Origin of the sequence: Kaistella polysaccharea, assembly GCF_020410745.1 — a bacterium.
GTDB classification, from domain to species: domain Bacteria; phylum Bacteroidota; class Bacteroidia; order Flavobacteriales; family Weeksellaceae; genus Kaistella; species Kaistella polysaccharea.
Map to the genome: position 1 here is coordinate 519,045 of NZ_CP084528.1, position 57,671 is coordinate 576,715.

General features: G+C 36.1%; 46 protein-coding genes (2 of these 46 cut by a window edge). 21 read left to right on the top strand and 25 right to left on the bottom strand.

Annotated features, from left to right (window positions below; genetic code table 11):
- From LC814_RS02275 to porQ, 3 genes are all read right to left on the bottom strand, one after another.
- A protein-coding gene (locus LC814_RS02275; protein WP_226064734.1) for a YtxH domain-containing protein crosses the window boundary here: on the bottom strand, positions 1-146 show its start. The gene continues 238 nt to the left of window position 1, outside the view; only the first 146 of its 384 coding nucleotides appear in the window; the start codon lies at positions 144-146; its stop codon lies off the left edge, out of view.
- A 117-nt stretch (positions 147-263) separates the two neighbouring features.
- Positions 264-932 carry a (d)CMP kinase gene (cmk, locus tag LC814_RS02280; RefSeq protein WP_226064735.1) on the bottom strand — a complete coding sequence of 223 codons (669 nt, stop codon included), beginning with the start codon at positions 930-932 and terminating at the stop codon, positions 264-266.
- 80 nt (positions 933-1,012) lie between these two features.
- On the bottom strand, positions 1,013-2,011 hold the full coding sequence (porQ, locus tag LC814_RS02285; protein WP_226064736.1) for a type IX secretion system protein PorQ: 999 nt from the start codon (positions 2,009-2,011) through the stop codon (positions 1,013-1,015).
- 133 nt (positions 2,012-2,144) lie between these two features.
- On the opposite strand from porQ, the gene pyrH reads away from it, so the two are divergent.
- Positions 2,145-2,852, top strand: a complete 708-nt coding sequence (gene pyrH, locus LC814_RS02290; protein WP_226064737.1) for a UMP kinase — start codon at positions 2,145-2,147, stop codon at positions 2,850-2,852.
- Between the two features lie 54 nt (positions 2,853-2,906).
- On the top strand, positions 2,907-3,461 hold the full coding sequence (gene frr / locus LC814_RS02295) for a ribosome recycling factor (RefSeq protein WP_226064738.1): 555 nt from the start codon (positions 2,907-2,909) through the stop codon (positions 3,459-3,461).
- 80 nt (positions 3,462-3,541) lie between these two features.
- Here the strand turns inward: frr and LC814_RS02300 are convergent, their stop codons facing one another.
- A complete protein-coding gene (locus tag LC814_RS02300) occupies positions 3,542-4,195 on the bottom strand; it encodes an NAD(P)H-binding protein (RefSeq protein WP_226064739.1) in 654 nt (217 codons plus the stop codon).
- An 87-nt stretch (positions 4,196-4,282) separates the two neighbouring features.
- Between LC814_RS02300 and LC814_RS02305 the strand changes: the two genes are divergently transcribed.
- Positions 4,283-4,642 carry an MmcQ/YjbR family DNA-binding protein gene (locus LC814_RS02305; protein WP_226064740.1) on the top strand — a complete coding sequence of 120 codons (360 nt, stop codon included), beginning with the start codon at positions 4,283-4,285 and terminating at the stop codon, positions 4,640-4,642.
- Here the strand turns inward: LC814_RS02305 and LC814_RS02310 are convergent.
- Positions 4,632-5,552, bottom strand: coding sequence for a bifunctional riboflavin kinase/FAD synthetase (locus LC814_RS02310; protein WP_226064741.1), 921 nt, complete (start codon positions 5,550-5,552; stop codon positions 4,632-4,634). The two genes, LC814_RS02305 and LC814_RS02310, sit on opposite strands and share 11 nt — an antisense overlap.
- Before the next feature lie 141 nt (positions 5,553-5,693).
- Here LC814_RS02310 and atpD point away from each other — a divergent pair, with 141 nt between their 5' ends.
- Together atpD and LC814_RS02320 are read left to right on the top strand one after the other, a co-directional pair.
- On the top strand, positions 5,694-7,202 hold the full coding sequence (gene atpD, locus LC814_RS02315; RefSeq protein WP_226064742.1) for a F0F1 ATP synthase subunit beta: 1,509 nt from the start codon (positions 5,694-5,696) through the stop codon (positions 7,200-7,202).
- An 81-nt stretch (positions 7,203-7,283) separates the two neighbouring features.
- Positions 7,284-7,565: a FoF1 ATP synthase subunit delta/epsilon gene (locus LC814_RS02320; protein ID WP_226064743.1), complete on the top strand. Its 282-nt coding sequence runs from the start codon at positions 7,284-7,286 to the stop codon at positions 7,563-7,565.
- A gap of 150 nt (positions 7,566-7,715) precedes the next feature.
- Here LC814_RS02320 and LC814_RS02325 read toward each other — a convergent pair whose 3' ends face one another.
- The 5 genes from LC814_RS02325 to LC814_RS02345 all read right to left on the bottom strand — a co-directional run bounded on the left by LC814_RS02325 (position 7,716) and on the right by LC814_RS02345 (position 13,781).
- Positions 7,716-8,480: a COG4705 family protein gene (locus LC814_RS02325; protein ID WP_226064744.1), complete on the bottom strand. Its 765-nt coding sequence runs from the start codon at positions 8,478-8,480 to the stop codon at positions 7,716-7,718.
- A gap of 86 nt (positions 8,481-8,566) precedes the next feature.
- Complete coding sequence (locus LC814_RS02330; RefSeq protein WP_226064745.1) at positions 8,567-10,762, bottom strand: B12-binding domain-containing radical SAM protein; 2,196 nt, start codon at positions 10,760-10,762, stop codon at positions 8,567-8,569.
- Positions 10,763-10,876: 114 nt separating this feature from the next.
- The gene (gene rnk / locus LC814_RS02335) at positions 10,877-11,287 is read right to left on the bottom strand and encodes a nucleoside diphosphate kinase regulator (protein WP_226064746.1); all 411 of its coding nucleotides are present in this window, start codon (positions 11,285-11,287) and stop codon (positions 10,877-10,879) included.
- A 78-nt stretch (positions 11,288-11,365) separates the two neighbouring features.
- Complete coding sequence (locus LC814_RS02340; protein WP_226064747.1) at positions 11,366-12,640, bottom strand: aminotransferase class I/II-fold pyridoxal phosphate-dependent enzyme; 1,275 nt, start codon at positions 12,638-12,640, stop codon at positions 11,366-11,368.
- Positions 12,641-12,743: 103 nt separating this feature from the next.
- Positions 12,744-13,781, bottom strand: a complete 1,038-nt coding sequence (locus LC814_RS02345; RefSeq protein ID WP_226064748.1) for a PLP-dependent cysteine synthase family protein — start codon at positions 13,779-13,781, stop codon at positions 12,744-12,746.
- Positions 13,782-14,003: 222 nt separating this feature from the next.
- On the opposite strand from LC814_RS02345, the gene LC814_RS02350 reads away from it, so the two are divergent.
- The 3 genes from LC814_RS02350 (at position 14,004) to kdsA (ending at position 19,004) form a co-directional block, all read left to right on the top strand.
- Positions 14,004-17,489, top strand: coding sequence for a glycosyltransferase family 117 protein (locus LC814_RS02350; RefSeq protein WP_226064749.1), 3,486 nt, complete (start codon positions 14,004-14,006; stop codon positions 17,487-17,489).
- A 69-nt stretch (positions 17,490-17,558) separates the two neighbouring features.
- Positions 17,559-18,092, top strand: coding sequence for a DUF1697 domain-containing protein (locus LC814_RS02355; RefSeq protein ID WP_226064750.1), 534 nt, complete (start codon positions 17,559-17,561; stop codon positions 18,090-18,092).
- Between the two features lie 102 nt (positions 18,093-18,194).
- Positions 18,195-19,004, top strand: a complete 810-nt coding sequence (gene kdsA, locus LC814_RS02360; protein ID WP_226064751.1) for a 3-deoxy-8-phosphooctulonate synthase — start codon at positions 18,195-18,197, stop codon at positions 19,002-19,004.
- A 9-nt stretch (positions 19,005-19,013) separates the two neighbouring features.
- On the opposite strand, the gene LC814_RS02365 is transcribed toward kdsA, so the two are convergent.
- Positions 19,014-20,114, bottom strand: coding sequence for a hypothetical protein (locus LC814_RS02365; protein ID WP_226064752.1), 1,101 nt, complete (start codon positions 20,112-20,114; stop codon positions 19,014-19,016).
- 359 nt (positions 20,115-20,473) lie between these two features.
- Between LC814_RS02365 and LC814_RS02370 the strand changes: the two genes are divergently transcribed.
- Entirely contained in the window at positions 20,474-22,651 is a 2,178-nt protein-coding gene (locus LC814_RS02370; protein WP_226065852.1) for a TonB-dependent receptor plug domain-containing protein, read from the top strand.
- A 112-nt stretch (positions 22,652-22,763) separates the two neighbouring features.
- On the opposite strand, the gene LC814_RS02375 is transcribed toward LC814_RS02370, so the two are convergent.
- From LC814_RS02375 to bamG, 5 genes are all read right to left on the bottom strand, one after another.
- Positions 22,764-23,168, bottom strand: a complete 405-nt coding sequence (locus LC814_RS02375) for an MliC family protein (protein ID WP_226064753.1) — start codon at positions 23,166-23,168, stop codon at positions 22,764-22,766.
- 343 nt (positions 23,169-23,511) lie between these two features.
- Positions 23,512-25,038, bottom strand: coding sequence for a carbon-nitrogen hydrolase family protein (locus LC814_RS02380; protein ID WP_226064754.1), 1,527 nt, complete (start codon positions 25,036-25,038; stop codon positions 23,512-23,514).
- A 27-nt stretch (positions 25,039-25,065) separates the two neighbouring features.
- Positions 25,066-26,115, bottom strand: a complete 1,050-nt coding sequence (locus LC814_RS02385) for an anhydro-N-acetylmuramic acid kinase (RefSeq protein WP_226064755.1) — start codon at positions 26,113-26,115, stop codon at positions 25,066-25,068.
- A 48-nt stretch (positions 26,116-26,163) separates the two neighbouring features.
- The gene (lptC, locus tag LC814_RS02390) at positions 26,164-26,754 is read right to left on the bottom strand and encodes an LPS export ABC transporter periplasmic protein LptC (RefSeq protein WP_226064756.1); all 591 of its coding nucleotides are present in this window, start codon (positions 26,752-26,754) and stop codon (positions 26,164-26,166) included.
- A gap of 3 nt (positions 26,755-26,757) precedes the next feature.
- Positions 26,758-28,032, bottom strand: a complete 1,275-nt coding sequence (gene bamG, locus LC814_RS02395) for a BamG family beta-barrel-assembly machinery protein (RefSeq protein ID WP_226064757.1) — start codon at positions 28,030-28,032, stop codon at positions 26,758-26,760.
- 288 nt (positions 28,033-28,320) lie between these two features.
- Between bamG and LC814_RS02400 the strand changes: the two genes are divergently transcribed.
- The 5 genes from LC814_RS02400 (at position 28,321) to LC814_RS02420 (ending at position 34,303) form a co-directional block, all read left to right on the top strand.
- Positions 28,321-29,439, top strand: coding sequence for a DNA polymerase III subunit (locus LC814_RS02400; protein ID WP_226064758.1), 1,119 nt, complete (start codon positions 28,321-28,323; stop codon positions 29,437-29,439).
- 166 nt (positions 29,440-29,605) lie between these two features.
- A complete protein-coding gene (locus tag LC814_RS02405) occupies positions 29,606-30,223 on the top strand; it encodes a TetR/AcrR family transcriptional regulator (RefSeq protein WP_226064759.1) in 618 nt (205 codons plus the stop codon).
- On the top strand, positions 30,207-31,523 hold the full coding sequence (locus LC814_RS02410; RefSeq protein WP_226064760.1) for a TolC family protein: 1,317 nt from the start codon (positions 30,207-30,209) through the stop codon (positions 31,521-31,523). Before LC814_RS02405 ends, LC814_RS02410 begins: the two co-directional genes overlap by 17 nt.
- Before the next feature lie 33 nt (positions 31,524-31,556).
- Positions 31,557-32,669 carry an HlyD family secretion protein gene (locus LC814_RS02415; protein WP_226064761.1) on the top strand — a complete coding sequence of 371 codons (1,113 nt, stop codon included), beginning with the start codon at positions 31,557-31,559 and terminating at the stop codon, positions 32,667-32,669.
- 56 nt (positions 32,670-32,725) lie between these two features.
- On the top strand, positions 32,726-34,303 hold the full coding sequence (locus tag LC814_RS02420) for a DHA2 family efflux MFS transporter permease subunit (RefSeq protein ID WP_226064762.1): 1,578 nt from the start codon (positions 32,726-32,728) through the stop codon (positions 34,301-34,303).
- A 24-nt stretch (positions 34,304-34,327) separates the two neighbouring features.
- Here the strand turns inward: LC814_RS02420 and ligA are convergent, their stop codons facing one another.
- Complete coding sequence (gene ligA / locus LC814_RS02425; protein ID WP_226064763.1) at positions 34,328-36,331, bottom strand: NAD-dependent DNA ligase LigA; 2,004 nt, start codon at positions 36,329-36,331, stop codon at positions 34,328-34,330.
- 201 nt (positions 36,332-36,532) lie between these two features.
- Here ligA and cax point away from each other — a divergent pair, with 201 nt between their 5' ends.
- Positions 36,533-37,591 (top strand): calcium/proton exchanger, encoded by a 1,059-nt coding sequence (gene cax / locus LC814_RS02430; RefSeq protein WP_226064764.1) that lies wholly within the window; start codon positions 36,533-36,535, stop codon positions 37,589-37,591.
- A 199-nt stretch (positions 37,592-37,790) separates the two neighbouring features.
- Here cax and LC814_RS02435 read toward each other — a convergent pair whose 3' ends face one another.
- The gene (locus LC814_RS02435) at positions 37,791-39,863 is read right to left on the bottom strand and encodes an alpha-ketoacid dehydrogenase subunit alpha/beta (RefSeq protein WP_226064765.1); all 2,073 of its coding nucleotides are present in this window, start codon (positions 39,861-39,863) and stop codon (positions 37,791-37,793) included.
- A 148-nt stretch (positions 39,864-40,011) separates the two neighbouring features.
- On the opposite strand from LC814_RS02435, the gene dnaE reads away from it, so the two are divergent.
- The 6 genes from dnaE (at position 40,012) to LC814_RS02465 (ending at position 51,891) form a co-directional block, all read left to right on the top strand.
- Complete coding sequence (dnaE, locus tag LC814_RS02440) at positions 40,012-44,670, top strand: DNA polymerase III subunit alpha (protein ID WP_226064766.1); 4,659 nt, start codon at positions 40,012-40,014, stop codon at positions 44,668-44,670.
- A gap of 168 nt (positions 44,671-44,838) precedes the next feature.
- On the top strand, positions 44,839-45,498 hold the full coding sequence (locus LC814_RS02445) for a response regulator transcription factor (RefSeq protein ID WP_226064767.1): 660 nt from the start codon (positions 44,839-44,841) through the stop codon (positions 45,496-45,498).
- 220 nt (positions 45,499-45,718) lie between these two features.
- Positions 45,719-46,318 carry a TetR/AcrR family transcriptional regulator gene (locus LC814_RS02450; protein ID WP_226064768.1) on the top strand — a complete coding sequence of 200 codons (600 nt, stop codon included), beginning with the start codon at positions 45,719-45,721 and terminating at the stop codon, positions 46,316-46,318.
- Between the two features lies 1 nt (position 46,319).
- Entirely contained in the window at positions 46,320-47,651 is a 1,332-nt protein-coding gene (locus LC814_RS02455; protein WP_226064769.1) for a TolC family protein, read from the top strand.
- A 12-nt stretch (positions 47,652-47,663) separates the two neighbouring features.
- A complete protein-coding gene (locus tag LC814_RS02460; RefSeq protein ID WP_226064770.1) occupies positions 47,664-48,719 on the top strand; it encodes an efflux RND transporter periplasmic adaptor subunit in 1,056 nt (351 codons plus the stop codon).
- A 16-nt stretch (positions 48,720-48,735) separates the two neighbouring features.
- A complete protein-coding gene (locus tag LC814_RS02465; RefSeq protein ID WP_226064771.1) occupies positions 48,736-51,891 on the top strand; it encodes an efflux RND transporter permease subunit in 3,156 nt (1,051 codons plus the stop codon).
- A gap of 110 nt (positions 51,892-52,001) precedes the next feature.
- Here the strand turns inward: LC814_RS02465 and LC814_RS02470 are convergent, their stop codons facing one another.
- The 7 genes from LC814_RS02470 to LC814_RS02500 all read right to left on the bottom strand — a co-directional run.
- Positions 52,002-53,369 carry an MATE family efflux transporter gene (locus LC814_RS02470; RefSeq protein ID WP_226064772.1) on the bottom strand — a complete coding sequence of 456 codons (1,368 nt, stop codon included), beginning with the start codon at positions 53,367-53,369 and terminating at the stop codon, positions 52,002-52,004.
- Between the two features lie 100 nt (positions 53,370-53,469).
- Positions 53,470-54,204 carry a DUF72 domain-containing protein gene (locus tag LC814_RS02475; protein WP_226064773.1) on the bottom strand — a complete coding sequence of 245 codons (735 nt, stop codon included), beginning with the start codon at positions 54,202-54,204 and terminating at the stop codon, positions 53,470-53,472.
- Entirely contained in the window at positions 54,191-54,793 is a 603-nt protein-coding gene (locus LC814_RS02480) for a hypothetical protein (RefSeq protein ID WP_226064774.1), read from the bottom strand. The genes LC814_RS02475 and LC814_RS02480 overlap by 14 nt, the downstream gene beginning before the upstream one ends.
- A gap of 20 nt (positions 54,794-54,813) precedes the next feature.
- On the bottom strand, positions 54,814-55,350 hold the full coding sequence (locus tag LC814_RS02485) for a type 1 glutamine amidotransferase domain-containing protein (protein WP_226064775.1): 537 nt from the start codon (positions 55,348-55,350) through the stop codon (positions 54,814-54,816).
- A gap of 108 nt (positions 55,351-55,458) precedes the next feature.
- Positions 55,459-55,995 carry a ferritin-like domain-containing protein gene (locus LC814_RS02490; protein ID WP_226064776.1) on the bottom strand — a complete coding sequence of 179 codons (537 nt, stop codon included), beginning with the start codon at positions 55,993-55,995 and terminating at the stop codon, positions 55,459-55,461.
- Positions 55,996-56,219: 224 nt separating this feature from the next.
- Complete coding sequence (locus tag LC814_RS02495; protein WP_226064777.1) at positions 56,220-57,404, bottom strand: sigma-54-dependent transcriptional regulator; 1,185 nt, start codon at positions 57,402-57,404, stop codon at positions 56,220-56,222.
- Between the two features lie 89 nt (positions 57,405-57,493).
- On the bottom strand, positions 57,494-57,671 hold the end of the coding sequence (locus LC814_RS02500) for a YggS family pyridoxal phosphate-dependent enzyme (RefSeq protein ID WP_226064778.1). The gene runs 482 nt beyond the window's last position; 178 of the gene's 660 nt are visible here — the last part of the coding sequence; its start codon lies off the right edge, out of view — the gene reads right to left on this strand; the stop codon is at positions 57,494-57,496.

A 57,671-nucleotide genomic window follows, 5' to 3' on the forward strand; every position in this document is an offset into this window, starting at 1 on the left:
TTCAAATCATTGGCTTTAGATTTAATTTTCTTTCTTGTTTCAGCACCTTCTTCTGGAGCATAAAGCATTCCTAGTACAACACCTGCTGCTGCACCTGCTAATAAACCTGCTAATACACTTGCTGAGCTACTACCTTTTTTCGACATTTTAGTTATTTTTTAATGTTAATAAATTTTACGTAATGGTCTGTTAAAACCATCTTTCATAAAGTTACAATTAATATACCAATTAAAAGAAAGCGGTCTTAAAATTGTGTTAAATAATTATGATATGTGGGAAAGGATCAATTCAATGGTTTGTTTCTTCGTCAAATTCGAATTGTCAATCTTAATGGCATCATGAGCTTTCTTCAGTGGAGCAACTTCTCTTTCACTGTCAATTCTATCTCTTTCGATTAAATTCTTTCGTACGGTTTCCGATTCAGTTTCCATTCCTAATTTTTGCAGTTCCAGAAATCGTCTGTTTGTTCGCTCTTCAATACTCGCCGTTAAAAAAAATTTGTAATCGGCATTGGGTAAGATAATGGTCCCGATATCCCGCCCATCCATTATAACACCTCCTTTATCAGCAATTGAACGTTGCATCTCTAATAAAAAGTCCCGCACTTCTTTCTGACGGGCGATTAAACTCACCTGCTGAGAAATTTCATTGCTGCGAATATCGTGTGAAATGTCCCTACCATTTAAAAATACCACGAGTTCATCACCAACTTGTTTAAATTCAAGATTGATTTCCTTAAAGCGTTGAAAAAGATTCTTCAGATCGATATTTCCATCCGTGGAAGTACAATTTTTTAAAGCAAAAAAAGTAATTCCACGATAAAGCGCACCTGTATCAAGATGAACCAGCCCCAATTTATGGGCGATGATCTTAGAAATTGAACTTTTACCGGTAGAAGAATAGCCGTCGATGGCAATTACAGGTTTTCTCATGAAGCAAATTTCCTTAAATAAATTGAATTTAAAAAATATTTAAAGAATCTTTAATAGTTGAATTTTGAAAGAAAAGTACTTTATCGGCGGTTACCAGACAATTCAATCATGTCCAATGCAATACCAAACATATTTACATTTGATGCATTATGATAGCGCACATGCGCATAATCAAATCTGAAACTGGATATTTTAATTCCAAATCCTGCCGACAAGCCGGCAAAACTCCGTTGATCCAAAACCGCAAGTTCATTCCCACGCTTCACATTATAACCTATTCTGATGTTGAAAGCTTGCTGTGGGAAAAGTTCGGCGCCCACAGAAAAATGGTCAGCAATCTTTCGGCTCCAATTAATTTCCTGGCCATTATTGTTAAAATCCTGGGAGATATTGATCTTTTGAAGATCATGCGCCGTAATGGTGAAAGCCAAAGGAAACTCGTCCAAAATCTTGGTGTAGCCAAGATCCACTCGAAAAGCTACATTTTCTCTTGTACCGTTAAATGTTTTAAACTGATAGCCGAAATTTCTAAAAACCAACGCAAGAGTTTCATTACTCTGTTTGTTATGATAGGTGATTCCTGCATTTGCCACAACCGCCATCGACGTATATGTGTCAATTTTAGAAGTCACAAAATTAGCGCTTCCAGCAATTGTAAAATCTTCTTCAAACTGATAGGCATACGAAAGTCCGACCGATGCGTCCATTGCTCCAAAATTGCCATTTATTTCTGCACTTTCATCTGTTCTGGGAATATCACCATAGTTCATGTAACGGGCATTAAAACCTATTAAGTGACCGTATTCCAAATCACGAACATAACTGAGAGTGCCATATTGAGAACCTGCAAGATAAGAGGAATAATTAACGGCGAGCATTTGATCCTGCTCCAAATTCATGAGTCCTGGATTTACTGCCGCAAAACCTACATCGAAATCACGTACCGAAACTGCGTCACCACCCAAAGCTGCCTGTCTCGCGGAAACAGGTATATTTAGAAATGGATAAACATTCGTTCCTTCCTGTGCAGATAATAACCCCGCTAGAAGAAGAGAAGAAGCAACAGTAATTTTTTTCAAACTCTATATTAGGTGACAAAAATAATTTATTTAACTATTTTGCAAAAATAATCAGCTGTAAATATAAATCTATTAACGAGATTATTTGGGTTTCCTTATATTTGCAACGTAAAAAAGTAATAAATCAGTAAAAATGAAATACAACCGAATTCTACTTAAACTTAGTGGGGAAGCCCTGATGGGAAACCGACAATATGGCATTGATAATGACCGATTAAAAGAATATGCTGCCGAAATAAAAAAAGTAACCACATTAGGCTGTCAGGTTGCGATTGTGATTGGCGGCGGAAACATTTTTCGCGGTTTAGCAGGTGCAGCCACAGGTATGGATAGAGTTCAGGGCGATTATATGGGAATGCTCGCAACCGTTATTAATGGTATGGCGTTGCAAGGTGCTTTGGAAGATGCTGGGATTTTCACCCGTTTGCAAAGTGCCATTGAAATGGATAAAGTTGCAGAACCATTCATCAAAAGAAAAGCAGTTCGTCATTTGGAAAAAGGCAGAGTTGTAATCTTCGGTGCTGGTACTGGAAATCCGTATTTTACTACAGATACTGCAGCCACATTAAGAGCAATAGAAATTGATGCAGATGTTATTTTAAAAGGAACCCGCGTAGATGGTATTTACGACTCTGATCCAGAAAAAAATGCTGACGCTGTGAAATATAGCAATTTAACGTACAGTGAAGTTTTTGAAAAAGATTTGAAAGTAATGGATATGACCGCATTTACTTTGAGTCGTGAAAATAATTTACCTATTATTGTATTTGATATGAATAAAGAAGGTAATTTACTTAAAATTGTAGAAGGCGAGAATATCGGAACATTGGTAAATTTATAAGAGTAAAATAATGTGAACCGTTCAGTGTACTATTAATATAGAAATTAAAATATAATGGAAGATTTAGAACTCATTGCCAGCATGACCAAACAAGAAATGGATGCAGCAATAAAACATTTGGAACATGCATTTCAGAAAATTAGAGCAGGTCGCGCATCGACAACAATGGTGCAAGACGTTATTGTAGAATATTACGGTGCTCCAACTCCGTTAAGTCAGGTTGCTAATGTTATGGTTCCCGACGCCATGACTATTTCCATACAACCTTGGGATAAAACCGCGATTGGTGCAATTGAAAAAGCAATTATTAATTCCAACTTAGGTTTTGCACCGATGAATAATGGGGAGAATATTATTCTTAATGTTCCGCCTTTAACCGAGGAAAGAAGACGCGAACTGTCGAAACTGGCAAAATCTGAAGCTGAAGCAACCAAAGTAACGGTACGAAATGCCCGTCAGGACGGCATGAAAGAATTGCGTAAGCTAGATGGCGTTTCTGAGGATCTTATTAAAGATGAAGAAGCAAAAATCCAGGAACTTACCGATAAATATGTTAAAATGTGTGATGAAAACTTTAAAGTGAAAGAAGCAGAAATCATGAAAGTTTGATATAATTCTATAAATATAAAAAGCCGTTTCAATAATCTGAGACGGCTTTTTTTAGCATTACGATCAAAAATTAATATTGTTTATGGCTGCTTTTCGGCAAAACTAAAAATTGATCCTAGTTTAATTTTAGAATAGCCATTTGATTTAATTTTAGATGCATTGATCATGGCTTGTGCCAGCGTTTTAGTAGGCAAAGGTTTTTGATTTTCAAATAATCCTATCGAATTAAAAAACTTAAGTACTTTGCCGCCGATGACTTCAGCAACTCTTTCTGAGTTTTTTCTATCCAGCATTCCAGGCTGAAAAATGGTAAGTTTCTCAAAATGTAAATCTTTAATTTTATTTTCTAATTCACCTTTCATTCTGGAATAAAAAACTTTTGAGTTTGGATCTGCGCCATAAGAAGAAATCAGGATAAAATCTTCAACACCATTTGCTTTGGCATTTTTCGCAAAATTATACTGATAATTAACATCGATTTTATACTGGTTTTCTTTACTACCTGCAGCTTTTAAAGTTGTTCCCAAACAGGAAAAAGCTACGTCACCTTTGATTAAATTTTTCCATTGCTCAGGATTATCAAAATCAACGACATGTGTTTGCACCTTTTCAGCTTTCAATTCCAGTGGTTTTCGCACAAATAAATGGACTTCAGAAAAGAAACTGTCTTTTATTAAAAGTTGCACCAATTCTTTACCTGTTGCGCCAGTCGCGCCAATTACTAAAGCTCTCATACTCACGTATTAGTTTGATTATTAAAGGAGAAATTTTTCTGAATAAATATACTAAATTTGTTTTGACTTAGTGCATAAATATTTACCATGGATGTCACTGAAATTTTAAGTTACTGCAATAATAAAAACGGAGTTGAAGAAACTTTTCCCTTCAACCCGGACGCACTTGTTTTAAAAGTTGGTGGAAAAATGTTTATGCTGATCGCTTTAGAAAGTCAACCTCTCACGATTTCACTTAAAACAGATCCGGAATGGAGCTTGGAACTGCGGGAGAAATATCCACAAATAACAGGCGCATATCATATGAATAAAACGCATTGGAATTCGGTTGTTTGTGATGGTTTGAAAAGAGAATTGATTTTTAAGTTAATCGATCACTCCTACGATATGGTTTTTTCATCACTTACAAAAAAGAAAAAAGAAGAACTGGAACTTCTTAAAAGATAAATTTTGTAGTGCGCTCTCTATCTTCATCTAGTCTTTTGATGAGCTCTTCTAAGTTTTCAAATTTTATTTCCTCATGTAGAAAATCCCGAAAATTTACAGAAATTTCTTCCTCATAAATATCTTCATCGAAATCTAATAGATAAACTTCCACCGTTTTTTCCGTTCCGCCGACAGTAGGATTAGTACCGATGCTCAACATTCCTTTATGGTGTTGATTCTTTACAAAGACATCGACAATATATGCACCGTTTTTAGGTAAAAGTTTAAGATTGTCAACTTCAATATTTGCCGTGGGATAACCAATAGTCCGACCGATTTTTTTACCATGAATAACTTTTCCAGAAATGGAGTAGTGATAACCAAGCATTTCATTTGCAGAAATGATATCTCCCATAGATAAAGCATTCCTAATTTGGGTGGAACTTATATGAAAGTCCTTATAATTAACTGCTTCCACTTGTTCCACTTCAAATCCTAATTCAGGACCCATTCTCTGCAACAGTGAAAAGTCCCCACTTTTATTTTTTCCGAAGGTATGGTCATGACCGATGATTAAATGTTTGACTTTCAGCTGATCAACTATAACTTGTTTCACAAATTCCTCACCGCTTAAATTGCGGAATTTCTCATCGAATTCCTTTAAAATAAGATTTTGTAAACCATCTTTAGAAAGAAGATATTTTTTCTCCTCGATGGTATTGAGCAGTTTCAGATCATCAGTCGGATTAAATATTTTCCGCGGATGCGGCCAGAATGTAAGAATTGCAGACTCCAGATTTCTAACTCCTGCAATATGGTTCAGTTTCTGAATAATACGCTGATGTCCGCGGTGCACACCATCGAACATTCCGATAGAAAGTGCCAAAGATGGTTGTGAGGATGTGCGCTCGAAGTTTTCCTGTATTTTCAACTGAAGGTCAATAAGAATGAAACAAGTTGCCTGTTTTAGGTTGCAATTTTTACTTTGTGCAAATATGACAAAAATCTTCTTTTAAACCAATTGCAAATTTGCGAATATTCATTATATTTGCACACACGAAAAAAATCAGCAATGGCAAACCAAATTAAAGGAAAAATTTCTCAAATTATTGGACCGGTAATCGACGTATTATTTACTGATGCGGCAGAACTTCCAAGCATTTATGATGCTTTGGAAATTACAAAAACGGACGGTAGTAAAGTAATACTTGAAGTAGAACAACATATTGGCGAAGATTCTGTAAGATGTATCGCGATGGATGCAACGGACGGACTGCAGAGAGGTCAAGAAGTAATATCCCAAGGACAGCAAATTACAATGCCTGTAGGAGAAAAAGTTTACGGAAGACTGTTTAATGTAGTAGGTGATGCAATTGACGGTATTGCGCAAGTTTCAAAAGCAGACGGATTACCAATTCACAGAGATGCTCCTAAATTTGATCAATTAACCACTTCTGCGGAAGTTCTTTTTACAGGAATTAAAGTAATCGATTTAGTAGAGCCCTATTCTAAAGGTGGAAAAATTGGTTTGTTCGGTGGAGCAGGTGTTGGTAAAACGGTACTAATTCAAGAATTAATTAATAATATCGCGAAAGGTCACGGTGGACTTTCTGTTTTTGCCGGCGTTGGTGAAAGAACCAGAGAAGGAAATGATCTTTTAAGAGAAATGCTGGAATCTGGCATTATTAAATATGGTGATGAATTTATGGAATCCATGGAAAATGGAGGATGGGATTTATCTAAAATCGATTTGGAAGCGATGAAAGAGTCTAAAGCGACTTTCGTTTTCGGACAAATGAATGAGCCACCTGGAGCAAGAGCACGTGTTGCTTTGTCAGGTTTAACCATTGCGGAAAGCTTTAGAGACGGTGATGGAGAAGGACAAGGAAAAGATATTTTATTCTTTGTTGATAACATCTTCCGTTTTACACAAGCAGGTTCAGAAGTATCTGCACTTCTAGGAAGAATGCCATCGGCAGTAGGTTACCAACCAACTTTGGCTTCGGAAATGGGTGCGATGCAAGAGCGTATTACATCAACTAAAAATGGTTCAATTACATCAGTACAGGCGATTTACGTTCCTGCCGATGATTTAACAGATCCAGCTCCAGCTACAACTTTTGCTCACTTAGATGCAACAACCGTATTGGACAGAAAAATTGCTTCGTTAGGAATTTATCCAGCAGTAGATCCATTGGCTTCTACTTCTAGAATTTTGACTCCAGAAATCTTAGGTGATGATCATTATGATTGCGCTCAAAGAGTTAAAGAAATTCTTCAAAAATATAAAGCTTTACAAGATATCATTGCGATTCTTGGTATGGAAGAACTTTCTGAAGAAGATAAATTATCAGTTTACAGAGCAAGAAAAGTACAACGTTTCTTATCTCAACCTTTCCACGTTGCAGAACAGTTTACAGGATTGAAAGGGGTATTGGTTGATATTAAAGATACCATCAAAGGATTTAACATGATCATCGACGGTGAGTTAGATCATTTACCTGAAGCTGCTTTTAACTTGAAAGGTACAATTGAAGAAGCGATTGAAGCAGGTGAAAAAATGTTAGCGGAAAACGCGTAAGTAATTTTAAATCATAAATTTTGGATTTTAAATTGTGAAAATCATTTAAAATTTAAAATCTATAATCTATAATTTTAAAGAATGAATATTAAAATTTTAACTCCGGAATTCGTAGTTTTTGAAGGTGAAGTAAAATCTGTTTTGCTTCCTGGTAAAAGTGGAGAATTTCATATAATGAAAGATCACGCGGCGATCGTTGCTTCCTTAAACGGTGGTAAAATTAAAGTGTTTACGAATGATATTCCAGAGCAATACAATGAGCATTTCACGCGGGAAAATGAGAAAGAAAGTGTTTTTTCTTTTCCTATAAAAAGTGGTGTTATTGAATACAGTAATAATAAAGGAATTATTCTCGCAGAATAAAATTCTTTAGCATAAATGAAAATCCCGTCTTTTAAAAAAGACGGGATTTTTTATGTAATTATTGACTTTATTTAAATTCAAAAAGTGCTAAGATTATACCTTATTCCAATCTTATAATATCTTGTCGTAAAGTTTAAGCCTTAAGTAATTTTAAAATGATTGGTTTTTAATTTTCTCTTTTTTGTGCGCAATAATGATAAAAATAATCATAATAATGATCGAAATGAGCGAGGCATTTAAAGTTCCTAAATCCAAGCCACCTTTCGCAAGCGGTTTGGTTAAGAAATCTCCAAAGGTTGCACCAAACGGTCGTGTAAAAACAAAGGCAATCCAGAACAAAAGAATATGGTTGATTTTGGTATAAGAATGCAATAACACGACGACAATGATAACCGACAAGGTGATCAACGCTCCAACGAGATAGCTTAAACCTAAACCATCATTCAAATAATCTCCAAAAGCGGTTCCTAAACTGTTTGAAAACAGCACAGCAACCCAAAAAAAGATTTCTTTTTCCTTTTCGAAGATAGGAGACACTTCCAGATTTCCGTATTTTTTGTACCACAAATAAAGTGTCAATAATAGAAAAGCAACCAGAATCAAACTCCCGAAAGCATAGCCTAAGTGTAAACTTCGATCAATGAAGTCAGATATTTCTGTTCCTAAAGTCGTCGTGCCGATAATCACGAGCCAGAAAAAAGCTGGAATGTATTTTTTGGCTGAAAGTTGGAAATAAAGCGTAATTAAAAAGAAAACTAAAGTGATTCCAATTCCAGCGAGATAACCTATTCCTAATGTTTGCGCAAAAAAATCGCCTAAAGTTTCACCCAATGTTGTGGCTACAATTTTCATGAGCCAAAAGAGTAGCGTAATGCTGGCAATTTTATTGAGTGTTAGTTCCTCTGTAGTTTTCATAAATAGTAATTTAAAATTCACGAATCAATTATGCATCCACGAGGTTAACTTCAAGAATAAGTTTTGTTCATATTAAAGGGACAATTTTATAAACTTAAGATAACGCCGTTTTCCTTCAACTGTTGGAGCGGTTTTGAGAACCAGAATAATTCAAAATCCTCAAAGGTTTCTTCGAACTGAGTCTTGAGTTGCTGAAGCGTTATTTTCTTGGAATTATCTGTACCGTTATCTGCAAAAATTTTCATCAGCCAATCTGCCCAATCTTTTTCAAGTTCTATTTTTACAATATTCGTTTTAAGATGAAAGGTTAATCTGGTATATTCGAAAGAACCTGCCCTTGTGTTTTTCAAGTAGTTCTCTACGTTCGCATTTTTATCCAGGAAAATTAATTTTGAATTTCCTTTAAAGATAAAATTTTCTTCCTCTAAAAGACAATCGTGAATATAATCTGGATGAATCGTTGTTTTCGGAATTTTAAAATCAAACCAATCTTTTAGTGGAATATCGAAATTAATTCCGTGCATAAAATTGAGTAAAGATTTCTTTAAACCAAAACTAAACTGGCTGTGATCAATTCCACTTTTATCAATAAATTCAATATCGTTATTGGCAAATAATATTTCTTTTTTCAAAGGTTCAACGCCAAATTCTTCCGGATTATTACCAATCGGTGAATGTGCCGTCATCGAAAATTGATGCCAGAAACCACTTTGTACAATTCCCATTTCAAAAAGTTGCCGAACCATTTCTAAAGAATCTACCGTTTCCTGAACGGTTTGCGTCGGGAAGCCGTACATTAAATAGGAGTGAACCATCACGCCGGCTTCGGTAAAATTGCGCGTAACTTTTGCGACCTGATCTACGGAAACGCCTTTGTCAATTAATTTCAGTAAGCGATCGCTGGCAACTTCCAGTCCACCGGAAACTGCGACTAATCCTGAAGTTTTTAATAAAAAACACAAGTCTTTACTAAAACTTTTTTCGAATCTAATATTGGTCCACCACGTAACGACCAAGTTTCGACGTAAAATTTCCAAAGCCACTTCTCGCATCAAAGCGGGTGGCGCGGCTTCATCTACAAAATGAAAACCTGATTCGCCAGTTTGAGCAATCAGTTCTTCCATTCGATCTACCAAAATTTTAGCGGAAATGGGTTCGTAGAGCTTTACGTAATCTAAAGAAATATCACAGAACGTACATTTTCCCCAATAGCAACCGTGCGCCATGGTCAGCTTATTCCAGCGGCCGTCGCTCCATAAACTGTGCATCGGATTAGCAATTTCAATAACTGAAATATATTGGGTAAGTAATAAATCGGTATAATCTGGTGTTCCTATAAAAGCTTGTTTATAGTCTGGTTTCGTCGTATTATTTTTATAAGTGACTTCCTGATTTTCTAAAATAAAAGTTCTTTTAAATTCGCCTGCTGCAATTTCTTTTCCGGAAATCACATTTTCATAAACCAACTCAATAGGTAACTCACCATCATCTAATGTAATGTAGTCGAAAAATTCAAAAACACGAGGATCTTTTAATTCTCTTAGTTCCGTATTCGGAAATCCACCGCCCATTACAATTTTCAGTCCTGGATAATTTTCTTTTATAAATTGCGCAGACTTAAAAGCAGAATATAAATTCCCTGGAAAAGGAACAGAAAAACATACTAATTTTGGCTGAACAAGATCTAATTCTTCCTTTAACAACTTTAAGGTAAATTCATCCGTAAAAGTCTGAGGAGCCTTTAATTTTGAATACAATTCATCGAAGGAGTTGGCACTTTGACCGATCCGTTCTGCATATCTGCTGAAGCCAAAATCTGCATCAATGTTTTCAACAATATAATCTGAAATATCTTCCAAATATAAAGTAGCGAGATGTTTTGCTTTATCCTGCAATCCCATATTTCCGAATGCAAATTCCATATCATCAAGCTGATTGAAACGGGAAGCTTCCGGCAAGAAATTCATGCTGCAGATCTGTCTGGCTAAGGTTGGATTATGATTTTGCAGAAAAAGAATAACCTGATCGATGGTTTTAATGTATTCTTCCCGCAAGGCAAAAATTCGTTTTGAGTTCTCGGAAATATTTTCTACATTTATTTTCTCTGCAAATACCTTTTCAATACCTTTTTTTGAAAATAATTCTAAAATCACTTCAATTCCTAAATCAATCTGATAACTGGAAATGTTTTTAGTATTCAAAAATCCTTTAATATAAGCCGTCGCGGGATAAGGAGTGTTGAGTTGCGTAAAAGGTGGAGTGATAAGGAGCAGATCTTTCAAAAGTATTTCTTTTTGCAAATTTATTTTAAATCTTTGGGATTTCTATCATCGATTAAGATTTCAAAAAAAACCGTCAGATTATTCTAACGGCTTATTTAATTTTTTCAAAGATTTCTATAAATCAAAATCTCCTGCAGCTTCTGGCTGATAAACTACTTCATCGATAACGATTTTCGTCATTCCAGAAGGAATTAACCAATCGATTTCGTCCCCCACGCGATAACCAATCAGTGCAGCAGCAACAGGAGAAAAAATGGAAATTTTCTTTTGCTTTAAATCAGCTTCTGAGGGATAAACCAGCTGAAATTCCATCGTTGTTTTATTATTCTGAAAGTGAATTTTCACAATAGAATTCATGGTAACAACGTCTTTATCAATTTTTTCCTGATCAACAATTTTTGCTGATTTTAATTCTGCCAAAAGCTTTTCCGCTTCTTCTTTTTTAATACTGTTACGGGCTTTCGCATCTGTTATAGAGCGGTTTATTTTATTATAATCCTGTTTGGTAATGATTACTTGTTTCATAATTAAATGAGGTATTTTGTAAAAAAAACCGCCTGAATTTTTCAAGCGGTTTATATCGAAATATATTCTGAAAAATTCTTAGCTGCTTTTAAATTGAAGATTTTGTTCTTCTAATAATTTCTGCTCTTGTTTTTTGTAAAATCCAGAAACTAACTTTTCGTGAATCGCCTCAAATGCAGCGAGGGTTTCATTAATTTCGGAATCGGTATGTGAAGCTGTAGGAATTAAACGCAATAAAATCATTCCTTTTGGAATGACGGGATAAATTACCACAGAAGTAAATATTCCAAAATTTTCTCTTAGATCTCTGGAAAGTAGGGTAGCTTCTACAGTTGAACCTTCCATCATAACTGGTGTTACGCAAGTATTAGATCCGCCTAAATTAAAACCTCTTTCTTTCAATCCATTCTGCAATTTGTGTACATTTTCCCAAAGCTTAGCTTTAATTTCTGGTTTTGAACGTAACAATTCTAATCTTTTTAAACCTCCGATTACCATTGGCATTGTTAAAGATTTTGCGAAAACTTGCGAACGTAAATTGTATTTTAAGATTCTGATAATATCAGCATCTCCCGCGATAAATGCTCCAAAACCTGCCATTGATTTGGCGAAAGTGGAAAAGTAAACGTCGATCTGATCCTGACATCCTTGCTCTTCACCAGCGCCTGCACCGGTTTTACCTAAAGTTCCGAATCCATGTGCATCATCAACTAGAATTCGGAAATCAAACTTGGATTTTAAATCGCAGATTTCTTTAATTTTTCCCTGCATTCCACGCATTCCGAAAACACCTTCTGTAATGACCAAAATACCTCCACCTTGCTCTTCAGCGACTTTCGTTGCGCGAACAAGATTTTTCTCTAAGCTAGCGATATCATTGTGTTTATACGTAAAGCTTTTGCCCATGTGAAGACGAACTCCATCAACAATACAAGCGTGGGAATCTGAATCATAAACGATCACATCGTGTCTGCCAACCAAAGCATCAATGGTTGAAACCATTCCCTGATAGCCAAAATTTAAAAGATAGGCCGCTTCTTTCTCCACGAATTCTGCAAGTTCTCTTTCTAATTGTTGGTGCTGTTCAGTTTCGCCAGACATTGCCCGGGCTCCCATTGGGTAAAACATTCCGTATTCTGCGGCTGCTTTTGCATCAGCTTCTAAAACTTCTGGGTGGTTGCAAAGTCCTAAATAATCATTTGCACTCCAAAAAATAACTTCTCGTCCCTGAAACCTCATTCTTGGCCCAATTGGACCTTCTAATTTCGGGAAAACGAAATATCCTTCTGCATAGTCTGCAAACTGGCCCAAAGGACCTGGATTTTCTCTAAGACGTTGGAAAATATCTGTCATTATTTTTTTATTATTTGAATAATCAAAGTTAATTAATTTAAAATAAAAAAACCTTTTGCTTGGCACAAAAAGGTTTCTAAAAGTCGCTTTTCAGGGGAATATTTTATTTAACAATTTCTGTCTTGTACACTTCTTCATAATTGTGCACACAGTTGTTTACAAAACCCTGCTCAGCCATCCATTCATCACTGTAAACTTTAGTAATATATCTTGAACCATGATCGGGAAAAATAGCTACCACGACATCATCTTTTTTAAATTCATGTGAATTTGCATATTGTATAAGGCCTTGTGTAACGGCACCAGAAGTATAACCTCCCATAATTGCTTCTTTTAAGGCAATTTCTCTTGTACGATACGCAGACATTTCATCATTTACGCGTACAAATTCATCAATTTTATCAAACAATAAAGCAGCGGGAATTAAATTTTTTCCCATTCCTTCTATTTGATAAGGATGAATTTCTTCTTTATGAATTTCACCTGTTTCGTGAAAACCTTTTAAAATTGAACCAGAGGCATCAACACCAATGATTTTAATATTTGGATTTTTCTCCTTTAAAAATTTAGCAGATCCAGAAAGCGTTCCACCAGTTCCCGTACAGGCGATCAAATGTGTAACTTTACCTTCAGTTTGTTTCCAAATTTCGGGACCAGTCGTCTGATAATGAGCGTCAATATTCAACTCGTTAAAATACTGGTTGATATAAATAGAGTTCGGTGTTTCCTCTGAAATTCTTCGGGCTACCTCGTAATAGGATCGGGGATCATCTGCCGCAACATTTGCCGGACAAATATAAACCGTTGCACCTAATGCCTTCAAATAGGTGATTTTTTCCTTTTTTGTTTTGTCACTTACTGCAAGAATGCATTTATATCCTTTAATAATACAAACCATCGCTATGGAAAATCCTGTGTTGCCAGAAGTCGTTTCAACAACAGTAGAACCAGGTATTAAAAGCCCTTTTTTCTCGGCCGCTTCAATAATGTGAATCGCAATTCTGTCTTTGGTAGAATGGCCTGGGTTGTAAGATTCTAATTTGGCATAAACAGTGGCCGGAATATCCTTAGTAACTTCATTTAGCCGTACTAAAGGAGTGTTACCGATTAAACCCAGAATATTATCGTAAACATTAGTCATTGTACTTCATTTTTCTCTATAAAACCGTCTGCAAAAATACTAAAAAATTAATAACTTAACAATTTATACAGAATTTTGTCAGTCGTTGCATGGTAATAATTCCATATCCTTAAAAGAGAGTAAGGGTTCACGCACTTTCGTATACTATATTCGCTTTAAATTTTGTTAAAATCAATAGATAATAAGTTAAAAACCTTATTTTCGCAAGATTGAAAATTTACTATGAAAAATTGGTCTTTTAAACAATGGAATACAATTCTCGGCTGGGTTGTTTTTACCATTGCATTCCTCACTTATTTATCGACTATTGAACCGAATTTCAGTTTTTGGGATACAGGTGAATATATTTCCTCGGCGGTTAAACTGGAAGTAACTCATGCGCCAGGTGCTGCACTTTTTCAAATAGTTGGCGCAGTGGCCGCCATGTTTGCTTTTGGAAATGTTGAGAATTATTCTGTCGTTATCAACGCAATGTCGGCTTTATTCAGTGCTTTTACCATTCTATTTCTATTCTGGATCATCACTCATTTAGTACGTCGTTTGCTGCATAAGGATTTTAATGAGGTGACAAAACATCAGGAAATATCAATCCTTTTTGCAGGTGTTATTGGAGCGCTTGCTTTTACATTTTCAGATACATTTTGGTTTTCAGCCGTTGAAGGAGAAGTTTATTCGATGGCGTCAATGTTTATCGCACTTTTATTATGGTTAATTACCAAATGGGAAAATGAATATTTAGAGACCGATAATGAACGTTGGATTATATTGATATTCTTCGTGATCGGTTTATCAGTCGGAGTTCACATGATGGGAATGTTGGCGATTCCCGCCATTTGCTTTATCTATTACAGTAGAAATTATGAATTTTCCTGGAAATCATTCATTTGGGCAAACTTGATCACGCTTCTTATTTTAGCCATTGTATTTAAAGGTATTTTCCCGCTCATCATGACCTTGTTTGGGCGTTTAGAAATTTTCGCGGTGAATGGGATTGGACTTCCTTTTCATTCCGGAACAATCGTAGCTTTTATACTATTGATCTCTGTCTTCTATTTTGGTTTAAAGTATGCCCGCAGAAGTAAGAAAAACATTTACCAAACCATAGCACTTTCTGTAATCTATATGATGATTGGTTTTTCTTGCTGGATGGTGATTCCAATTCGTGCAACGGCAAATCCTCCCATGAACTTAAATAATCCGGATAATGCCATCGGAATGCTTGATTATTATAATCGGGAACAATATGGCGACTGGCCCACTTCTTACGGCCAAAATTACACGGCTTATTTGGACGCCAATGGAATTCAGAAAAACGAAGATGGATCTTGGAAAACGAGTAAAACTGGCGATGTATATGAAAAAGATGAAACTGCAGGAACTTACCGAAAAGTAGGCGAGCGCTTCAATTTAGTTTTCAGCAAAGACCATGTGAGTTTTTTACCGCGGATGTTTAATGAAGATAAAGGCGTTATGCAGAACTACATTTCGATGTACGGCGCGCCTGATTTCTCTTTCAATTATAATAATGAAGATGTTGCCGACAGTCCGGAAGCCAGACAGATTTTCGATGACTTGCGGAAGAAATATGAAGATGGTAGCATTAAAGCCGATGATTATTTGCAGGTAAAACCCTATAATTTAATCAATGTTCAACGTCCTTCTTTAGGGCAAAATCTCGATTACTTTTTTACGTTTCAAAATGGCTATTACTTTGTTCGTTACCTCATGTGGAATTTTGTGGGTCGACAAAATGACCTGGAAGGAAACATGGAAAACAATCGTGGCAATTGGATCTCTGGAATTTCATTTATTGATAACGCACTTTACGGAGATCAGTCGAAGATGCCTTCAAAATTTAAAAATGAAAGTACAGTTGCATTCTTTTTCTTGCCTTTACTGTTAGGGATCATCGGTTTCTTTTTTCAACTCAATCGGGATTTTGGTCGGTTTTATGCGATTTTATCCTTGTTTGTAATCACGAGTATAGGAATTATATTTTATACGGGCGTAAAACCTTTTGAAGTCCGTGAAAGAGATTATGCGATGGTCGGGTCCTTCTTTGCCTTTTCCATATGGATTGGTTTGGGTGCCGGAGGAATCCTGTGGTATCTCCAGGAAAAGGTAAAATCTAATGCACTAAATATTGGCGCTGGGGTAATTTTACTCGGAGTTCCATTAATGATGGGCTTTCAGAATTACAATGTTCATGACCGCAGCGGTAGATATGCAGCGTATGATTATGCATATTCTACCTTAAAATCTTTACCAAAAAATGACATTCTCTTTGTTTACGGCGATAATGATACGTATCCAATTTGGGGAATGCAGGAAACTTCTGGGTTGCGAGATGATGTGAAGGTGGTCAACTTTACTTTACTTTCCACGCCTTGGAATATCGATCAGGTCAAAAGACGTACGTATAATTCTATGCCTGTTCCCTCTGTTCTGAAGCATGAAGATTATCGAGATGGCACAAACGATCAAATCTTCTTGATGTCGCCAAAAGATTGGGAAAATATTTTCGCAAATCTAAAAGAGAAAGGTGCGCCTGAGGCTGCGTTTGCTGAGTTTAAGAAATATCTTACGCAAGATTCAATGACGGTGAAAGAGGCGATCAACTTTATTAAAATTAAATCGGATAATAAAGATGAAATTTTAAAAATGATTTTTGGTGATGCGAAATATGAAAAATTCAATTTCCTACCGGTTTCTAAGTTTATTTTACCCGTTAATAAAGCGAATGCGTTAAAATCAGGAACCATTAAACAAGAAGATTTAGACGAAACGGTAGATCAAATCGCAATTAATTATAAGAGCAGCAGCATGTTCAAGAATAACTTACTTCTGCTGGATATTCTGGCGAATTTCGACTGGAAAAGACCTATTAATTTTTCTTCCGGTGGAATTTACGATCCAGAAAATATATTCTACCTGAGTGATTATTTGCAATATGACGGTTTTAGTTATCGTTTGGTTCCAATTAAAACGGTTGAACGGGAAGACGGCGAAATTGGACGAGTTGATGCGAACTCCCTTTATAATATTGTTAAAAATTACCGATGGGGAAATTTCAAAGATTTAAATGTTCATTTTGATGAAACCTGCACGCAGAATATTGTAAGTTACCGCAGTTCTGCGAGTCGTGCTGCTGAAGCTTTAGCCTTATCAGGAGAAAAACAAAAAGCGTTAGAAGTATTGGATTTAGCATCTCGCGAAATTCCTGTGCAGAAGTATAATGATCCTCGCTCATTGAGTTCTATGGTTTACGGATATATTGTAGCCGGACAGGAACAAAAAGGTCTTAAACTCGCCGAAGAACTTAAGAAGGGCATCTTCAGTGAATACGATTATTACACAAGTTTAACGCCGAAAGAGCAGCGCTTTGCAGCAAGACAAATGCGTACAAAACCTATGGAATATTCCTTGGTTGTTGGTGCCGTTTCAGATGCTTATGAAAAAATCGGACAGAAAAACAAAGGGTACGACTATCTGGTAAAATCACTGGAACCGATTGATAAAAAGTTCAACGCTTTTATTCAAGATTTGCAAACCATGGGCAAAGAAAAAGCGTATAAAGAAGCTGAAAATGTACAGCAGATTACACCTTTCTACACCTATCTTTTCGATGTTATGAATCCTTATGATTCCACTTACGCAAAGGAAAAGGAAAGTCAAATTACCGCTGCGATTATGAAAGCCACGCAATAAAAGATTTTATTTATATATTTAAAAGAGCAACTGAGTTGCTCTTTTTTTATCTTTAGAAAAATAAAAACGATGAACTATTGTGCTTTTCTACGTGGCGTAAATGTAAACGGAACCCGAATGAAAATGGCCGAAGTTTGTCAAGTTTTTGAAAGATCCGGTTTGCAAAATGTTTCTTATGTCTTAGCGACCGGAAATATTTTATTTTCGTCAGAAAGCAATCCTCCTGATTTAAAAAAAATTTTAGAAGAAAAACTCAGCAAGCATTTTAACTACGAGGCTTTTCTGTTTTTAAAAAGCGAGAATCAACTTACCGAAATAGTTAATAAAAACCCTTTTAAATCAGATGAAAATCTTCACCATTATGTTTTTATTTCCGATGAAAGTATGGGAATTATTTTGACAGAAAACTTCAGTAAATGTCTTAAAAGTTTCAATGAAAAGGGTTTTCTGATCGATGGTGTATTCTACTGGCAAGTTGAAAAGGGAAATACTTTGGATTCTGAGTTTGGTAAAATACTTGGCAAGAAGGCTTTTAAAGAAATGCTTACTTCCAGAAATATAAATACTTTAGAAAAAATAATACTGAAATTTAAACCGATTTAGAAAATAAGAGATTTGAATTTCTTTTCATTTTGTAATAAGTTATTGTAGAAGCAGAAAATCCGTATTTTTGTACTACTTCATGTGCTTACAAAAAAATAAATTATGATTCAGTATTTAGAAAATATCCACCACAAAGATTCGAAAAACTTTTTCCTCATTGCCGGTCCCTGCATTATTGAAGGCGAAGAAATGGCGCTAAATATCGCGGAGAAAATTGTGGAGATGACGAATAAATATCAAATTCCCTATATCTTTAAAGGAAGTTTTAAAAAAGCGAACAGAAGTAGAGTAGATTCCTTTACCACCATTGGCGAAGAAAAATCGCTGGAAATTCTTAGAAAAGTAGGAGAAACCTTTAATATTCCAACAACTACTGATATTCATGAAAATGATCATGCTGCCTTAGCTGCAAATTACGTTGATGTTTTACAAATTCCCGCATTTTTAGTGCGACAAACCGACTTATTAATTGCCGCTGCAAAAACGGGAAAATGCGTTAGTTTAAAAAAAGGACAATTTCTTTCTCCCGAATCGATGCAGTTTGCAGTGGAAAAAGTTCATGATTCTGGCAACCAGAAAACCGCCATTATTGAACGGGGAAATTCTTTTGGTTACACGGATTTGGTCGTTGATTTTCGTGGAATCCCGACGATGAGAAATTACGCACCCGTAATTTTAGATGTCACCCATTCTTTGCAACAACCCAATCAAAGTTCCGGCGTCACTAGTGGAAGGCCGGAATTGATTGAAACCATTGCAAAAGCAGGAATCGCCGTAGGAGCAGACGGACTTTTCATCGAAACACATCCTGACCCAAGCTGCGCACTATCTGATGGAGCCAACATGCTTCGATTGGATAAACTAGAAGAATTACTGCAGAAATTAACACGAGTAAGAGAAGCGATTTTGTAATCGCTCTTCTTACTTTTTAGAGGAATAAACCGTGTACTTTAATCCTACTGAAATAGCTTTGTCTGCAGCAGCAGAGTGAAATCGGGAGAAGGCCTCAAGATTCTTAAATCGCAGGCCAAGTTCGAAGAAATTATTTTCGTACGCTGTGAAATAATTATCACTCACAATAATATTGTTATAAATTCTAACGTCTTGCTGCCTTTGCGAAAAATTTAAAATACTGTAAGAAACGTATAATTTATAATCCTTCGATTTTAGAGGATAATAACGAAATAAAACTGGCAACGAGATAATACTTTTTGTAGTTGATTGACCGTATTTTAACTCTTTATTCTCTGAGTAAGATATAAAATTGGGAGCAGCCGCGATAGCAAAACTGTAATTAAGAAAAGGCAAATGATATTCGAATTCGTAACCTCCACCATAACCGGTTTCACCTCCTTCTTTCATTTTAGAGTATAATCCAAAAACTTTATGTTCAGTATATCCTTTTGGTTTTTGGTACTGGATACTAGATTGGCCATTGCATTCATTAATCTTATCGAAATAATCAATCAGACTGCTTTCGATATATCGCACCGTTTTAAAGGTGATGTTTCCACAGTTTATTTTTTGCAGTTCTTTCAAATACTTTCTGTCAGTTCCTTTATCACCATTTGCCACAAAATATTCTTTGAAAAGAAGGGGTTTAAATGTATTGGAATCGTCAGTTGAATAGAAATAGGCAGTATTCTCTTTGTCAGCATATTTGTAGAGGTTATATTTTCCAAAAGTAATTTGCTCCACAAAATGTTCTTCTTTTACCATATTAAATTCGGGATTATATTCTAAGTTTTGAAGGTTTTCAGGATGCCGGGAAAGCTCAAATTCAGCTTTGATGAATTTTGCCTTATCAGAAATGATCACTTCCTTTACTTTATTTTGATTTAATCTTATAATTTTGTTAGAATCATCTTTAAAATCGAAAGTCTGCGGAGTTAAAAAAGGAGTATTGTAGAAAATAGTTCCAGTCATTTTCTCGCCATTTTTCAACGTGATAACCGCCGGTTTGAATTGTTGAGCGTGACCATAGATACTTAAAAACAGGACAAGAAAGCTGAAGCGTTTCATAAAGTTATTTTTTTTCGAAAGTATAGAAAAAATGTTATTTATGGAGCATTAAATATAAATTATAAATCCTCTGATTTTTATTATCTTTAAAATCTAGATTTCCTGCATTGAAAAAAATTATACTGCTCCTCATTTTACTGCCTTTTTTTGCTTCTTCTCAAATAAATCTTAAAGTTTTAGATGAAGAAGGTCGCCCCGTGTCATTGGCAAATGTTTCCTATAACAGTCAGCAATTTACAACTGATGATGCTGGTTTTGTGAAATTTCCGGTTGCAGATTCTGAACAATTATTATCAGTTCAAAAAGAAAATTATCGAGGTTTCTCAAAAAATATTAAGCCAACTCCGAAAGTACAGAACATCAATATTTTGTTCGTTAATGCTGAAAAAGAGGTAACCATTCAGGAAGTGGTTTTTCAGAAAAAAGGGAAGCCAAAAATCACCGACTTAACATCGATTGAAATTTCCTCAAAAGAAGCACAGCAAGTTGCTTCACTTTCAGGCGGTGTTGAAGGGCTTTTGAAAACTTTACCCTCTGTAAATTCCAATGCAGAGCTTTCTTCCCAATATATGGTTCGCGGTGGTAATTATGATGAAAATCTGATTTACATTAATGATATTGAAATTTACCGTCCGTTTCTCATTCGTAATTCATTGCAGGAAGGTTTGAGTACTATCAATCCCGACATGGTTCAGTCTATCAATTTCTCCGCCGGTGGATTCGAAGCAAAATACGGCGATAAAATGTCTTCTTCTCTAAATATTTATTACCGTCAACCTACGAAATTTGAAGTTTCTGGAGAGGCCAGCTTAATCGGCGCCCGACTTTCTACAGGTTTTGCCTCAAAAAACAAAAAACTTTCTGCCTTATTTTCCGGACGGTACCGAAATACGAATTTGGTCTTAAACACGCTGAATGAAGACACAGACTTCAATCCGCAGTATATGGATTTGCAGTCTTATATCAATTATAAAATTAATGATAAATGGGCCGTTTCATTTATTGGATACTGGAGTAAAAACGATTATGAAATGATTCCAAAGGCAAAAGATGTGGAGTTTGGGACCTTACAAATGCCTTTAAAGCTAACCGTTTTCTATAACGGAAAAGAAGACGACAAGTATAAAAATATGATGGGAACAGCGTCCATCAACTTTAAACCGAATAAAAAATGGTCTATCAACTTAGATAATTTCGCCTATCAAAACCGGGAACGAGAATATTATTCCATAGCGTCCGGATATTTATTGCAGACATTTGACCCGATAACTGGCGCGCCGGTAACCTCTTATGATGTTGGCGGACAAATTGATCACGCGCGAAATGATCTGTTGGTGAAAACTTACGGAGCTCAATTGAAGGGAAAATTTTCACCTGATCTAAATACCGATTTCGAAGTCGGTTTAAAATTCGAAAAAGAAGATTTAAAAGATCTCACAAATGAGTGGCAATTGGTAGATTCAATCGGTTACAGCTCGCCGAGAGATTATACAATTCCCGGAACATTAGACCCTTCCGATCTTCGTTTGCGGTATCATATTTCAGGACAAAATCATATACAACCGACGAGAATGTCTGGTTATGCGCAATATTCAAAAAAGTTTTACTGGAATGAGAACCGTGTATTTGTGAACGCCGGAGTTCGTGCTTCACATTGGGATTTTAATGATGAAACAATTATTTCGCCACGTGCACAGATAGCCCTGAAACCTGATTGGGACATTGATATGTTGTTTAAACTTTCTGGTGGAATTTATTACCAGGCGCCTTTTTATAAAGAGATTAAAGATGTTAACGGCACCTTTAACCCGAATATAAAATCACAGCGTTCCATTCAACTTATTTTAGGTAATGATTTTGAATTTAAGATGGCTGATCGCCCCTTCAAGTTGACGACTGAAGCGTATTATAAAAAAATGGATCATTTAATTCCGTACTATTTAGACAATGTTAGAATACGATATTCAGGGGAAAATAATGCAGAAGGTTATGCTTACGGTTTAGATACCCGATTATTTGGAGAGTTTGTTCCCGGCGTGGATTCGTGGATTTCTGCAAGTTATGCGCGCGTTTATGAAAATATCAATGGAAAAGGAGATATTCCGAGACCCACAGATCCACGTTTTCGATTTTCTATGTTTTTTCAGGATTATATGCCGAGATTTCCCTCAATGCGCGTTAATTTAACATTACTTTACGCAAACGGATTGCCGTCTGGGACGCCAATAACGCTCGACTCAAATGGCAAACCAGATTACGAAGCACCTTATCGATACCAAAATACGTTGCCCTCGTACAAGAGAGTTGATATCGGTTTATCCAAAGTCTTCATCGACCAGAAAGACAATAAAGTAAATGGTGGTTTTTGGGGTAATTTTAAAGAATTAATTTTAGGTGTTCAGATTTTTAATGCCTTTAATATCAATAATACGGTAGCAAACCAGTGGGTAAATGATGTAAATTCTGGCTACAATTTTCCGGTTCCTGTGCGGTTGACAGGGAGGTTTTTTAATGTGAAGTTGGAGTTTAAACTTTAAATTAGATCAAAATAAAAAGTTGCATGCGCCAAGTTACAAATGGTTTTTTTTTTGAGAGGAAGCTAAAAAGGCCGTCTTTTCAGACAGCCTTTTTTCTTATTTAAAAATAAAATTATTTTCTTGTTCCAGTGACGATATCTTTATCATCTTTTCCAAAATAGAAATCTCCTTGGTGCCCCGTGAAGTAATAACCATCTTCATCTACAAATTTTTCGCCACTTGCAGATTCGGTTTGCTTCATTTTATAAGATTTTCCGTCGGTTTCATTTTTTACAACCGCCGTTCCATTCGTACTATCGAATTCAACTGAAAAAGTTGTTTTTCCATCTTTACTAATATAAGTCATTGGTGCAGATATTGTCGCACTGTCTGCTTCTGGCAAAGTTGCCATCGCAGAATCTTGCGCAGTAATATTAATGCTATCACTTGTGGAGTCGACCGTTGTGTTATTTTCCTTCGTGCATGAAGCTACCGTAAGTGAAAGTGCTAACACGGGAAATAAAAATTTGCTGTTCATTTTTTAATTTTTTTTGATTAAGTGCGATATGTCGCAAACTTAATGCCACAGAATTGCCAAAAACACATCATTTTAAAGATGCTTTTAGGCGTCAAGATTTTTAATGCTTTTAAAATTAATAATACCGTAGCTAACCAGTGGAAAAACGATCTAAATTCTGGTTACAATTATCCGGTTTCTGCGAGGTTGACAGGAAGATTTTTTAATGTGAAGTTCTACTTTAAACTTTAAATCTGAAGCAACGGAAAAGTAAAAAAAGCAAGGTGGAAGAAGATTTAAACACTAAATCTCATTTTACTAAAATAAATAAATCCCGGAACTGCAATAGTTTCGGGATTAAATTTTAGTCAGAATCTCCTTCGTTATCTTGAAGAGAAATCGTGTCATACAAATCTTTTCGTCGATCACTCATCGTTCGTACTGCGCCGTAGTGATGCAGTTCCTTCAATAAATTTAAATCAACATCTACAATTAAAGTTGATTCTGTATTCGGCGTCGCTTCACCTTTAATTGCATTTGAGGGAAATGCAAAATCCGACGGCGTAAAAACAGCAGCTTGGCCGTATTGAATATCCATATTATTTACACCTGGTAAATTGCCCACGCAACCTGCAATAGCTACATAACATTCATTTTCGATCGCACGTGCAGACGCGCAATTTCGCACGCGCATATACGCATTTTGAGTATCAGTCAAATACGGAACAAATAAAATCTTCATTCCTTGATCTGCCAACAAACGCGGTAATTCCGGGAATTCTACATCGTAGCAAATCACTAAACCTACTTTTCCACAATCGGTGTCGATGACTTTAATCTCATTTCCACCCTTCATGCCATAGTATTTTCTTTCGTTTGGCGTAATATGAACTTTACGATGTTCATCTACTTTCCCATCTCGGTGAAGCAAATAACTGATATTGTACAATTCCTCATTTTCTACCAAAGGCATACTTCCACCAATAATATTGATGTTGTAAGCAATTGCTAGCTGCGACAATTTAATCTTAATATCTTCGGTAAGTTCCGCCAGTTTAAACATACTGTCGCGTTCACTTAAATGATTAAATGGCGCCAATAGAGGCGTATTGAAAAATTCCGGAAACATGATAAAATCTGATTTATAATCCGCCATTACATTAACGAAAAATTCAACCTGTTCATAAAATGCTTCGATGTCTTTAAAATGCCGCATTTGCCACTGAATCAAACCAAGCCGAATTACAGAATCCTGCATGGTGTTAGGTTTCTTGCTATAGTAAATGTTATTCCATTGCATTAAAACCGCGTTCTCTTCTGAATGTGAATCTTCTGGCAGATAATTTTTCAAAACACGAACGGGTAGAAAGTTATTGGCCAGTTGGAAACTTAAAACCGGATCGTAAATTTCTTTTTTACGTACCTGCTGAATATATTGTCGTGGAGAAAGATCTGCGCTGTGCAAGTGATAATTTGGAATTCGGCCACCAATAATAATTGACTTTAAATTTAACTTTTCGCAAAGCTCTTTCCGGGCATCGTATAATCTACGGGCTAAACGCAATTCGCGAAATTCCGGATCCACAAAAATTTCAATTCCATATAATACATTTCCATTCTCAGAATGGGTATTAAAGGTGTAATTTCCAGTAATTTCATTGTAATTGTGGTCATCGCCAAAAAGTTCATATTGTACTTTTAATGCCAGACAAACCGCCGCAATTTTTCCATCAACGGTGATGCATATTTGACCATCTGGGAATATTTTAATTAGTTTGTGAATACTTTTTTTTGACCAAATGCTTTCTGACATTGCCGGGTATGCTTTTAGCATCGTTTCCCGCAATTCGTCATAATCCGCAATCGCCAAATTTCTAATATCTATTTGCATTTATATTTTTTATTTAAGTTAAAATTTTTAAACGATAAGCCCAGACGAATGATCCGCCGAACTTCCCGTCGCTGAAGACAAGGTGTTAATTTCATTTTTGCTACGTAAAACCCCCATAAAAGCAAAAATTAGCGCTTCTTTAAAATCGATAATTTCTTTATTTGGAATAATAATTTCTGAATTGGAATGTTCCTTAATTCTCTCTACTAAAAATTTGTTGTAAGTTCCACCGCCCGTAAATAAAACTTTTTTAATGTTATATTTTTGGAAGACAGCCGCCATTTGTAGTGCAGCATGTTCTGTGAAAGTGGCTAAAATATCAATTGGATTTTCAGTTTTAAAGAGCGGAAATACATATTCAGAAACCCATTCTATTCCTAGTGATTTAGGTGAATCTTGCTGATAATAGGGTAGAGCATTTAATTTACTTAAGATTTCACTATTTATTTTTCCTTTCCTTGCAAGATCTCCATTCTCATCGAAATTTTTGCCTAATTTTTGGGCGAATTTATTCAGTACAATATTTACCGGACAAATATCAAAAGCAATTCTGCGTTGATTTTCTTTGAAAGAAATATTAGAAAACCCCCCGATATTTAAGCACGCATCAAATTCAGAAAATAGCAGTTCATCACCGATCGGAACTAATGGCGCGCCGTTGCCTCCCATTAAAACATCTTGACTTCTAAAATCATATACAACCGGAATTTGAGTTAAAATCTTTATCGCTCTGCCGTCACCAATCTGAACCGTGAATTTTTTTTTTGGCTGATGAAAAACGGTGTGTCCGTGAGACGCAATTAAATCAATATTTTTTAGAGAATGCTTTTCGATAAAGTCCTTTACCTTTTCACCCAAATAAAAACCATAATTTGCATGGAGATCAAAAAGACCTTCTGGGGATAATTCTGTTGCAGTTCGAAGTTGGTTTTCTAATTCCTGCGAATAAGGAATTGTTGACGCATTTAAAATTTCAAAATTCCATTTTCCCGCCTCATCTTTTTTGAAAGAAGCATGACAGATATCCAGGCCATCGAGACTCGTTCCAGACATTAAACCTAAGGCGTAAAAAGTCATAAGGTGAATTTTATTCTATCATTAAATGGAAAAAAAATAATACGAATACTATCGTTTTTTCTCTGGAATTTTCTGCGCATTGATGTCGCCGGAATTGTTGAAGAAAGTGTATTCCGAAAAATCGTCTTTTGCTTTCATACCGTTAGCACCAACTAAAGTTGATCCATCTTTATCAGTTACGTAAACCGTATCAGAAGTATAAATTAATCGTTTTGCCTGATCCCAATAAACCGATTGCATGGCAAACATTTGATTTTCATTGCTGATGATTTTTACATTGCCTTTTGCTTCGTAGAACTTTTTAATTTCATTAAATTTCGCATATTTCGCGGTAATTTTTCCGGGAACATCAGGTTTTTTTTTATCATAAAAAAGAATATTAATTCCTTTTCTGGCTACAATATAGGGCGAATCGATATATTCAAACTTTTCGATTAGTGGAGCGGTAGCGCGTAATTTAATCATTCCAGAATCTCGCTGTACAATATTGGCATTGTAAATAATCTGCGAAGGGAAGTTGTTATTGCTGTTTTTATTGATCTTCGTAAGATCTTCGTCACAGGAAATTAAAACAAAAAATATAGCACAACCCAGAAAGGCGGCTATATTTTTATTTTTTATTTCATGACCGAAAATCATTTCTTAATCATAAAGTTTTTTACTAAACCACTTTTGACCGAAATTAAGTCCTATTCTCAAATTCACGAAGTTTTGACGAATCAAATCATTTTGCAGCGTTCCTCTTGTACCTAGTTCTACACCAACATCAATTCCACTCATTCGGCTCGCACCTCTGTTATCAAACGGAAAATTCATTCCACCAGTTACAGCGAATTTATTAACATCTGTACCATTTATTGCAAGATTTCCTTTTTCGTAATACGCTCCATAACGATATGTTACGCGGGAAAAATAACTTCTGAAGTTGTTATAATTGGGTAAATACCAACCACCTGCAGAAATTTTGTAAGAATCTTGATACGCAAAAGGCTGACCTAAATACTGCACCGTTTCACCTTTTTTATAATCAACCTGTGTTCCCAAAAACCATTTCGCATCTTTACCTAAACCAGCACCGAGCGAGAATTCCATAGGTATAAGGTTTTTATCTTCACTGAATCTTTCCTCGATAATACTTTCGTTGTTTTTGATCTGTCCTGGCGAATAGAAATAGGTACTGTTTACGTAGCTGCTTTCCATTTGTCCCGTATTTCCAAAAGTATACGTAGCACCTAAAGTCAGTTTTTTATCCTTTTCTAATTTTTTCTGATAAGCCGTTCCTACAGTAAAATTAAAGGTTTTAATTTTATTTTTAGTTTCATAACCATTGATTAACTCAGCGTTTGTTACCGTAACTTCGTTAATATCGTATAAATTACCAAAGTAAAAATTACTTCTTAAACCCAAGCTAAATTCTGGCGAAATTTGGTAAGATAAAGCCGCTTGAATGGTGCTTAATCCACCTTCGCCACGAAAAAGACTGGCTTTTGTATCGCCATTTTCAGCGGTTTCCGTAGAAACAACAGAATATTTTTTCGAGCTGTAAGGTTGGTAACCCATTCCAAATTTCACCTTTTGCGAAATTGGGAAAGCTATAGAAATATTTGATAAATACGTAGAATGCTTGGTAGCACTTTGGTTATTAAAATCTGATTTGAAAAAATTATTTTCGTTTGTTCCTTCAACTTTCAAACTTGTAATTTCTAAATTCTTATTTGCTGCTGGATTACTGAAATTAAAACTGTTGGTAAAATCCCAGATATAAGCTGTGGAAACTCCACCCATGGCATTGATATCAGTCGTATTGTCATACTTTACATCTCCAATTCCGAAGGCTGCATAAGGAGAATTACCAATCGTTTGGGCATTCAGAAAAAAACCTGCCGCGATGATCGGTAATACAAAAAATCTTTTCATTCTCTATTTTTAAAAATAATGCGCAAATATCTTAAATAATACTGAACTGTGAAAGTAAGTTTGGTTAAAGTTTGTTAAGCTTAATAATTGTTTTCTGCGTATAATAAAGGAAATTTCAGTCTTAAATTTATTCGACCATACCAAATAAACTGAAAGTGATTTTATTTAAAAGTAAATATTTTACCAAAAGTGGGTTTGAATTTTTTCATGATGTATAATTATAATTAATGATTATCAGCGCAGTATAAATTACACTTTAAAAATAAAATTTTGAATTATCTTTGATGCATGAATTGGGAAGATATTGTCGGTCAAAACAGTTTGAAAAATCTTTTAAAAGAAAGTATTGAAAATCGCAGAGTAAGTCACGCACAATTATTTGTGGGAAGAGATGGCTACGGCACGCTCGCGTTGGCACTGGCATTTGCAAAAGAAATTTTAAAAAGAGAAAATGAAAGTGCTTCTTCGAAAGTTGATCATTTGAATCACCTTGATTTGCATTTTAGTTTTCCAGTTTTTAAGGCCAACAAAACCGGCTTGGCTTCGCAATTTTTCGAAGAATTTCGTGAGATGATTTTAGATAATCCTTACGCAAACAACGAAGATTGGAGCGCCATTTTAGAGTCTGAAAACAAACAACTCACCATCTATGCCGATGAAGTTGATGAAATTAATAAGAAATTTGCGTTAAAAAGTTTTGAAGGTGGTAGCAAAATATTAATTGTGTGGCAGGCAGATAAAATGAATACTGAGGCTGCCAACAAGTTTCTGAAATTTTTAGAAGAACCGCCCAAAAACACCTTTATCATTCTTACTGCAACCGACACCGATTCAATGTTGCAAACCATACTTTCCCGCTCTCAATTGGTGGAAATTCCCCAGATTGCTGATGAAAATTTGGAGGAAGCTTTGAAAAAGCACTTTCAGACAAGTCCAGAACATCTTCAGGAAATTTTGTTTCAGGCACAAGGAAACTGGAACACCGCGCAGAAATTAGCAACATCTGAAAATTTAGATTCAGAGCTCGAAGAACTATTCATTATGTGGGTTCGTGAAGCCTTTCAAGTAAAAAAGAAACCCGAATTTTTAAAAAATATAGTCGTTTGGGGTCGAAAAATAGCAGTGTGGAATAAAGAAAAACAAATGAACTTTCTGGAATATTGTGCTGAAATGTTTCGTCTTGCTTTATTGCAAAATTACGGAGGTGAAGAACTGGTTTACAAAAAAATTCAGTCGGGCGGATTTAAATGGGACCGTTTTTCTAAATTTATTCACGGTGCAAATATCGAAGCGATTCTCGAAGAAATTTCCCATGCCAATTATCACTTAGAAAGAAATGGGAACTCCAAAATCATCTGGACAGATCTGGGAATTAAACTTTCCCGATATATTCATAAAGCAGCATAAACTACCCATCAGGTAGTTTTTTTTATTCGCAAACTGTAATTTACTCATTTCTTAATAATTACAGATTATATCAAAATTCCCTAAATAATAATAGACAAAATATTCAATCAATCGTTTGATTGTTTTATTTTTTATTTTACTTTTGCCTCCGTAAAAAAAGAAAAATATGATTTCTAAAGAAGAAAACCTACTGCGAAGTGCAGAAATTCTTTTTGCAGAGAAGGGTTTTTCCGGGACTTCAACACGAGAAATTGCGAAAGCGGCCAACGTGAATATTTCCATGATTTCCTACTATTTTGGATCGAAAGAAAAACTGTACGAAAAACTTTTTGAGTTTAGAATAAACGAAAGTTTAAGTTTCAGCAAGGATATTATTTCTAATGATAAGTTAGATGAATGGGAAAAAATGGTCGTCGTTATGGATCGGTATGCTGACCGTGTGAAAAACCTAAAACCTTTTTACCTCATTTTACAGCGCGAGCAGCTTGCGAATAGAAATCCTGTGATTAACGAATTTTTAAAAAAGTCAAAGAAAGGATTTCTTGCAATTTATAGTGAGCTAATTCAAAAAGGTTTAGATCGTGAAATTTTTACGAAAAATCCCCGACTTGAATTTGTTCATTCTACAGTTTCAGGAACCATTTTCACCGCATTAAATACGCTTCCCACTTATAAAGAGTTCTTTGAGGGCGACGAAGATTATGAAATGCAATACTTCGAAGAAATTAAAATTCATGTTCAAACGATATTAAAACACCTTTTAGGTTATGAAATACAGCAATAAATCACTTTTTATTTTTGCTTTTTTGGGGAGTATTCCTTTGGTGAAAAGTCAGGCAATTAAACAATTGACTTTAGATGAAGCCATATTATTGGGAACAAAAAATTCCAAAAATCTGATGATTGACCAGGCTAAAATTCAGGAAGCCACTGCAAATTATTTGGAGGCAAAGAACAACCGATTACCTAGTTTAAAGGTTTCGGCGAGTGCATTGGCTCTTTCAAATGCAAAAGTGGATTTAAAAATTACGCCACCTTCGGAAAGTGGAGCGGGTTCTCCAAAAGCCAGTTCAGCATTCTACGGAAATGTCGCGGCTTCCTTACCTCTTTTTACGGGCGGCAGAATAAAATATGGAATTCAGTCCGCAGATTATTTAATTAAAGCAGCTGAACTAAGTGCTGAAAACGATAAGCTCGCTATTGAATATAATATTGCGCAGGCCTATAATAATTTATTCAAAGCAAATCAGCAGATTAAGGTACTTGAAGATAATTTAGCTTCATCTCAAAAACGGGATTTGTCTTTTCAGAAATTGGAGGACAACGGAATCATCGCAAGAAATGACAGATTAAAAGCCAATTTACAAACTTCAAATATAGAATTGCAGTTGTTAGATGCCTATAATAATTACAGCATCGCCATGATCAATATGGATTTACTGCTCGGTTTACCAGAAAATACTGCTTTGGAAATTGATCCACAATACATTACAGAACTTACCGAAAATCAAGACGTTTCCTATTATGTGAACAAAGCATATCAACTTCGAACTGATTTACAAGCAATTGATTATCAACAAAAAGCAGCTGAATTAGGCATTAAATCTGCTAAAGCAGAGAGTTTACCGACGATTGCTCTAACAGGCGGATATATTGCAGCGGAGATCCCGAAGATCTTAACCATTATCAACGCGGCAAATATTGGAGTTGGAATTCAATACAATATCGATAATCTTTGGAAGAAAAACTCCAGTTTAATGCGGGCAACTGCGACGGACAAAAAACTATCGGCAACGCGTGAGTTATTGAATGATCAAATTAAGTTGGAAGTAAACAGAGATTATCAAATCTCCGAATTTTCTAAAAAGAAGATTGTCGTTTACGAAAAAGCTGCTGATCAGGCGAATGAAAACTTTCGGGTGACCAATAACAAATATAAAAACGGATTGGCGACGATTACTGAATTGCTCGATGCTGATGCGGCACAGATTACTGCCAACGTAAACGTCGTAAATGCAAAAGCAGATTCAGCACTTGCTTACCGGAAATTATTACAAAGTTCGGGAATTTTAACAACGAAATAAAACTAAAATAATCTTAAAAGTAATCGCAATACAATGGATAATATAACAGATCAACCAGAACTATTTCCCGAAACAAAAAAGAAAAAATCACTCGTCTTTCCCATTATTTTGGCGGTGGTATTGATTGTCGGTGGTTTTTTCGGCTACCGAATATATTCTTATGGTCTTACTCACGAAGAAACCGATGATGCTCAAATTGCTTCAAATATGAGCCCGGTTATTTCCAAAATATCCGGTTATGTTACTGAAGTAAAAGTTACCGACAACCAATTTGTAAAGAAAGGTGATACCCTTATAGTTCTTGATAATAGAGATCAGAAAATGCTTTTACAACAGGCAACTGCTGCTTTAGGAACTGCAAAAAGCAATGTTCAAACTTCAGTTGCTTCTACAAGAGCAGCTTCTCAAAACATTAATTCGACCAATGCAGCGATAAGAACGGCTAATGCTCAAATCGAAGCGTCAAAAGTGAATGTTTGGAGAACGAGTCAGGATTTGAAACGATATGCAAATTTGGTGAAAGACCATACCATTACGCAACAGCAATTTGAAACTGCATTAGCTGCAAAGCAGACAGCAGATCGGCAATTACAAGTTTTGGTAGATCAAAGAAATCAGGCTGCGCAACAAACTGGAATTGTAAACTCCCAAACTGAAGCCAGTTCCCAACAGATCGGTGTCGCAAATTCAATGGTTAAACAGCGAGAAGTTGATGTAGAAAATGCAAAATTAAATCTTTCATATACCGTAATTCTCGCGCCTGAAGATGGAAATGTTTCTAAGATTTCTACACAAAAAGGTCAGTTTGTTCAGGCTGGTGCTCAGTTATTCAGTTTGGTGCGTGATAATAGCAAGTGGATTATCGCCAATTTTAAAGAGACTCAGCTTTCTAAAATGGTAGAAGGACAACCGGTAGAAATTGAGATTGATGCTTTCCCTAAAGAAAAATTCGAAGGAAAAGTGACCTCATTTTCTCCAGCAACTGGTTCTACATTTTCTATTTTGCCTCCCGATAATGCCAGTGGAAATTTCGTGAAAGTGGTACAGCGTCTTCCTGTTAGAATAGATTTTACCAAGATAAAACCTGAAATCGCTAAAAAACTTCGTACAGGAATGAATGTAAAAACTACTGTGATTTTAAATTAAAATTTCTATTTCAGAACAGAATTTTCCCCCGAATCATTAAAAAATAGAGTTTTAAAATGGAGCAAGATTCATTAGTTGAATACGGTGCCAGACGCGTCATTATTACGATTACTGCTATTCTGTGTGCATTGCTGGAAATCGTAGATTCTACAATTGTCAATGTAGCTTTGAATGAAATGAAAGGTAATCTTGGTGCAACACTGTCCGAAGTGGGCTGGGTTATAACTGCGTATGCCATCGGTAATGTAATCATTGTTCCGATGACCAGTTGGCTTTCTCAACAGTTTGGGCGACGAAATTATTTTGCAGCTTCCATTATTATTTTTACGATATTTTCTTTTCTGTGCGGGAATGCGACAAGTATCTGGGAACTTGTATTTTTTAGACTTTGTCAAGGGATTGGCGGTGGAGCGCTCCTGGTAACTTCTCAAACCATCATTACAGAATCTTATCCTTTAGCGAAAAGAAGTATGGCCCAAGCTATATATGGTCTAGGAGTCATTATTGGTCCAACTTTAGGTCCGCCGTTGGGCGGATATATCGTTGATAATTTCAGTTGGCCGTATATATTTTATATTAATATTCCCATCGGGATTGCAGCTACCTTGATGACTTTACAGTTTGTAAGAAGTCCAAAATTTGCAGAGAAAAGAAAAGCAAGAGACGTCGATTGGTACGGAATTATGCTGCTTGCCGCTTTTGTGGGATCACTGCAGTATATTTTAGAAAAAGGCCATGAAGACGATTGGTTTGATAATCCGATTATTGTTTTCCTCAGCATCGTTGCAGTTATCGGTTTTATACTTTTCCTTTGGCGAGAACTCAATTATAAATATCCGGTTGTAGAATTGCGTGTTTTAAAAAATGGGAATCTGCGTTTAGGAACTGCCATGTCCTTTATTTTGGGATTTGGTTTGTATGGTTCTACATTTATTGTTCCGCTGTATACGCAGAGTGTGCTGGGTTGGACTGCCTTGGAATCTGGAGCTTTGATGATTCCCGCAGCGCTGACAACCGCCGTTATGATGCCAATTATCGGTCGACTTTTAACGCGCGGCGTGAAGCAACAACTTTTAGTTGCACTGGGATTACTACTTTTCTTTGTATATAGTTTTTGGGGCTATAAAATCATTTCGCCCGACACCGGCAAAGGTGATTTCTTTTGGATGTTGATTGTGCGCGGTGCTGGTCTAGGCTTACTTTTTATTCCGATTACTTCATTGGCTTTAAGTACGCTGAAAGGTCAGGAAATTGGTCAGGGAGCAGCTTTTACAGGAATGATGAGACAGCTCGGCGGTTCTTTCGGAATAGCAGCAATCACAACGTTTATATCCAATCAAACTTCCATTCACCGCGCGGCATTAACAAGTCATTTAGATGCAAACAGTTTTGATGTTCAACAAAGATTGAATGGTTTAGTTGCGTCTTTTCAAGCCAAAGGTTTTGGTCCCGATAATTCGCTGGCCGCTGCTTACAAACTTTTAGATTTATCGGTTTTGAAACAGGCCACCGTATTATCTTATATGGATGTTTTCCTCTATTTAGGATTTCTCTTTTTAGTCTGTATTCCTTTCGTCCTCTTGGTTAAGGAAAAAAAGGGTAGGGATCCCATTGATATTGGAGATATGCATTAATGGATCTTGAATTGCACAAACAGATTATTCTTTTATTAAATCTAAAAATTCCTGTTCGTCTAAAATTTGGATGGATCCAATATCCTGAGCTTTTTTCAGTTTACTTCCGGCTTTTTCGCCCACGATTAAATAATTCAGATTTTTAGAAACCGCTGAAATATTTTTTCCACCGTGTTTTTCCACCATTTCTTCCGCAGCTTCTCTGGTAAATAAAGAAAGTTTTCCCGTGAAAAGAAATGTTTTATTTTCTAAAATACTGCTTAAAACTTCATTTGTATTTTCGCCCTTTTCCAATTGAACGCCGTACGATTTCAAACGTTCAATCATTAAAATATTTTCTGGATTTTGAAAGAAATTGACAATACTTTCTGCGATTTTTCCGCCAATATCTTCTACTTGAATGAGTTCTTCTGCTGTTGCATTTTTTAAATCATCAATAGAATTGAAGTTTTTTGCAAGTTTCTTTGCAACTGTTTCTCCGACGTGCTTTATCCCGATTCCAAACAAGACTTTTTCATATGGAATTTGTTTTGAATTTTCAACGCCATCTAAAATATTCTGCGCAGATTTCTCCGCCATTCTTTCTAAAGGAAGCAACTGTTCCTTTGTTAATATATAGAAGTCTGCGGGATTTTCAACAAGTTTTGCACGGTATAACTGTTCGATCGTTTCCGCGCCTAAACCTTCAATATCTAAAGCTTTCCGTGACACATAATGAATCATTCGTCCCACAACCTGCGGCGGACAATGCAAATCATTCGGACAAAAATGAATCGCCTGATCTTCAATTCTAACCAGTTCAGTACCGCATTCCGGACAATTTGTGATGTATTCTATTTCTTGAGAATTCGCATCTCTTTTCTCCAAATTAATGCCTACAATTTTCGGAATAATTTCGCCACCTTTTTCTACAAATACGAAATCATGGTCGTGCAAACCAAGTTTTTTGATAATATCTTCATTATGCAAACTGGCTCTTTTCACAATTGTTCCAGCGAGTAAAACGGGTTTTAGATTAGCAACAGGTGTAATTGCTCCAGTTCTACCCACCTGATAAGTCACGGTTACGAGTTCGGTTTCTACCTTTTCAGCTTTGAATTTATAAGCCATTGCCCAACGCGGTGATTTCGCCGTGTAACCCAACTGTGACTGTTGTTTAATTGAATTTACCTTTAAAACAATTCCGTCGATTTCAAAAGGAAGTTCATGGCGATGTTCGTCCCAAAAAGTGATAAAATCTTTTATTTCATCTAAATTTTTGCAGAGTTTCGCCTGATTAGAAACTTTAAAACCCCATTTCTTCGCATCTTGCAGTAATTCCCAATGCGTTTCAGCTGGCGTGTCAGAAGAAATGAATTGATAAAGTACGGCTGAAAGTCCACGTTTTCGAACTTCAGCAGAATCCTGCATTTTCAAACTTCCAGACGCTGTATTTCTGGGATTCATGAATAAATCCAAACCTTCTTCTTCGCGCAGACTGTTAATTTTGTCAAAGTTTTTGCGCGTCAGATAAATTTCCCCTCGCATAAAAAACTGCGGAGGAAAATCGCCTTTCAATTTTAAGGGAATATCGGAAATTGTCTTCACGTTAGCCGTTATTTCATCACCTTGAAATCCGTCGCCACGTGTTACAGCTTGTTTTAATTTTCCATTTTCATAAAAAATAGAAATTGATGCACCGTCATATTTTAATTCCGCAACAAATTCTACAGGCTCGTCAATCGTTTTAATGATGCGTTTTTCCCAGTCTTCTAAATCATCAAAATCATAAGAATTGTCTAAAGAATACATTCTAAACTGATGATGAATGGTCGGAAAATTTTTCGTGATTTCCCCGCCAACGCGCAAAGTAGGCGAGTTAGGATCATAGAACTGCGGATAATTTTTTTCGAGGTCCTGAAGTTGCTTTAATTTTAAATCAAATTCAAAATCGGAAACAGTCGCATTGTCCTCAACATAATAATCGAAATTATGCTGATGAAGTTCCGCACGCAGCGCTTCTATTTTTTCTAAAATGCTTTGAGACATAAAATCACGGTATTTCTACAAAAATAAGGAATCATTTAAAATTTCGGATTGGTTTTAATTTTTTTTAAAATTTAAATTTATGGTCTAAATATTGTCGCGGATTTTATTGGCTTTGTACGAAGCGTCGCATATTTTAGAATCAATTCGGTGAACTTTCTAAGATCATGCTGAAAATTACCAAGTCATTTTAAATATACGATTATGCAGAAAAAAGACATTATTCTCCTGGCAGCTGCAGCATTAGTTGCTGGATTCACTGGTTATGCAACTCACGCTGGTTTTAATTCAGTACTATTATTTTCTCTTGCCGCCGTTGCCCTCGTTTTGGTTGCCATGATCGTGGGGAAAGCGACAGAACAACTCGGAAGCAGAATGGGACCGGCAGCAACCGGCGTTTTACAATCGGCTTTGGGAAATCTTCCAGAACTTTTTGTATGTATTTTTGCCTTGAGAGCTGGTTTAGATACCGTCGTAAAGGCCGCATTGGTGGGATCAATTTTAGGAAATTCAGTTTTGGTTTTTGGTATGGCGATCTTGTTTGGTGGACTTAAAAACGGGCGGCAGTATTTTCATTCTGAACCTCCGAAAATGAATGCTGTATTGATGATTTTAGCCTTTGCTGCGATGGCGGTTCCAACCTTGACTTTTTATTTGCATACGCCCGCAGAAAGTCATTTGAATACTTTGGATATTATCGTTGCGGTAGTTTTACTTATAGTGTTTGGAGCTTATCTAAGTTTTTCCATTAAAGGTGATAAGTCGATTATGCCCGATAAAAACGGTGATGCTGAAGAAGCAAGTTGGTCGCTTCCTTTAACTTTAGGAATATTAGCCGCTTCGGGTGTTGGAGCTGCATTTGTCTCCGACTGGTTTGTAGAAGCTTTAAAACCTGCGATGGATTCTCTTGGAATTAATGATGTTTTTGCTGGTTTGATCGTGGTCGCAATCGCGGGAAATGCCATAGAAAATCTGGTAGGAATTCAATTGGCTTTGAAAAATAAAGCGGATTATGCGGTAAGTGTAATTATGAATTCTTCGTTACAAATTGCGCTCGTTCTTTTTCCATTGTTGGTAATTTTATCTTTCTTTTTAGGCGGCGCCGTTTTATCTTTTGTTTTGAGTCCACTTCTACTGGCAGCTTTGGCTCTTTCGGTTCTAGTAAGCGCTTTTATAGTGTTTGATGGGGAAAGTATTTGGCTGGAAGGTGTTGCGCTGATTGGACTATATATTATTATTGCGACCGCTTTTTGGTGGGGATAAAGTTTTTAGGCGCAAAAGCTTTAGAAAAATAATAAAATGTAAATTCCGCAAAAAAGGTGCTGCGTGTAAAGTTCTCAATGCAAATATTATCAATCGTAATTCTTAATAGATTTTAAAAGTTACATTAAAACAAAAGTCACAAAAGTTTTCAGAAAGGAAATCTTTTGTGACTTTGCAGTTTAAGACATTTTACGTACAATTATTGCGTCAACATTTTTCCAATTTTTACAGAAAGTTTCTCCGCATTTGGAAGCATCTCTTTTTCTAAAATTAAATTAATTGGAACAGCCGGCAAATTGAGAGATCCCATTGTTTCAACTGGCGCATCTAAAGATCTGAAACATTCTTTTGAAATCCGATGTGCGAATGCCTCAGCAAAAGAATTTTGAATTTGTTCCTCCGTTAAAACTAAACATTTTCCGTGGATTTTTGTTCGTTCAAAAACAAGTTTTTCGTCTAAAGGAATAAGGGTTCTTAAATCGATGATCTCAACTCTTCCTAAGAAATTTTTTGCCGCTTCTTTCGCCCAATAAACTCCCATTCCATAAGTAACGATGAGCATTGTTCTGCCCTTTTCAGTTTCAGACGGGTCCGCTTCTAAAAGGATGTTTCCTTTTCCAAAAGGTAAAATATAATCTTCTGCAGGTTCAACTGTTTTAGCATCTTCAGTTCCGGGAACTTTACTCCAATATAATCCTTTATGCTCCAGCATAACAACTGGATTTGGATCGTAGAAAGCTGCTTTTAATAAACCTTTAAAATCAGCTGCATTACTCGGATATGCGATTTTGATTCCTTTAATATTGGCTAAAATACTTTCTACACTTCCGCTGTGATAAGGTCCGCCGCCTCCATAAGCTCCAATTGGGACGCGAATAATATTGCTCACTGGAAATTTTCCATTACTCAGATAGTTGGATTTTGAAACCTCGGTAATAAGTTGGTTAATTCCAGGATAAATATAATCGGCGAACTGAACTTCCACAATTGGTTTTAAGCCAACTGCGCTCATCCCAACCGTAGAACCAATAATATAAGCTTCCTGAATGGGCGTATTAAAAACCCTTTTATTCCCGAATTTTTTTCCTAAAGTCACGGTTTCGCGGAAAACACCACCAATTCTTTCACCTACATCCTGTCCGTAAAGCAGAGCTTCCGGATGTTTGTACATGATTTCCTGAATGGCGTGAATGGCTGCATCGACCATTACAATTTTTTCGGGATTTTCTCCTTCTCTTTTGCCAACTTCTTCTGTAATTGGCGTAGGAGCGAAGACATGATTTTCTACAGTTTGCGGTTTTGGATCTTCAGCCTCAATGGCTTTTTGAAACGCCTGTTCAACTTCTAATCGTGCTTTCTTCTCTATTTGTTTTAAAAGATCTTCGTCGGTTCCTTCTTCCAACAATCTTTTTCTCAGGATATTGCCGGGATCTTTTGCGCGGTGTTTTTCCAAATCTTCTTCATCACGGTAAAATTCTCGTCGAACACCGGAAGTATGATGACCAATCAAAACCGTACTGGCACAAACCAACATCGGTTTTCTTTCGGCCCGAACAAAATCGACTGCTTTTTTCATGGCTTTAAAACTGGCTTCAAAATCAGTTCCGTCCACTTTCATTCGATTTAAACCAACAAATCCAGCTGCAAAATCATACGCATCTGAAGTTCTGGCTTCTTCCTTGGTTACGGAAATGCCCCATTCATTATCCTGAACCAAAAATATGATTGGCAGTTGATGAAGTGCTGCAAACTGAAAAGCTTCGGAAACTTCACCCTCTGTAATTGAGTTGTCGCCGAAACTGCAGACAACCACTGGATTATTTTCAAATTCCTGAAGGTTGAATTCCTGAATATATTTAATTCCCTGCGCAACACCGGTTGTCGGAATTGCCTGCATTCCTGTCGCGGAACTTTGATGAATTATTTTAGGAATATTTTCCTGACGACTAGAAGGATGCGAATAATAAGAACGTCCACCAGAAAACGGATCATCTGCTTTTGCCAGTAATTGAAGCATTAATTGATAAGGCTCGAATCCCATCCCGAGCAACATACTCTCGTCGCGATAATAGGGGGAAACCCAGTCTTCTTTGGTGAGTTGATATGCGGTCGCAAGTTGAATCGCTTCGTGACCGCGGGAAGTAGAGTGAACATATTTGCAGATATTTCGGTTTTCTTCGTATACATCTGCGGTTGCTTTAGCAAGCATCATGTGCTTAAATGCCTTTAACAAAATCTCTCGAGAAACAATTTCTTTCTTAATAATTTCCATAGGTAACAAAGATAAAAATTTTAAAAGAAGTTCAGTAAATTTTAAAATCTTAAACACCTGATATTTGTCCAAAACAAAAATTGTTTTCCGAATTTCAACTTTTTTTTGAATTAATTTTAAAGTAATTTTACCAAAATTATCCTCTTCAATGTATTTAATTTTCGATACCGAAACGACTGGTTTACCTAAAAATTTCAACGCTCCCATTACCGATTCCGACAACTGGCCAAGAATGGTTCAGCTTGCCTGGCAATTGCACGCGAAGGACGGTAGTTTGCTGGAAAATCAGGATTTCATTATTAAGCCAGAAGGTTATGACATTCCCTTTTCTTCCCAAAGAATACACGGCATTTCCACAAAAATTGCTACTGAAGAAGGTGAAGATTTAAGTGATGTTTTACTTAAATTTAAAGAAGCGCTAAATAAGGCAGAGGTTGTAGTTGGTCACAATGTTATTTTCGATTATAATATTGTAGGCGCCGAGTTTTTTCGAAAAGAAATTGAAAATAATTTGCAAAATCTTGCATCTGCGGATACCATGCAGTTGGGCACGGATTACTGTCAGTTAGGAGGTGGGAAGAGCGGAAGATATAAATCACCAAAACTCGAAGAATTATACGAGAAATTATACGGAGAAAAATTCGATGAAGCGCATAATGCAGCGGCCGACGTAAATGCTACCGCGCAGGTCTTTTTTGAAATGAAAAGGATCGGCATTATTCCGCCTGAAACCATAGAGATTACTCCACTTGAATTACAGCAGTTTATTGATGCTCATCCAAGTGCCATAAGACCTTTCCCCATTGTGATCAGAAGACAGGTCGCCGATTCTAAAAAGAAAAAGAAAACCGTACATTTTGGTGACACTGATGAAATTGAAATTGGCAATTACTTTAACTTTCATAATCACAGTATTTATTCGTCTTTACAGTCTTCCACTAGCATTAGCGAATTAATTTCGAAAGCCCTCGACAATAATTTTCCGGCGGTAGGAATTGTTGATTTGGGAAATATGATGGGCGCTTTTAAATTTATTTCTGAAGTTGAAAAAGCCAACGGAACGATTAAAAAAACGCATCAGGAATATTCCGAAAAAAAGAAAAAAGCAGAAGAGGAAGGGATTCTATTTAATGATGTTGAACCGCGCAAAGAACCTTTAATTCCCATCATTGGTTGTGAATTTTATCTTTCTGAGCGGCCGGACCAAAAGCAATTTACCAAAGATGATCCAGACCGCCGGACGAATATGGTTCTTTTGGCCAAGAACTTTAATGGCTACAAAAACTTGGCAAAACTGTCGAGTTTGGGTTATGTAAATGGTTTTTATTTCGGCGTTCCAAGGATTTCTAAAAAAATGATTTTGGAATTTAAACAAGATTTAATTGCCGTTACTTCCGGAACTACAGGAGATATCCCCAATACTATTTTAGAATTTGGTGAGCAGAAAGGGGAAGAAGTTTTTCAGTGGTGGAAGGAGACTTTTAAAGATGATTTTTATGTACAGCTTCAAAATCACGAGCTGGAAGAAGAGGAATATTTAAATGATGTTTTGTTGACTTTTGCAGAGAAATATGAGGTTAAAATTTTAGCCCAAAACGAAACTTTCTACACCGAAAAATCTGAGGCACATATTCAGGATATTCTGTATTGTATTAAAGATGGGGAAAAACTTTCTTCGCCAGTAGGAAAGGGTTTTGGAAAACGGCGAGGTTTACCGTCTCAGGAATTTTACCTAAAAAATACCGATCAAATTAAACAGAGTTTTCGCCAGTTTCCAGACGCGTTTGAGGCGTACGACGAACTTTTAGCAAAGTTTGAATCTTTTACTTTAAAAAGAGATGTTTTGTTACCTGAATTTAAAATCCCAGAAGAGTTTTTAAGTGCAGAAGATCAACTGGATGGCGGAAAAAGAGGGGAAAATGCATACCTCAGATATTTAACTTACGAAGGCGCAAGCGAGAGATACCCCGAAATCACTGAGGAAATTAGGGAACGTCTGGATTTTGAACTCGGCGTTATTGCTAATACTGGCTATCCCGGCTATTTTTTGATTGTGCAGGATTTTTGTAATGAAGCTCGAAATATGGGCGTTTGGGTCGGTCCGGGACGAGGTTCAGCCGCCGGTTCAGCAGTTGCATATTGTACGGGAATTACGAATGTAGATCCTATTAAATACGATTTGCTATTTGAGCGTTTTCTGAATCCAGAACGTATTTCGATGCCCGATATTGATATTGATTTTGATGATGAAGGTCGTGATAAAATTATCAAATGGGTCGTAGAAAAGTATGGTAAAAACAATGTGGCACAAATCATTACTTATTCAGTTTTAGGTGGGAAATCTGCTATAAAAGATGCTGGACGAGTTTTGGATCTTTCCATCGCAGACACCAATAATATTGCTAAATTAATTCCTACAACACCGGGAATGAATATCGCAAAAGCTTTTGCAAAATTTGAAAAACTTGCTCCTGAAGATAAAATGCTGGCGCAGGAAATGAAAGATATTTTAGCAAATCCAAAAGATGAGCGTTATGAAGTTCTTTCTGCCGCACAAAAAATGGAAGGTTGCATTCGTAATACTGGAATTCACGCGTGTGGAGTGATCATTACGCCAGAAGATATTTCGAATTTAGTACCGATTACCATCGCGTCGAAAGATGCAGATATTCTGGTTTCGCAATTTGATAACTCCGTCGCTGAAAGCGCGGGTCTATTAAAAATGGATTTTCTGGGTCTTAGAACCTTGACGATTATTAAGCACGCCATAAAACTCATTAAAGAAAAACACGGAATTGAAATTAATCCCGACACCATTCCTCTGGACGATTCGAAGACGTATCAATTATTTAAAGAGGGGAGAACAGTAGGGATTTTTCAATATGAAAGTCCGGGAATGCAGAAATATATGCGCGAACTGAAGCCCACAGAATTTGCGGATTTAATTGCCATGAATGCTTTGTACCGACCGGGACCTATAAAATACATTCCACTTTTTATTAATCGTAAAAATGGCGTGGAGGAAACCATCTATGATTTAGAAGAAACTGAAGAGTTTTTAAGTGAAACCTACGGAATTACTGTTTATCAGGAACAGGTAATGTTGCTTTCTCAAAAACTAGCGAACTTTACGAAAGGGGAAGCTGATACATTGCGGAAAGCAATGGGAAAAAAACAAAGAGATGTTCTGGATAAAATGTACCCAAAATTTATCGAAGGTGGAAAGATCAATAATCTGGATGAAACCAAACTTAATAAAATTTGGAAAGATTGGGAAGCTTTCGCAGAATACGCTTTCAACAAATCGCACTCTACTTGTTATGCTTTAATTGCGTATCAAACTGCCTATTTAAAAGCCAATTATCCGGCAGAATATATGGCCAGTGTAATGTCAAACAACATTAACAATACCAAGCAAATTACACTTTTCATGGAAGATTGCAAAGCCATTGGTGTTGATGTTTTGGGACCTGATGTGAATGAGTCACAATATGCTTTTGCAGTCAATGAGAAAGGGCAAATTCGTTTTGGATTAGGCGCGATTAAAGGAATTGGTGAAGGCCCAAGTGAAGCCATTGTTGAAGCCAGAAAGAAAGAACGTTTTAAAAATATTTATGACTTTTTTGAAAGAATTCCGTCTTCGCAAATGAATAAACGTGTTGCAGAAAGTTTGGTCGTTGCCGGTGCATTTGACGAAGTTGATCGTTATCACCGCGCCCAATATTTTGATATTGATAATGCGGGAAAAACAAATATTGAAAGGCTTCTGCGCTATGGACAGAGTTTTCAGGATAATAAAAATGAAATTGAAAATTCACTTTTTGCGGATTTTGCGGATGAAGTTCAGATTGAGCAACCAAAACTAAATCCGGCGCCGGAGTGGCAAAACATGCATAAGCTTAATAAAGAAAAGGAAATTATCGGATTTTATCTGTCTGCACATCCGCTGGACGAGTATAAATATCAGTTTCAGTTTTTGCAGGGAGCACTGAGCAAGAAAGAAATTTTGGAAGGTAAAAAAGAAGAACCTTTAGAACTGGAAAAAGTTATTTTACCCTTGGAAATTTCAGAGGTTGATGACAATGATGAAGATCTTATCGATATTCCTGCGGAAATTTTGCAAGGTGATGATGAAGCTATAATTGAAGAACCAACCAGAATTGTAGAACCAAAAGGGAATTTCAATTTTCTAAATCTTGATGAAATTGAAACCTATAAAAACAGCGTTTTCAGTAACAATCAACCCGATTTATTCAACAATGATAAACTGAGTTGGAAAGAAAAACAAGCTTTAAAAAATAATACGCATGAATATATGGTAGCCGGTTTGGTAACAGAATATACCATTAAAGACGGAAAAAATAGCGGAGAAAAAGTTGCTTTCCTCATGCTGGAGGATTACAGCGGCAGTTATTCCTTCCGATTAGGAGATCGCGATTACATGAAATTCCGGGATAAAATCGATGTGCAGCGTTTTGTTATTTTTAAAGTGAAGTTCAGTCAGTCTAATGATGGTCGGGTTTTCGTAAATATCACCGACGTCATTGACTTGAAAGAAGCGTTTGAAAAATTTGCGAAGAAAATGACAATTGTTGTTGATATCAATGATTTAAGAAAAGAAGATATTGAATTTTTTAAGAATCAGTTTGTGGAACATAAGGGAGATCAAAAATTAAATTTCTTTATTAAAAATCCAGAAGATGAAAGTCAGCTGGAACTGATGAGTTTGCAAACAATGATTCAGGTAAATGGCGATTTAATAGGAGTTTTTAACGAAATGCAGAAGTATCAAATTTTTCTAAATTAAATTCAGAGTATCTTTTTTACGATTTCTAAATTAATTTCTAAATTGATTTTTTTTCATAATAAATTTTTTACCGTGAAATAACCCTTTCGCTTAATATTTTTCGTATTTATAACCTCCTGATTCGCTTGTACTTAAATTAGTTTGTAATTTTGTGTAAAACTACAGATCATGAAACGCAAAATTATTCTTTATGATAGCCATCACCTTAATCTTGGCATGATGCAATCTTTTTTAGGCACAGAAATACTCACGACAAATTACGACATTGAAGCCATTTCCGAGCTAAATATAATTCCACAATTAATTCAAAATGAAGACACGGTTTTAATTTTAAATTCTTCAGATCTAACGAGTAATGTAATTAGAGATTTGATCGACAAATTTCGTGACATCAATCCTTCCGTAAAAATTATGATTCATTCTTTAGATGTTGAGGTGAATGATATTAAATCGTTTTTTGATAAAGGGATTAAGTGTTACTTGGGTAGCAAGGTAAGCAGTGAGGAATTTAGAGAAGCTTTAGCTCAGGTGATTGACGGAAAAGTATATATAACCGATGACGTTAAAAATATGCTCGTTAATTACATGTGTAGTCAAGAAGGTTCCCAGCATCTTAAAAGTGATTTACCTACGGAAATAACACGCCGGGAAAAAGAGGTGTTGAATTTAGTATGTGAAGGTTTACGCTCCAAAGAAATTGCTGAAAAATTATTTATAAGTCCGCATACTGTAGAATCTCACCGGAGAAACATCATGTTAAAATTTAACATCAGCAATTCATCGCGCTTGGTGAAATTTGCGTTAGACAATCATTTGGTTGAAACTTAAATTTCAATTTTAAATAAATATAAATGAAGCAGATTTTGTAATCTGCTTTTTTCGTTTTAATAGTATTCACCTATGTACTATTGAATTTAAGTGAAGAACTAAAATATAGAATTTCTACCTTATTTCATATTACAATGATTTAGTTTCATCTATTATATTTAAAAAAACTAGGAAACTATTTTTGTTTCTTAGTTTTCTTTTGTACATTTGCACCCGAATTATGGAAGAAAATAAAGAATTTTTAATGAAAGCGTCGGAGCTTTTTTTGGAAAATGGCGCAAAGACCCTCACAATGGATGATATTTCCCGGTCTTTTGGTATTTCCAAAAAAACACTTTACGTAAAGTATAAGAATAAAGAAGAGCTTATAGAAGCTGTTCTTCATTTTAAACTGGAAGAGATTATTACCCGACTTCGATATTTGGAAACTCAGATCGAAAATGCCGTGGAACGAATGTTTTGTCGCGATGAGCAAATTGATAATGTGGCTGATTCTAACAACAGCATCCTCATTAAGCAACTCATTAAATACTATCCCGCAATTTTCAATAAACATATGCGTGAATTTTCTGAAAAATTTTCAGAAGTGATGATTCATAATATAGAGAAAGGGAGATCGCAGGGGTATTACCGTACAAACTTCGATGCAGAAGTGTACGCAAAAATATTTTTTCAGCTCATTATGTCATTAGAGAGTTCCCCATTTATTGATGTAAGTTCTATTGATAAAAATAACTATAAGCATGAAACCATGAATCTTTATATGAACGCGATCACTACGGAAAAAGGAAAAGAAATTTTAAAAAAAATAAATTATTAATATGAAGAAAGTAGCACTAAGTCTTCTTTTCTGTGGAGGAGTAATCTTCGGGCAGGAAGCAAAAGTTCTTACTTTGTCGGACGCCATTTCTTATGCTTTAGAAAATAAAGCAGATGCAAAAAAAGCCCTGTTAGACATTAGAAAAGGAGATGCTCAAATAGCAGAAACGAAATCTCGAGCCTATCCTAACATCTCTTTTTCGAGTAATACCACTTATAATCCCTTGCAACAGGAAACTGTTTTACCGGGAGAAATATTTGGACAACCTGGACAACAGGTAAAAGTTGCCTTCGGACAAAAATGGACGTCGAGTAATAATGTACAACTTTCTCAGGTTCTTTTTAATCAGGCAGTTTTCACGGGTTTAAAAGCAGCAAAAAGCACCAAAGAGTTTTATCTCATTAACGCAGAACTTACGAACGAACAAATTATTGAAAAAGTTGCAAATGCATATTACAACGTTTACCAAAGTGAACAAATGCTTAAGACTGCTGAAGATAATTTGGAAATAACAAATCAGACCAGTAAAATTATTAAAGGTTTGTATGATGCCGGTCTCGCCCGAAAAATTGATTACGACCGAACTTCTGTCGCCAGAAATAATCTTACATCAACGCAACAGCAATTAATCAATGCGGTACAACTGAGTGAGAATGCATTGAAATTTATGATTGGAATGCCAATGAATGAGGAAATCACTTTACCTGAAGAAACATTTGATCCGGCAATTTTACCAGATAACGATCCCGGAAACTTTGATAATAGAACAGAACTTAAACTTGTTAACAAACAATTAGAGTTGTTGTCCTGGCAGAAAAAAGCAACCGAAGCAGAATATTACCCAACGGTGGGACTTACCGCTAATTACGGATTTCTGGGACAAGGTGAAAAATTTCCACTCTGGAATGGATCGAAAAACGGAGTTTACTGGTCTGATCTCGCCTCCATAGGTTTACAAATAAATGTTCCCATTTTTAATGGATTTGCAACAAAATCTCGAGTAGAACTTAATCAAATAGATATTGAAAAAGCGCAAATTGATTATGAAGAAACCAAATTAGGCTTAGACCTGGCGCATAAAAATGCAATCACTTTGCTGACGAATAATATGACCAGCATTGATATTCAGAAAGAGAACTTAAAACTGGCAGAAGAAGTTTTATCAAATACCAGAGCCAATTACAAATATGGTTTGGCAACTCTTAATGACATTTTAGATGCTGAAAAAGATCTTACTGATGCAAAAAATAACCTTACAAGAGCAAGATTAGATTATAAACTTGCGGAAATTGAACTTTTAAAATCACAGGGGAAACTCAATACACTTAAATAATAAACTACGGAAATGAAAAAGAGAACTTTAATTACAATCATAGCCATCATCGTTATAGCGGGCGGACTTTTTTTAATTCTTCAAAATAATAAAAAGAAAAACCAAGCTGAGGTTGCTATTGTTGCAGAGACGAACGCCGATGTCGCCGTAAGAACTGCAGTAGTAAAAACAGAAAAGATTAGTGGTGAGTTTACAGTGAATGGTACTTTCTTACCAAACAAACAAAGTATGATTGCGTCTGAAATTAATGGACAATTAATCGCGCTGAATGTTAAAGAAGGCAGTTATGTAAGAGCCGGACAAAGCATCGGTAGACTTGCCGGAGAAAAATTAAACGTCAACGTTGGCAATGCAAAAGCCAATTTAGCCCAGGCGCAATCTGCATTAAGCCGATATGAAGCCGCTTATAAAACGGGTGGTGTGACTGCGTTGCAATTGGATCAGGCAAGACTTCAGGTAAAAAATGCGAGATCACAAGTTCAATCAGCGCAACTTCAATCTGGAGACACCAATATTATTTCAAAAATTAGCGGAATTGTCAATCAGAAATTGGTAGAAGTAGGGGCGGTTTTAGCGCCTGGAACACCAATTATCGAGATTGTGGATATATCATCCGTAAAGTTGAAGGTAGATGTTGATCAATCTTTAGTTAGCCAACTTGCAGTAGGAAATATAGTACAAGTAAAACCAGATGTTATTGAGGGAACGGTCGAAGGTAGAATCACTTTTATCGCACCATCCGCCTCAGGAGCTTTAAAATTTCCCGTGGAAATAACGGTTCCGAACAGTTTCAATAAACTGAGAGCGGGAATGTACGGAAGTGCAATGTTCAACAATAAAGGAGAAAATACGGTATTAGTTGTTCCGCGCGATGCCTTTGTAGGAAGTGTAAGTGACAATTTAATATTTGTTGTGAAAGACAATATTGCTTATTTGACCAAAGTACAGGCTGGTACCAATTACGGTGACAAAGTAGAAGTTGTAAGCGGTTTAAATGAAGGAGATGTTATTGTAACCAGCGGCCAAATCAATCTTTCCGACAAAACGAAAATCAGAATTTTAAAATAATCGATTAAAATAGAATATGAAATTAGTAGAAGTATCGATTAAACGACCAAGTGTGGTCATCGTAATGCTTGCCTTATTAATTATTGGAGGACTGTTCAGTTACAAGCAATTGAACTATGAACTGATTCCGAAATTTGAAGTAAAGGTAGTAACGATATCAACAATTTATCCCGGAGCTTCGCCTTCAGAGGTTGAAAGTACAGTCTCCAGAAAAATTGAAGACGCAGTTTCTTCATTAGAAGGAATAAAAAAAATACAGTCTAAATCTTACGAAAGTCTTTCTGTTGTTATCATTCAATTTAATAATGAAGCAGATGTTGATTTCGCACTGAATGAAGCTCAAAGGAAAATTAATGCAATACGCTCAGATCTTCCAGAAGATATTGATGAGCCGTCGCTTTCGCAATTCTCCCTTTCCGATGCGCCAATTGTGAGTATGGGAATTACCGCAAACCTTACGCAAAGTGAACTTTATGACTTAATTGATCAAAAAATTCAACCCGAATTTTCCCGAATTCAAGGAGTTGCGCAAATTAATATTATTGGCGGACAGGAAAGAGAAATCCGTGTTAATCTGGACCAATATAAACTGGAAGGTTATGGTTTAACAATTCCGCAGGTTCAACAGGTTATTGCAACTTCGAATCTTGACTTTCCTACAGGAAGTTTGAAAACCCGAGAAAACAGTACTTTAATTCGACTTTCTGGTAAAATTAAAACAGTAGACGAATTGAGAAATCTTATTGTTTCGTCGGTTAATGGGCAGAATGTAAAACTTTCTGATATTGCTGAGGTCCAAGACACGCAAAAAGAAACCGATAAAATTGCGCGCGTAGATCAGCAAACCACGATTTTGTTACAGGTTCAAAAACAAACAGACGCAAATGCGGTGGAAGTAAGTGAACGCGTTCGTGCGAAAGTTGCGCTTTTAGAAACACAGTATAAAGCGCAGAATCTAAAGGTAAATATTGCAAAAGATACTTCTTTATTTACGTTGGAAGCGGCAAATGCGGTAATCAAAGATTTATTTATCGCGGTAGGATTGGTAGCATTTGTAATGTTATTTTTCCTTCACAGTTTCCGAAACGCTTTGATTGTAATGGTTGCCATCCCGACATCATTGATCGCTACTTTTATTGGATTAAATCTTTTAGGATATTCATTAAACTTAATGAGTTTACTGGGACTATCTCTTGTTGTAGGTATTTTGGTTGATGACGCGATTGTTGTTATTGAGAATATTCACCGTCACATGGAAATGGGAAAAAATAAAGTTCGAGCAGCTTATGACGGTGCCTCTGAAATTGGTTTTACCGTTACCGCAATTACCTTGGTTATCGTGGTTGTATTCTTACCAATTGCTGTTAGTAATGGTTTGGTATCAGATATTATTAGACAATTCTGTGTCACGGTTATTATTGCTACTTTATTGTCTTTATTAGTATCATTCACCATAGTTCCATGGCTTTATTCAAGATACGGAAAACTCGATTTGATCAGTAAAGATTCCTTATTTGGAAAAATTATCTACAAATTCGAAGCAGGTTTAACAAGATTCACGAATTTCATCACTGGAATTTTAACGTGGAGTTTAGGTCACAAAATCAAAACTTTTCTTATCGTTTTATTCCTCTTTGCCTCCAGTATATTATTGATGGTTTTTGGGTATATCGGTACAGATTTCTTTCCCGCCTCAGACAAAGGAGAATTTCTGGTTCAAATCGAAATGCCGAAAGATGTTTCTCTGGAAGAAACAAACTTTATGACACAGAAAGCAGAAGCTTTTCTTAAAAAAGATCCTGCAATCACAAGCATGATTACAACTGTTGGCCAATCGAGTGATGGAATGGGCGGCGCGCAAGCAACCAATTACAAGTCAGAAATCAGTTTGAAATTAATCGATCAGTCGGAAAGAAATGCGACTTCGAAAGTTTACGCGGCAAGAATCAAACGTGCTTTGGAAAAAGAATTGGTTGGTGCTAAAATTAAAACGGTGCCGATCGGCTTCATGGGACCAGAACAGGCTCCATTGCAGATGACCGTTATTGGACCAAATTTGCCAGAAGTAATGGCATATGCGAAACAGGTAGAAGCACAATTGAAATCTATCGATGGTTCTTCCGAAGTTGATCTTTCTGTAACAGATGGAAATCCGGAAATTATGGTGAGCGTAGACCGCGATAAAATGGCGCTATTAGGATTAAACGTGGCTACAGTTGGACAAACTTTAAGAACTGCATTTAGTGGTAACGATTCTAATAAATTTAGAACCGGTAATAATGAATACGATATCAACATTATTTTGGATGAAGCTTATCGAAAAAATATCGATGATGTGAAGAACATCAACTTCATTAATAGTGCTGGAATGAAAGTTCAACTTTCTCAGTTTGCATCGATTACCAATTCGTCTGGTCCTGCATTATTAGAGCGTTATGACAGAGCACCTTCTGTAACAATTAACTCGCAGGTTGTGGGGAAAACGACAGGAACAGTTGCCGCAGAATGGGAAGAAAAAATTGCTAATATTAAAAAACCTGCTGGTGTCAGTTGGATTTGGGGCGGAAACATGGAAAACCAAAGTGAAGGTTTTGGAACCCTTGGAGTAGGTCTATTGGCTGCGATCTTGTTGGTTTATATGATTATGGTCGTTCTTTACAATGACTTTGTAAAACCATTTATCGTTCTATTTTCCATTCCGTTATCGTTTATTGGGGCACTTTGGGCGTTGGCTTTAACCAACCAAAGTTTAAATATCTTTACGATTCTTGGAGTAATTATGTTGATCGGTCTGGTAGCGAAAAATGCGATTTTACTGGTAGATTTCACGAACCACAGAATGGAAAAAGGGGAGACCATTAATAATGCTTTAATTCAGGCCAATCATGCGAGACTTCGTCCGATTTTGATGACGACAATTGCGATGGTCTTTGGAATGCTGCCTATTGCATTAGCTTCTGGCGCGGCTGCCGGTATGAACAACGGTTTAGCCATCGTAATTATCGGTGGTTTATTATCATCCTTATTCCTAACATTAATTATCGTTCCTGTAGTGTACTATATCGTAGTAAAATTAGAAGATCGATTTGCCAACAAGGAAAAAGAAAATTATCAAAATTTGATGGTTGAGGATTATGAACATCTTCATCCAGAAAATGAAGTTGAATTCTAAATTTCACCAATTCATTGACTATTTAAAAACCGCTTCAGATTATTTCTGAAGCGGTTTTTTTATGGTATTTTAAATACTAATTTTCGATAAAAGATTGTTTAATCAAATCATTAACTAACCTTTAAATTAGCATCTATTTTTCTTTGTGAAAGTTTAAAGAACCTGATAACTAGGAAAACGGCGGAAATAGTTAGTCCTAATCCAAGTGCGATCCACATTCCCCAGGCGCCCATTTCTAAGGTAACACAAAGAAAATATCCTAAAGGAATTGTAATAATCCAATATGCTACAAAAGTAATCAGGGACGGGATTTTAACATCCTGAATCCCTCTTAAAATTCCCAAAGCAACAACTTGAACACCATCTGATAACTGGAATAAAGCTGCTATAATTAATAGTTTGGACGCCAATAAAATAACTTCCACATCTTCTGCTTTTGTAAAGAAAGTGGGTAAAACATTACGTCCGAAAATAAAGAACAATCCACAAAAAACCATAAATATAAAGACGATTTTCAGATTGTTAATTCCTACTTGCTGCAAACCTACGAAATCACGTTCGCCGGCTTTACGCCCAATCATCACGGTTGATGCAACACTGAAACCGATACTGAGATTAAACGTAAACGACGCCATCGACAATGCAATTTGATGCGAAGCAATATCATTGGCAGAAATCAATCCGCAAATAAATGCTGCTCCCGCAAAGGCAGTTACTTCAAAAAACATTTGTAAAGCGGTCGGCAATCCTAAAGTAATTAATTTTCGGAACATTTTCTTTTGAAATAATTTAGCTTTCAAACTGAAATTATCCATATACCTTTTCGTCGTAGGATGCTTTTTCATCACGACAAACAGAAAAACAACCATAAAAATTCTGGCAATAAAAGAGGCGTAGGCCGAACCATCAACTCCCAGCGAATCCATACCAACTCCTTTAATAAAAATGTAATTCAGCACAATATTGATCACATTCGCAATAATAGTCGCTTTCGTAACTCCTATGGTAAAACTTAAACCTTCCGAAACTTCGCGCATGGTTTGAAACGCCATGAAGGGAATAATACTGATAATGGTAATTCTAAGATAGCTTTCTGTATCCGGAAGAATTTTTTCAGGCTGGTTGAGATGATACAATAAAGGCATTGCTAAAAGCATCAAAATAACTAACGCAACACCAATAAGCATATTGACCACAAAGCCGTGGCGAAAAACCCGATTAATGGTGGTGTGATCATTTTGAGAATGTGCTTCTGAAACTAAGGGAGGTATGGCGAGAGAAAAACCTAAGGCCAAAACGAAAATAGAAAAAAAAACCCCATTTGCAAGTGACACCGAGGCCAAAGCATCTGCACCCAAAAGTTTTCCAACCATAATATTGTCAAAAAGCTGAACAGAAACTTGACCAACCTGAGTGATCATTACGGGAAGGGCAAGCGTAAATAATCTTTTGGAAAGTACGGGATTTAGAATTTGCATAATTATAAAAAAATCTGCGGCAAATTTACAGCAAACTTTCTACATTAATTCCAATCGCATTTTTAAGTTTTAATACCTTTTAATGAGAACAGCTATCTTGCTACCCATCACTTGAAATGTGTTGCAAATGAAGTGCATTTTTAATTCCCGCAGTTCCGTAGGTATTATTAAAAAAGATAAATAAAGTGCCTTTAAAATTTTCAAGATCGTTTGCTAATTTTTGCAGTTGCTCCTCAGAGTAAGACGATTTAAACATTTCAGGCACACCATGAAGTCGGTAATAAGCGAAACATTCATTATTACTTATAAAGTCATCGGGAATATTTTTCGGGATAGAAACTCCACAAAATATGATATTATTTTCCTTTAAAGTATTTTGAATTTCGGAATTCCACCAAGATTCATGTCGGAATTCTACCACATTTAAAAACCGGTGATCGACAGTCTTTACAACTTTTTCTAAATTTTCAGGTGTATTTTTAAAAGACGGCGACAATTGAAAGAGAAAACCAGCCAGTTTATCCTGAAGTCCATCTGCAATATGTTTGCAAAAATTTGCAGTCATTTCAAAAGTATCTTCCAAGCGACTAATATGAGTTATGGTTTTTGGAATTTTGATAAAAAACTTAAAATCGTCTGGCGTACTTTCTTTCCACTTTTCCAAAGTTTTTGCCGTCGGTTTTCTATAAAATGTCGAATTAATTTCTATTGCTTTTAAATGAGCAGCGTAGTAACTTAAATAGTCTTTGGAAGGCAAATTTTCCGGATAAAATATTCCTTTCCAATATCCGACAGAGAAAGAAGAACAACCGATATATAATTTATTTGTCTTCATTTTTTAGTAAACCATTGGTAAGGCCGTCCCATTGCATTTTACTTCCAAATAACATTCCTCCTAAAGCCACAATTTTATTACGCACTTTCTCCATTAATTTTTCGTCATCCGTATTTGGAATTTCATTTCTGGCATGAACTTCCGCTGAAATTTTAGATCCTTCTCTTTTAATTAAAAAATTGGATGTGGCCTGAGAATCTAAAAAGTGCGTCGTCGTTTTACCTCCTAAAAGAGGGTTGTACGTTGGACGAACTTGGATAAAAACAGACTCAAATCCCGGTTGATATTCTTCTTCAAACTTCTCAATTCTCACCCAATCGTATCCACCTTCGGAATTGTGTAGAAGCGGAACTTTTACGGTAATCAGATCATTTACTTTTGGCTGCAATAAACTCAACTTTCCATTTTCATCTCGGAGGGAGAATTCAGCTTTTTCTATGCCCGCAAAAAGTTCCCACGAATTAATATCGAGGAAACGTTTGCGTACCAATTTAAAATGTTCAATCGCTGCTGCTTCATTAGCAAATACCATTTCAGAAGAAGCATCACTTTGCGCACCGTCGAACTGGGGTGGAATTTTTGGGTCCATGAGGTTAAAATTTATACAATTTACTTTCCGAATTCTTCAATAATTCTAGCATTAAAAGCTGGCAAATCTTCAGGTGAACGGCTCGTCGTTAAATTTCCATCGGTAACAACTTCTTCGTCTACCCAGTTTGCACCTGCATTTTTTAAATCTTCAGAAATTGATTCATAAGAAGTCATTTTTTTGCCTTTTAGAACTTCAGCATTGATCAATGTCTGCGGTCCATGACAAATTGCAGCTACAGGTTTTTCAGCATTGAAGAAATCCTTTACAAATTGTACCGCGTCTTTGTTTGCACGAACAGCATCAGGATTAATAACGCCTCCTGGTAAAAGCAAAGCATCGTAAGAATCCGCTTTTGCTTCTTTTACGGTTTTATCGACAGAAACTGAATCACTCCATTGGTGATCTTTCATTGATTTAATCTCCCCAGACTTTAAGGAAATAATTTCAATGGTTGCTCCCGCATCTTTCAAAGCTTTAACGGGGCTGTCGAGTTCAGATTGTTCGTAACCATCTGCGGCTAGAACTGCTATTTTTATATTGGATAAATTTGACATAATAATGATTTTAATTAAACGGTTAATTAGTGAAGAAATCTTTAGTAAAATTTCAATATAAATTAACCTTATTTTAGAAAATAAAAGCGGCACATGGCCGCTTACAAATTATTTTGCTTTGATGTTGATTTCAGTTTTTGCCAACTTCGTCAAATCTTTGTCGCATGTTTTTTCTTCTTTCAATGTCTCTAATAAAAGTTTCAAAACATCTTTCTCCCCAAGAAGTTTCGCGTAAGTTGCTAGTGTACCGTAAGATGCAATTTCATAATGTTCAACTTTCTGTGCTGCTGCAATAATTGCCGCATCACGTACTGCACCTGGCTCAGTTTCTTCCATTATGCCTTTTGCTTCTTTAACTAAACCATCCATTGCATCGCATTTTACAGCTTGTGGTTTTAATTTTAAAGCTTTAAATGCACTCTCCAAACGTTTTACCTGACCTTCAGTTTCTTTTAAATGTCCTTGAATTGCTGTTTTCAGATGTTGAGAAGTAGCATTCTTGGCCATTTTTGGTAAATTTTTCACAAGAGCTTTTTCTGCCCAGTATAAATCTTTTAAACCGTCAACCATAAAATCTCTAAGCTTGTCGGCTGCGTCAGCTTTGGGAGCAATTTTTCCTTTTGGTGTTGTTGTTTTCTTTGCCATAATAATATATTTAATTTAGTGTTTTAATGAAAATTTTGGAGAAATATTGAATTGAGAATTCAATTTCAACACGTTTTCAAATGCATATTAGATGCCAAAACTTTTTTTGAACTTATCAATTTCTCAAAAATAATTCTAAAAAAACACTTGTAAACATAAAAAAAAGACCAGCGTAAAAATACGCTGGTCTTAATTTATAATGATAAGTTTAACTTTATTCTATCTTATTTACGAACAAAACTTTCTACATCCTCAGCGCTTACAGGATTAGACCCTAAAATAATTAAACGTTCAACAACATTTCGCAACTCGCGAATGTTTCCAGTCCAAGTGAAATTTTTCAAAGCGGTGATCGCTTTATCATCAAATGTTTTGAGCGCTGTACCATGTTCATCTGAAATAACCTTTGCGAAATGCTTAACCAATAACTGAATATCATCTTTTCTTTCATCCAGAGAGGGTACATAAATTTCGATTACCGATAGACGGTGGTAGAGATCTTCCCGAAATTTACCTTCAGCAATCTCTTTCTGCATATTTTTATTGGTAGCCGCTAAAACACGTACATCTACTTTTATTTCCTTGTCACTTCCGACAGGTGAAACTTTACTTTCTTGTAGCGCTCGCAAAACTTTCGCCTGCGCAATCAAGGACATATCGCCAATTTCATCCAGGAAAATTGTTCCATTATTAGCAAGCTCAAATTTCCCCTGTTTATCTTTTATAGCTCCAGTAAAGCTTCCTTTAACATGGCCAAATAATTCTGATTCAATAAGTTCCGACGGAATTGCCGCACAATTTACTTCAATCATGGGTCCTTTGCTTCGGTCACTCTGAGCATGAATCGCGTGAGCCACGAGTTCTTTTCCTGCGCCATTTGGACCGGTAATTAAAACGCGGGCGTCTGAAGCTGCTACTTTTTCAATCATGTCCTGAATCTTCTTTAAAGCTGGAGATTCACCGATCATCTGATATTTTTTGTTAACCTTTTTTTTCAGCGTCGAATTTTCGGTTTTTAGGTGCTGATTGGTTTTCTGCAAATTTCTTTTATCTAACGCATTTCGCACACTTGTGATCAAACGGTTAATGTCAATTGGTTTGGAAATAAAGTCGTAGGCTCCGTCCTTCAGACAATCTACAGCAGTATCAATATCAGCGTGGCCAGAAATCATTACAAAAGTGGTGTCTGGTTTCACCTGTAAAGATTGTTTCAACAATTCCGTACCTGAAATCTTTGGCATTTTAATATCGGAAACCACCAGGGCGAAATCCTCTTTTTCAATTTGTTTGAAGCCTTCTAAACCGTCGTCTGCAATCACGAATTCATATTCAGGGAGTTCCTCCGAAAGAATGCTTTGCAACACTCCTGAAATAGCCTTTTCATCTTCAACAATTAAGATTTTCTGCATTAGTAAAATTTTATGGATTTTTTATTTAAAGTAATTATAATGAGCAACGTAGTAAGCAAAAATCGTACCCAACAAGCCTGCTTTTCTGTCTACCGTTGCCCGAAAATTGCCGAACCAATACGAACTGAATTTGCGCCACACCCAATTGCAACCTCATAGTCATTGCTCATGCCCATAGAAAGTATTGATAATGGTTGCTGTCGAGATAGTTGTTCGAATAAATTATTCAACATGGTAAATTCCTTTTCAACTTGCCGATGATCATCT

Coding starts and splice junctions, on each gene's coding strand:
- cmk (WP_226064735.1), bottom strand. CDS start 932: ATGAGAAAACCTGTAATTGCCATCGACGGCTATTCTTCTACCGGTAAA.
- pyrH (WP_226064737.1), top strand. CDS start 2,145: ATGAAATACAACCGAATTCTACTTAAACTTAGTGGGGAAGCCCTGATG.
- frr (WP_226064738.1), top strand. CDS start 2,907: ATGGAAGATTTAGAACTCATTGCCAGCATGACCAAACAAGAAATGGAT.
- LC814_RS02300 (WP_226064739.1), bottom strand. CDS start 4,195: ATGAGAGCTTTAGTAATTGGCGCGACTGGCGCAACAGGTAAAGAATTG.
- LC814_RS02305 (WP_226064740.1), top strand. CDS start 4,283: ATGGATGTCACTGAAATTTTAAGTTACTGCAATAATAAAAACGGAGTT.
- atpD (WP_226064742.1), top strand. CDS start 5,694: ATGGCAAACCAAATTAAAGGAAAAATTTCTCAAATTATTGGACCGGTA.
- LC814_RS02320 (WP_226064743.1), top strand. CDS start 7,284: ATGAATATTAAAATTTTAACTCCGGAATTCGTAGTTTTTGAAGGTGAA.
- LC814_RS02325 (WP_226064744.1), bottom strand. CDS start 8,480: ATGAAAACTACAGAGGAACTAACACTCAATAAAATTGCCAGCATTACG.
- rnk (WP_226064746.1), bottom strand. CDS start 11,287: ATGAAACAAGTAATCATTACCAAACAGGATTATAATAAAATAAACCGC.
- LC814_RS02340 (WP_226064747.1), bottom strand. CDS start 12,640: ATGACAGATATTTTCCAACGTCTTAGAGAAAATCCAGGTCCTTTGGGC.
- LC814_RS02345 (WP_226064748.1), bottom strand. CDS start 13,781: ATGACTAATGTTTACGATAATATTCTGGGTTTAATCGGTAACACTCCT.
- LC814_RS02350 (WP_226064749.1), top strand. CDS start 14,004: ATGAAAAATTGGTCTTTTAAACAATGGAATACAATTCTCGGCTGGGTT.
- LC814_RS02355 (WP_226064750.1), top strand. CDS start 17,559: ATGAACTATTGTGCTTTTCTACGTGGCGTAAATGTAAACGGAACCCGA.
- kdsA (WP_226064751.1), top strand. CDS start 18,195: ATGATTCAGTATTTAGAAAATATCCACCACAAAGATTCGAAAAACTTT.
- LC814_RS02365 (WP_226064752.1), bottom strand. CDS start 20,114: ATGAAACGCTTCAGCTTTCTTGTCCTGTTTTTAAGTATCTATGGTCAC.
- LC814_RS02375 (WP_226064753.1), bottom strand. CDS start 23,168: ATGAACAGCAAATTTTTATTTCCCGTGTTAGCACTTTCACTTACGGTA.
- LC814_RS02380 (WP_226064754.1), bottom strand. CDS start 25,038: ATGCAAATAGATATTAGAAATTTGGCGATTGCGGATTATGACGAATTG.
- LC814_RS02385 (WP_226064755.1), bottom strand. CDS start 26,115: ATGACTTTTTACGCCTTAGGTTTAATGTCTGGAACGAGTCTCGATGGC.
- lptC (WP_226064756.1), bottom strand. CDS start 26,754: ATGATTTTCGGTCATGAAATAAAAAATAAAAATATAGCCGCCTTTCTG.
- bamG (WP_226064757.1), bottom strand. CDS start 28,032: ATGAAAAGATTTTTTGTATTACCGATCATCGCGGCAGGTTTTTTTCTG.
- LC814_RS02400 (WP_226064758.1), top strand. CDS start 28,321: ATGAATTGGGAAGATATTGTCGGTCAAAACAGTTTGAAAAATCTTTTA.
- LC814_RS02405 (WP_226064759.1), top strand. CDS start 29,606: ATGATTTCTAAAGAAGAAAACCTACTGCGAAGTGCAGAAATTCTTTTT.
- LC814_RS02410 (WP_226064760.1), top strand. CDS start 30,207: ATGAAATACAGCAATAAATCACTTTTTATTTTTGCTTTTTTGGGGAGT.
- LC814_RS02415 (WP_226064761.1), top strand. CDS start 31,557: ATGGATAATATAACAGATCAACCAGAACTATTTCCCGAAACAAAAAAG.
- LC814_RS02420 (WP_226064762.1), top strand. CDS start 32,726: ATGGAGCAAGATTCATTAGTTGAATACGGTGCCAGACGCGTCATTATT.
- ligA (WP_226064763.1), bottom strand. CDS start 36,331: ATGTCTCAAAGCATTTTAGAAAAAATAGAAGCGCTGCGTGCGGAACTT.
- cax (WP_226064764.1), top strand. CDS start 36,533: ATGCAGAAAAAAGACATTATTCTCCTGGCAGCTGCAGCATTAGTTGCT.
- LC814_RS02435 (WP_226064765.1), bottom strand. CDS start 39,863: ATGGAAATTATTAAGAAAGAAATTGTTTCTCGAGAGATTTTGTTAAAG.
- dnaE (WP_226064766.1), top strand. CDS start 40,012: ATGTATTTAATTTTCGATACCGAAACGACTGGTTTACCTAAAAATTTC.
- LC814_RS02445 (WP_226064767.1), top strand. CDS start 44,839: ATGAAACGCAAAATTATTCTTTATGATAGCCATCACCTTAATCTTGGC.
- LC814_RS02450 (WP_226064768.1), top strand. CDS start 45,719: ATGGAAGAAAATAAAGAATTTTTAATGAAAGCGTCGGAGCTTTTTTTG.
- LC814_RS02455 (WP_226064769.1), top strand. CDS start 46,320: ATGAAGAAAGTAGCACTAAGTCTTCTTTTCTGTGGAGGAGTAATCTTC.
- LC814_RS02460 (WP_226064770.1), top strand. CDS start 47,664: ATGAAAAAGAGAACTTTAATTACAATCATAGCCATCATCGTTATAGCG.
- LC814_RS02465 (WP_226064771.1), top strand. CDS start 48,736: ATGAAATTAGTAGAAGTATCGATTAAACGACCAAGTGTGGTCATCGTA.
- LC814_RS02470 (WP_226064772.1), bottom strand. CDS start 53,369: ATGCAAATTCTAAATCCCGTACTTTCCAAAAGATTATTTACGCTTGCC.
- LC814_RS02475 (WP_226064773.1), bottom strand. CDS start 54,204: ATGAAGACAAATAAATTATATATCGGTTGTTCTTCTTTCTCTGTCGGA.
- LC814_RS02480 (WP_226064774.1), bottom strand. CDS start 54,793: ATGGACCCAAAAATTCCACCCCAGTTCGACGGTGCGCAAAGTGATGCT.
- LC814_RS02485 (WP_226064775.1), bottom strand. CDS start 55,350: ATGTCAAATTTATCCAATATAAAAATAGCAGTTCTAGCCGCAGATGGT.
- LC814_RS02490 (WP_226064776.1), bottom strand. CDS start 55,995: ATGGCAAAGAAAACAACAACACCAAAAGGAAAAATTGCTCCCAAAGCT.
- LC814_RS02495 (WP_226064777.1), bottom strand. CDS start 57,404: ATGCAGAAAATCTTAATTGTTGAAGATGAAAAGGCTATTTCAGGAGTG.